Origin of the sequence: Pseudomonas sp. 2995-1 (assembly GCF_002742505.1) — a bacterium.
Lineage (GTDB): Bacteria > Pseudomonadota > Gammaproteobacteria > Pseudomonadales > Pseudomonadaceae > Aquipseudomonas > Aquipseudomonas sivasensis.
In genome coordinates this window covers 57,672-114,806 of sequence record NZ_LJSA01000196.1, presented here as the reverse complement: position 1 = coordinate 114,806, position 57,135 = coordinate 57,672, and the positions used below count along the sequence as shown (strand labels likewise).

The 57,135-nt window shown below is 60.8% G+C and carries 49 protein-coding genes (2 of these 49 running past the window's edge); 22 read left to right on the top strand and 27 right to left on the bottom strand.

The window, feature by feature from the left end; translation table 11 throughout:
• On the top strand, nt 1-157 hold the 3' end of the coding sequence (locus tag AOA61_RS01720; RefSeq protein ID WP_099600986.1) for a substrate-binding domain-containing protein. 1,178 nt of this gene lie to the left of the window's left edge; 157 of the gene's 1,335 nt are visible here — the last part of the coding sequence; its start codon lies off the left edge, out of view; the stop codon is at nt 155-157.
• A gap of 133 nt (nt 158-290) precedes the next feature.
• Here AOA61_RS01720 and AOA61_RS01715 read toward each other — a convergent pair whose 3' ends face one another.
• On the bottom strand, nt 291-1,520 hold the full coding sequence (locus tag AOA61_RS01715) for an acyl-CoA dehydrogenase (protein WP_099600985.1): 1,230 nt from the start codon (nt 1,518-1,520) through the stop codon (nt 291-293).
• A 166-nt stretch (nt 1,521-1,686) separates the two neighbouring features.
• Here AOA61_RS01715 and AOA61_RS01710 point away from each other — a divergent pair, with 166 nt between their 5' ends.
• From AOA61_RS01710 to AOA61_RS01700, 3 genes are all read left to right on the top strand, one after another.
• Nucleotides 1,687-2,622 (top strand): LysR family transcriptional regulator, encoded by a 936-nt coding sequence (locus AOA61_RS01710; protein ID WP_095184407.1) that lies wholly within the window; start codon nt 1,687-1,689, stop codon nt 2,620-2,622.
• Nucleotides 2,623-2,738: 116 nt separating this feature from the next.
• Nucleotides 2,739-3,131, top strand: coding sequence for a MerR family DNA-binding transcriptional regulator (locus AOA61_RS01705; protein ID WP_032889825.1), 393 nt, complete (start codon nt 2,739-2,741; stop codon nt 3,129-3,131).
• 16 nt (nt 3,132-3,147) lie between these two features.
• Nucleotides 3,148-4,062, top strand: coding sequence for a hydroxymethylglutaryl-CoA lyase (locus AOA61_RS01700; protein ID WP_032889827.1), 915 nt, complete (start codon nt 3,148-3,150; stop codon nt 4,060-4,062).
• A gap of 550 nt (nt 4,063-4,612) precedes the next feature.
• Here the strand turns inward: AOA61_RS01700 and AOA61_RS01695 are convergent.
• A complete protein-coding gene (locus AOA61_RS01695) occupies nt 4,613-9,775 on the bottom strand; it encodes an NEL-type E3 ubiquitin ligase domain-containing protein (protein WP_099600984.1) in 5,163 nt (1,720 codons plus the stop codon).
• A gap of 81 nt (nt 9,776-9,856) precedes the next feature.
• Nucleotides 9,857-11,491 carry an AMP-binding protein gene (locus tag AOA61_RS01690; protein ID WP_099600983.1) on the bottom strand — a complete coding sequence of 545 codons (1,635 nt, stop codon included), beginning with the start codon at nt 11,489-11,491 and terminating at the stop codon, nt 9,857-9,859.
• Between the two features lie 151 nt (nt 11,492-11,642).
• Here AOA61_RS01690 and AOA61_RS01685 point away from each other — a divergent pair, with 151 nt between their 5' ends.
• Genes AOA61_RS01685 through AOA61_RS01670 form a run of 4 tightly spaced genes read left to right on the top strand, consistent with a single transcriptional unit; the run spans nt 11,643 to nt 17,168 of the window.
• Complete coding sequence (locus AOA61_RS01685; RefSeq protein WP_032889830.1) at nt 11,643-12,806, top strand: isovaleryl-CoA dehydrogenase; 1,164 nt, start codon at nt 11,643-11,645, stop codon at nt 12,804-12,806.
• An 11-nt stretch (nt 12,807-12,817) separates the two neighbouring features.
• Complete coding sequence (locus AOA61_RS01680; protein WP_099600982.1) at nt 12,818-14,425, top strand: carboxyl transferase domain-containing protein; 1,608 nt, start codon at nt 12,818-12,820, stop codon at nt 14,423-14,425.
• Between the two features lie 14 nt (nt 14,426-14,439).
• A complete protein-coding gene (locus tag AOA61_RS01675) occupies nt 14,440-15,246 on the top strand; it encodes a gamma-carboxygeranoyl-CoA hydratase (protein ID WP_099600981.1) in 807 nt (268 codons plus the stop codon).
• Complete coding sequence (locus tag AOA61_RS01670; RefSeq protein WP_099600980.1) at nt 15,243-17,168, top strand: acetyl/propionyl/methylcrotonyl-CoA carboxylase subunit alpha; 1,926 nt, start codon at nt 15,243-15,245, stop codon at nt 17,166-17,168. Before AOA61_RS01675 ends, AOA61_RS01670 begins: the two co-directional genes overlap by 4 nt.
• Here AOA61_RS01670 and AOA61_RS01665 read toward each other — a convergent pair.
• Entirely contained in the window at nt 17,165-17,800 is a 636-nt protein-coding gene (locus AOA61_RS01665; protein WP_099600979.1) for a LexA family transcriptional regulator, read from the bottom strand. The genes AOA61_RS01670 and AOA61_RS01665 overlap by 4 nt on opposite strands.
• A 131-nt stretch (nt 17,801-17,931) precedes the next feature.
• Here AOA61_RS01665 and AOA61_RS01660 point away from each other — a divergent pair, with 131 nt between their 5' ends.
• The gene (locus tag AOA61_RS01660; protein ID WP_032889839.1) at nt 17,932-18,282 is read left to right on the top strand and encodes a DUF3077 domain-containing protein; all 351 of its coding nucleotides are present in this window, start codon (nt 17,932-17,934) and stop codon (nt 18,280-18,282) included.
• Nucleotides 18,283-18,433: 151 nt separating this feature from the next.
• Here the strand turns inward: AOA61_RS01660 and AOA61_RS01655 are convergent, their stop codons facing one another.
• Complete coding sequence (locus AOA61_RS01655; RefSeq protein ID WP_143521162.1) at nt 18,434-18,646, bottom strand: hypothetical protein; 213 nt, start codon at nt 18,644-18,646, stop codon at nt 18,434-18,436.
• Nucleotides 18,647-18,744: 98 nt separating this feature from the next.
• On the opposite strand from AOA61_RS01655, the gene AOA61_RS01650 reads away from it, so the two are divergent.
• Nucleotides 18,745-19,896, top strand: coding sequence for a M14-type cytosolic carboxypeptidase (locus tag AOA61_RS01650; RefSeq protein ID WP_099600978.1), 1,152 nt, complete (start codon nt 18,745-18,747; stop codon nt 19,894-19,896).
• A gap of 21 nt (nt 19,897-19,917) precedes the next feature.
• Here the strand turns inward: AOA61_RS01650 and AOA61_RS01645 are convergent, their stop codons facing one another.
• The gene (locus AOA61_RS01645; protein ID WP_099600977.1) at nt 19,918-20,457 is read right to left on the bottom strand and encodes a cytochrome b; all 540 of its coding nucleotides are present in this window, start codon (nt 20,455-20,457) and stop codon (nt 19,918-19,920) included.
• The gene (locus AOA61_RS01640) at nt 20,454-21,536 is read right to left on the bottom strand and encodes a catalase family peroxidase (RefSeq protein WP_099600976.1); all 1,083 of its coding nucleotides are present in this window, start codon (nt 21,534-21,536) and stop codon (nt 20,454-20,456) included. The genes AOA61_RS01645 and AOA61_RS01640 overlap by 4 nt, the downstream gene beginning before the upstream one ends.
• 169 nt (nt 21,537-21,705) lie before the next feature.
• On the opposite strand from AOA61_RS01640, the gene AOA61_RS01635 reads away from it, so the two are divergent.
• Together AOA61_RS01635 and AOA61_RS01630 are read left to right on the top strand one after the other, a co-directional pair.
• Nucleotides 21,706-22,212, top strand: a complete 507-nt coding sequence (locus tag AOA61_RS01635; protein WP_032889850.1) for a sigma-70 family RNA polymerase sigma factor — start codon at nt 21,706-21,708, stop codon at nt 22,210-22,212.
• Nucleotides 22,209-22,946 (top strand): anti-sigma factor, encoded by a 738-nt coding sequence (locus AOA61_RS01630; protein ID WP_095184398.1) that lies wholly within the window; start codon nt 22,209-22,211, stop codon nt 22,944-22,946. Before AOA61_RS01635 ends, AOA61_RS01630 begins: the two co-directional genes overlap by 4 nt.
• On the opposite strand, the gene AOA61_RS01625 is transcribed toward AOA61_RS01630, so the two are convergent.
• The 7 genes from AOA61_RS01625 to AOA61_RS01595 form a co-directional block, all read right to left on the bottom strand.
• Nucleotides 22,943-23,863 carry a spore coat U domain-containing protein gene (locus tag AOA61_RS01625; RefSeq protein ID WP_099601072.1) on the bottom strand — a complete coding sequence of 307 codons (921 nt, stop codon included), beginning with the start codon at nt 23,861-23,863 and terminating at the stop codon, nt 22,943-22,945. The genes AOA61_RS01630 and AOA61_RS01625 overlap by 4 nt on opposite strands.
• Before the next feature lie 47 nt (nt 23,864-23,910).
• Nucleotides 23,911-26,256, bottom strand: a complete 2,346-nt coding sequence (locus AOA61_RS01620; protein WP_095184397.1) for a fimbria/pilus outer membrane usher protein — start codon at nt 26,254-26,256, stop codon at nt 23,911-23,913.
• A gap of 71 nt (nt 26,257-26,327) precedes the next feature.
• Nucleotides 26,328-27,116, bottom strand: coding sequence for a molecular chaperone (locus tag AOA61_RS01615; RefSeq protein ID WP_095184396.1), 789 nt, complete (start codon nt 27,114-27,116; stop codon nt 26,328-26,330).
• Between the two features lie 26 nt (nt 27,117-27,142).
• Nucleotides 27,143-27,634 (bottom strand): spore coat U domain-containing protein, encoded by a 492-nt coding sequence (locus AOA61_RS01610; protein ID WP_099600975.1) that lies wholly within the window; start codon nt 27,632-27,634, stop codon nt 27,143-27,145.
• Entirely contained in the window at nt 27,634-28,176 is a 543-nt protein-coding gene (locus tag AOA61_RS01605; protein ID WP_032889863.1) for a spore coat protein U domain-containing protein, read from the bottom strand. Before AOA61_RS01605 ends, AOA61_RS01610 begins: the two co-directional genes overlap by 1 nt.
• A gap of 18 nt (nt 28,177-28,194) precedes the next feature.
• Entirely contained in the window at nt 28,195-28,737 is a 543-nt protein-coding gene (locus tag AOA61_RS01600) for a spore coat U domain-containing protein (RefSeq protein ID WP_095184394.1), read from the bottom strand.
• Complete coding sequence (locus AOA61_RS01595) at nt 28,731-29,222, bottom strand: spore coat U domain-containing protein (protein WP_177326454.1); 492 nt, start codon at nt 29,220-29,222, stop codon at nt 28,731-28,733. The genes AOA61_RS01600 and AOA61_RS01595 overlap by 7 nt, the downstream gene beginning before the upstream one ends.
• Nucleotides 29,223-29,445: 223 nt before the next feature.
• Here AOA61_RS01595 and zapE point away from each other — a divergent pair, with 223 nt between their 5' ends.
• On the top strand, nt 29,446-30,540 hold the full coding sequence (gene zapE / locus AOA61_RS01590; RefSeq protein ID WP_099600974.1) for a cell division protein ZapE: 1,095 nt from the start codon (nt 29,446-29,448) through the stop codon (nt 30,538-30,540).
• A gap of 39 nt (nt 30,541-30,579) precedes the next feature.
• Nucleotides 30,580-31,881, top strand: a complete 1,302-nt coding sequence (locus AOA61_RS01585; RefSeq protein WP_099601071.1) for a protein kinase — start codon at nt 30,580-30,582, stop codon at nt 31,879-31,881.
• 96 nt (nt 31,882-31,977) lie between these two features.
• Here AOA61_RS01585 and AOA61_RS01580 read toward each other — a convergent pair whose 3' ends face one another.
• Both AOA61_RS01580 and AOA61_RS01575 read right to left on the bottom strand, forming a co-directional pair.
• Nucleotides 31,978-32,685 carry a YebC/PmpR family DNA-binding transcriptional regulator gene (locus AOA61_RS01580; protein ID WP_032889871.1) on the bottom strand — a complete coding sequence of 236 codons (708 nt, stop codon included), beginning with the start codon at nt 32,683-32,685 and terminating at the stop codon, nt 31,978-31,980.
• A gap of 108 nt (nt 32,686-32,793) precedes the next feature.
• Complete coding sequence (locus AOA61_RS01575) at nt 32,794-34,119, bottom strand: MFS transporter (RefSeq protein WP_032889872.1); 1,326 nt, start codon at nt 34,117-34,119, stop codon at nt 32,794-32,796.
• 258 nt (nt 34,120-34,377) lie between these two features.
• Here AOA61_RS01575 and AOA61_RS01570 point away from each other — a divergent pair, with 258 nt between their 5' ends.
• A complete protein-coding gene (locus AOA61_RS01570) occupies nt 34,378-35,274 on the top strand; it encodes a LysR substrate-binding domain-containing protein (protein WP_095184392.1) in 897 nt (298 codons plus the stop codon).
• On the opposite strand, the gene AOA61_RS01565 is transcribed toward AOA61_RS01570, so the two are convergent.
• Nucleotides 35,244-36,104, bottom strand: a complete 861-nt coding sequence (locus AOA61_RS01565; protein WP_032889876.1) for a LysR substrate-binding domain-containing protein — start codon at nt 36,102-36,104, stop codon at nt 35,244-35,246. The genes AOA61_RS01570 and AOA61_RS01565 overlap by 31 nt on opposite strands.
• A gap of 113 nt (nt 36,105-36,217) precedes the next feature.
• Between AOA61_RS01565 and AOA61_RS01560 the strand changes: the two genes are divergently transcribed.
• The 3 genes from AOA61_RS01560 to AOA61_RS01550 all read left to right on the top strand — a co-directional run bounded on the left by AOA61_RS01560 (nt 36,218) and on the right by AOA61_RS01550 (nt 38,856).
• Nucleotides 36,218-37,327, top strand: a complete 1,110-nt coding sequence (locus AOA61_RS01560; RefSeq protein ID WP_099600973.1) for a 2-aminoethylphosphonate--pyruvate transaminase — start codon at nt 36,218-36,220, stop codon at nt 37,325-37,327.
• Between the two features lie 29 nt (nt 37,328-37,356).
• The gene (gene phnX / locus AOA61_RS01555) at nt 37,357-38,184 is read left to right on the top strand and encodes a phosphonoacetaldehyde hydrolase (protein WP_032889878.1); all 828 of its coding nucleotides are present in this window, start codon (nt 37,357-37,359) and stop codon (nt 38,182-38,184) included.
• 114 nt (nt 38,185-38,298) lie between these two features.
• Entirely contained in the window at nt 38,299-38,856 is a 558-nt protein-coding gene (locus tag AOA61_RS01550; protein ID WP_032889883.1) for a cytochrome b, read from the top strand.
• On the opposite strand, the gene AOA61_RS01545 is transcribed toward AOA61_RS01550, so the two are convergent.
• Nucleotides 38,846-39,736, bottom strand: a complete 891-nt coding sequence (locus tag AOA61_RS01545; protein WP_099600972.1) for a 1-aminocyclopropane-1-carboxylate deaminase/D-cysteine desulfhydrase — start codon at nt 39,734-39,736, stop codon at nt 38,846-38,848. The two genes, AOA61_RS01550 and AOA61_RS01545, sit on opposite strands and share 11 nt — an antisense overlap.
• 57 nt (nt 39,737-39,793) lie before the next feature.
• A complete protein-coding gene (locus AOA61_RS01540) occupies nt 39,794-41,833 on the bottom strand; it encodes an NADPH-dependent 2,4-dienoyl-CoA reductase (RefSeq protein ID WP_099600971.1) in 2,040 nt (679 codons plus the stop codon).
• Nucleotides 41,834-42,045: 212 nt separating this feature from the next.
• Here AOA61_RS01540 and AOA61_RS01535 point away from each other — a divergent pair, with 212 nt between their 5' ends.
• Together AOA61_RS01535 and AOA61_RS01530 are read left to right on the top strand one after the other, a co-directional pair.
• Nucleotides 42,046-43,176, top strand: a complete 1,131-nt coding sequence (locus tag AOA61_RS01535; protein WP_032889892.1) for a carbon-nitrogen hydrolase family protein — start codon at nt 42,046-42,048, stop codon at nt 43,174-43,176.
• Nucleotides 43,177-43,180: 4 nt separating this feature from the next.
• Nucleotides 43,181-44,215: an AraC family transcriptional regulator gene (locus tag AOA61_RS01530; protein WP_032889894.1), complete on the top strand. Its 1,035-nt coding sequence runs from the start codon at nt 43,181-43,183 to the stop codon at nt 44,213-44,215.
• A 341-nt stretch (nt 44,216-44,556) separates the two neighbouring features.
• On the opposite strand, the gene AOA61_RS01525 is transcribed toward AOA61_RS01530, so the two are convergent.
• On the bottom strand, nt 44,557-45,033 hold the full coding sequence (locus AOA61_RS01525; protein ID WP_095184389.1) for a MarR family winged helix-turn-helix transcriptional regulator: 477 nt from the start codon (nt 45,031-45,033) through the stop codon (nt 44,557-44,559).
• Nucleotides 45,034-45,178: 145 nt separating this feature from the next.
• On the opposite strand from AOA61_RS01525, the gene aceE reads away from it, so the two are divergent.
• Nucleotides 45,179-47,839, top strand: coding sequence for a pyruvate dehydrogenase (acetyl-transferring), homodimeric type (gene aceE / locus AOA61_RS01520; RefSeq protein WP_099600970.1), 2,661 nt, complete (start codon nt 45,179-45,181; stop codon nt 47,837-47,839).
• Between the two features lies 1 nt (nt 47,840).
• On the opposite strand, the gene AOA61_RS01515 is transcribed toward aceE, so the two are convergent.
• Together AOA61_RS01515 and AOA61_RS01510 are read right to left on the bottom strand one after the other, a co-directional pair.
• Nucleotides 47,841-48,623: a DUF2242 domain-containing protein gene (locus tag AOA61_RS01515; RefSeq protein WP_095184387.1), complete on the bottom strand. Its 783-nt coding sequence runs from the start codon at nt 48,621-48,623 to the stop codon at nt 47,841-47,843.
• Between the two features lie 89 nt (nt 48,624-48,712).
• Nucleotides 48,713-49,609, bottom strand: a complete 897-nt coding sequence (locus AOA61_RS01510; RefSeq protein ID WP_099600969.1) for a LysR family transcriptional regulator — start codon at nt 49,607-49,609, stop codon at nt 48,713-48,715.
• A 119-nt stretch (nt 49,610-49,728) separates the two neighbouring features.
• Between AOA61_RS01510 and AOA61_RS01505 the strand changes: the two genes are divergently transcribed.
• Nucleotides 49,729-50,934 carry an MFS transporter gene (locus AOA61_RS01505; RefSeq protein WP_099600968.1) on the top strand — a complete coding sequence of 402 codons (1,206 nt, stop codon included), beginning with the start codon at nt 49,729-49,731 and terminating at the stop codon, nt 50,932-50,934.
• Here AOA61_RS01505 and AOA61_RS01500 read toward each other — a convergent pair.
• The 5 genes from AOA61_RS01500 to clpX all read right to left on the bottom strand — a co-directional run.
• Entirely contained in the window at nt 50,881-51,405 is a 525-nt protein-coding gene (locus AOA61_RS01500) for a GNAT family N-acetyltransferase (RefSeq protein WP_099600967.1), read from the bottom strand. The genes AOA61_RS01505 and AOA61_RS01500 overlap by 54 nt on opposite strands.
• 99 nt (nt 51,406-51,504) lie before the next feature.
• Nucleotides 51,505-53,379 (bottom strand): SurA N-terminal domain-containing protein, encoded by a 1,875-nt coding sequence (locus tag AOA61_RS01495; protein ID WP_099600966.1) that lies wholly within the window; start codon nt 53,377-53,379, stop codon nt 51,505-51,507.
• A 230-nt stretch (nt 53,380-53,609) separates the two neighbouring features.
• The gene (locus AOA61_RS01490; protein WP_003174819.1) at nt 53,610-53,882 is read right to left on the bottom strand and encodes an HU family DNA-binding protein; all 273 of its coding nucleotides are present in this window, start codon (nt 53,880-53,882) and stop codon (nt 53,610-53,612) included.
• A gap of 149 nt (nt 53,883-54,031) precedes the next feature.
• The gene (gene lon, locus AOA61_RS01485; RefSeq protein ID WP_032889909.1) at nt 54,032-56,428 is read right to left on the bottom strand and encodes an endopeptidase La; all 2,397 of its coding nucleotides are present in this window, start codon (nt 56,426-56,428) and stop codon (nt 54,032-54,034) included.
• 172 nt (nt 56,429-56,600) lie between these two features.
• Nucleotides 56,601-57,135: the 3' portion of an ATP-dependent Clp protease ATP-binding subunit ClpX gene (gene clpX, locus AOA61_RS01480; RefSeq protein WP_003238279.1), read on the bottom strand. Its footprint extends 749 nt past the window's final position; only the last 535 of its 1,284 coding nucleotides appear in the window; the start codon falls outside the window, past its right edge — the gene reads right to left on this strand; it ends in the stop codon at nt 56,601-56,603.

The window sequence follows — 57,135 nt, the reverse complement described above, 5'->3', positions numbered from 1 at the left end:
GTCTAAATTGCGGGCGATGGCGGTGCGACGGGAGTTGGTCAAGAGCGGCGTAGTACTGCGAGATATTCGCGGGTTTGGTGCGCAGATGCCGGTGGCGGCGAATACGGCGGATGAGGGGCGGATCAAAAATCGGCGGGTGGAGGTTTGGGTGTACTGAGGACTGCCGGATCTTCAGTGCCTGATCCTGCCTCATCGGGAGCAAGCCCCCTCCCACAGGTGACCGCGTATCTCCAGTAGGAATACTGTCGAATGTGGGAGGGGGCTCGCCCCCGATTACAGGCGACGCGGTGTTACTGCCCGCTGCGCATCAACTCTTTAGGCACATATTTGCCGATTTCAAACTTGCCGATTGCAGCGCGGTGCACTTCGTCCGGGCCGTCGGCCAGGCGCAGTGTGCGCTGCATCGCGTACATGTAGGCCAGCGGGAAGTCGTTGGAGACGCCTGCGCCGCCGTGGATCTGGATCGCGCGGTCGATGACCTTCAGCGCTACGTTTGGCGCCACCACCTTGATTTGCGCAATTTCGCTTTTCGCCACTTTGTTGCCCGCGGTGTCCATCATGTACGCCGCTTTCAGGGTCAGCAGTCGCGCCATGTCGATCTCCATCCGTGAGTCGGCGATCTTGTCGATATTGCCGCCCAAGCGTGCCAATGGTTTACCGAACGCCGTACGGCTGACCGCGCGTTTGCACATCAACTCCAGCGCACGTTCGGCCATGCCGATGGAGCGCATGCAGTGGTGGATACGGCCTGGGCCAAGACGACCTTGGGCAATTTCAAAGCCGCGGCCTTCGCCAAGCAGTACGTTCTCATAGGGCACACGCACGTTGTCGAACAGCACTTCGGCGTGGCCGTGAGGCGCGTCGTCGTAGCCGAACACCGGCAGCGGGCGCACGATTTTCACGCCGGGGGTGTCCACCGGCACCAGGATCATCGAATGCTGCTGATGGCGCGGCGCGTCGGGGTTGCTCAGGCCCATGAAAATCAGGATCTTGCAGCGCGGGTCGCAGGCGCCGGAGGTCCACCATTTCTTGCCATTGATCACCCACTCGTCGCCCTGGCGTTCGGCGCGGGCGGCCATGTTGGTGGCGTCCGACGAGGCGACGTCCGGTTCGGTCATGGCGAAGGCCGAGCGAATCTCGCCGCGCAACAGCGGTTCGAGCCAGTGTTGTTTCTGCTCTTCGTTGGCGTAGCGCACCAGTACTTCCATGTTGCCGGTATCCGGTGCCGAGCAGTTGAACGGCTCCGGGCCCAGCAGCGAACGGCCCATGATTTCGGCCAGCGGCGCATATTCGAGGTTGGTCAGGCCGGCGCCCAGTTCGGACTCGGGCAGGAACAGGTTCCACAGGCCTTCGGCTTTAGCCTTGGCTTTCAACTCTTCCATGATGGCGGTGGGCTGCCAGCGGTCGCCTTCGTTGACCTGGCGTTCGAACACCGGCTCGGCCGGATAAACGTAAGCATCCATAAACGCGGTGACGCGTTCACGCAGTTCCTGAACCTTGGGCGAATAGGCGAAATCCATGAGCAGCTCCCTTCTTTGAGAGGTTGTTTAGGTCATGCAATCGATGCTAGAACAGCGCTCATAATTTACCTAGCCTATTCTCGGCGTGTATTAACATTCATCACCGATATATGATCGGCGTCTCAGCACGCAACAAATCGCCACCTAACAATAAGAGCGCAACCCAATGAATCTGAGCAAGGTCGACCTCAACCTCTTTATCGTCTTCGACGCGATCTATACCGAAGCCAACCTGACCCGCGCCGGTCAGATCGTCGGCATCACCCAGCCGGCGGTGTCCAACGCCCTGGCACGCCTGCGCGAGACCTTCAACGACCCGCTGTTTGTGCGCACCGCTCAGGGCATGGTGCCCACGCCGATGGCGCAGAACATCATCGGCCCGGTGCGCAATGCGCTGTCGTTGCTGCGAGTGTCGGTACAGGAAAGCCGTATCTTCAATCCGCAACAGGCGGCCAAGACCTACCGCATCAGCATGACCGACCTCACCGAAGCGGTGATTCTGCCGGCGCTGTTCCAGCGCCTGCGCCGTCTGGCGCCGACGGTAGTGATCGAAAGTTTCCTGTCCAAGCGCCGCGAAACCACTAAGGAACTGGCCGCCGGGCGCCTGGATTTTGCGGTGGATGCGCCGCTCAACACCGACCCGCAAGTGCGCCACGTCAAGCTGATGGAAGACCGCTACGTGTGCGCCATGCGCAAGGGCCACCCGATGGCGGGCAAGGACAAGCTGACCCTCGACGACTACCTGGGGCTGACCCATATCCACATCTCCAGCCGCCGCAACGGCCTGGGCCATGTCGACCTGGCCTTGGGCAAGATGGGCCTGCAACGCAAGATCGCCCTGCGCTCCCAGCATTACCTGATGGCCTCGCAAGTGCTGCAGCAGACCGACATGGTGATGACCGTGCCCGAACGCTTCGCACGGCGCCATGAGTTGCACTGGGTCAACCTGCCGGTCAACGATGTGCCTCCGGTGGAAACGCACCTGTACTGGCACGAAAGCACCGACCAGGATCCGGCCAACCGCTGGATGCGTGAGCAGATGATCGAGTTGTGCCAGCAGGTTACGGCCCATGAGAAGAAGCTGGACAAACAACAAGCCTGAGGTTGAAGCGCGCACCTTGTTGGGAGGGGGCTTGCCCCCTATGGTCAGCGAAGCTGGCCTTGACGTTTACGTCAACCTGCCATTAGCTTAGCGCCAGGACCTTCTTGAGCGCCGCCATGAGCATCACCTACAGCATCTCCGACCTCGCCCGCGAGCTCGACATCACCACTCGCGCCATACGCTTCTATGAAGAACAAGGCCTGCTGACCCCGGAGCGCCGGGGCCAGGAACGCATCTATTCGGCACGAGACAAGGTCAGCCTCAAGCTGATCCTGCGCGGCAAACGCATCGGTTTTTCCCTGGCCGAATGCCGCGAGCTCATCGAACTCTACGACCCCAGCAGCGGCAACCACATCCAGCTCAACAGCATGCTGGCCAAGATCGCAGAGCGCCGCGAGCAGCTTGAGCAACAGTTGCTGGATATCGAACAGATGAAACTGGAACTGGACACCGCCGAAGAGCGCTGCACCCAGGCCCTCGCGCACACCATGAGCCAGGCTGGCCATTGATCAGAAGGTAACTGCCATGTCCCACCCATCAAATCCACTCCCCTCCCATGTGCGCCTGGTCGAAGTCGGTCCGCGCGATGGGCTGCAGAACGAAGCCCAACCCATCAGCGTGGCCGACAAGGTGCAACTGGTGGACGCCCTCAGCGCGGCGGGTTTGAGCTACATCGAAGTTGGCAGTTTCGTCTCGCCCAAGTGGGTACCGCAGATGGCCGGTTCGGCCGAGGTATTTGCGCAGATCCAGCGTAAGCCCGGCGTGACCTATGGCGCACTGGCACCGAACCTGCGGGGTTTTGAGGATGCGCTGGCGGCCGGGGTGAAAGAAGTCGCGGTGTTTGCGGCAGCGTCCGAGGCGTTTTCCCAACGCAATATCAACTGTTCCATCAGTGAAAGCCTGGAACGCTTTGCGCCGATCATGGCTGCAGCCCGGCAACATGGCATCAGCGTGCGCGGCTATGTGTCCTGCGTGTTGGGTTGTCCTTACGAAGGCGAGATTGCGCCAGAGCAAGTTGCCGCAGTCGCGCGGGAGTTGTATGCCATGGGCTGCTACGAGGTTTCCCTGGGCGACACCATCGGCACCGGCACGGCAGGCTCTACCCGGCGACTGTTCGATGTCGTCGGTGCGCAGGTGCCACGGGACAAACTGGCGGGCCACTTCCATGACACCTACGGCCAGGCGGTCGCCAACATCTACGCCAGTCTGCTGGAGGGGATCAGTGTGTTCGACAGCTCTATCGCGGGCCTCGGCGGCTGCCCTTACGCCAAGGGCGCCAGCGGTAACGTTGCCACTGAAGACGTGGTCTACCTGCTCAACGGCCTGGGGATCGACACCGGCATCGACCTGCAAGCATTGATTGCCGCAGGCCTGCAAATCAGTCAGGTCCTAGGCCGCCCTACGGGTTCGCGGGTGGCCAAGGTCCGTAATGCCGTTTGAGTAGAGCAGCCGTGACAATGTGTTACCGCACGACTACACATCGAGTAACACGGGAACATATTTTGTCGAACTTTGCGTAAGCCAAATCCGAACAAAAAACTAACCAGCTGATTTTAAAGGATTTTTAAAAGTTGGCACGGCTTCTGCTATCCCTATGGCATAACAAGAATAAAAAGCGCCAAACCTAATAAAAATAAGACGAAACGACTCTGACATAACAAAAACAACACGGCAGAGACGCAGCTAACAGATTTTTTTGGAGAAGATGTGCTTCGCAGGGTACGGCTCGCCGAAACCCGCAACCGGTTAGAGAAAAATAAAACTACCTCAGGTAGCTACCCACTGGTTGGATCGGTCACGAAGAAGCAGGTCAGCGCTCAAAAAAATACGTTTGCTCTTGACCCCGCATGGGGGTCGCTAAAAACAGCGGTAAAAGGGTCACGGCTACCAAAAACAACAACAGGCCGCCCTTCAATAATAAAAAAGAGCACGCAACGACAAATTAAAGGGGACCCTCGGGTCCCCTTTGTGCTTTCTGCACATGGCCTTTTCAGACCTCTGTCCCCTGCTCCGCGGCGGCGTTGTTGAGCACCGACCGCGTCAGCGTGCGCATGGCCTGTTCTTCTTGCTCCCACTGCGCCACGCGCAGCAGGTTGAACTGCTCGATATAGAACGCACTTTGCATCGCGCCATCCACCAGAATCTCTTCCCTGGGCCTACCCAGCACAGTCATCAGGTTATCGACCAATTCGGTGTGTGTTGCCTGCCACTGCGCCCTGTCCGGCGCGCTATCCTCCAGCGCCTGCCAGTCCGAGACCGCTTCGAGCGCCTCGCCCTTGGCCCGGTTCAGCGCGGTACCGGGCGCCGTCAATGCCTCAAGCTCCTGAGGGTAGCGAGTGCGCAAGTGCTGTTGCCAGAAACGCCGCTCGGCAAAAAACGCTGACTCATCCGCAACCATCCGCTCATTCGCGAGCACCTGCGTATAGGCCTGGTCGAGTGCTGCCGGGCTTACATTGGCTTGCTGGGGAAACAACATGCCGCGGGATTTGACGGGCAGGTCCAGCCGGTCCGCCAGACCGACCCGATAGGCCAGGATGACTTCGACCTGCTCGGTGAACCCAGGCCCTCGCGCCTCGACGTCCCGTTGCGCAAGGGTGTCCACCAGATGCAGGCGAAACAGTTTTTTCGCGGTGCTGATCAGTGCGCCCTCCGCGTGCGCATCCCCCGCTTGTGCCAGGGCCCTTGCGCCGATCAGTTCCCTTTCAAGGTTCATGAACTCCACCGTGGTGCCATCGCCACAGGTGACTCGATCATCTGCGGTGCTGAAGAGCGTTTCGCGGATGTCTTGGCTTTGCTGTGCTGCTTCCAGCATGTCCCACACCCGCGCCGCCAGGGCTGCACGAGTGTTGGGTGAGGCATATTCGGCGCTGCGTGTGGTGTCGGCCAGTACCGTGAAGAACGGCGCCGAGTCGGCACTGGCACTCAGGTCATCCCACAGAATCCCGCGCTCGGCCTGCAGCGCCGTCGGTGTATCGGCCAGCCAGAGTACCCGCGCTTCGTCGGCGGTGACATGGTCTGCCCATTGCGCCTGATTCACCGGAAACTCACCGGGAAGGCGCACCCGGGTAGCCTCCGAAAAGGGGTTGTCATGCACAGAGATCCGTTCCAGATGCTGGAACGCGTACTCCGGCAGTGTCGTGAGTCGATTGGTATGCAGGTCGATCCGCGCCAGTTGAGTCAGTTGCTCGACGCCCGCCGGGAAACGAGTGGTCCCGGTATCGCTCAGATACAGCTGGTTCAGACTGCGCATGTTGCGCACGTCGGCGGTCCATCCCAGGTTGCGATTGCCGGAGAGGTTTAGAATCTTGAGGCCATGCATGGCTTCCAGGCGCGCTCGGCTTTGCTCGTTCAGGCGAATATCGTTGCGGCTCAGGTTGAGCTTGGTCAGCCCAACGCCCGCATTGGCGAACTCCGGCAGTTGAGTGAGGTTGTTCTCACGCATGTCCAGCCAGCGCAAACCGCCGAAGGACTGCAGAAACGGCAGGGAGCTGTCCGACAGCCCCATGCGCCGTAAAGTCAGGCGGCCCACGTGGTCCATATTGGCGCTGAGCTGCGGAAGCTCGTCGATGACTTCACCAGACAGATCCAGGACATGCCCGATAGACGTGCCATCCGCCGCGAACGCCGTAGCCGACTCGCGCTGCCAGGCGTATCGCACGGTCGCGCTGACCCGACGCCTGGCGCTGCGGTAACCGGGCTCACCCTGTTGCTGCCAGGCGACCAATTCCCGGTCTAGCTGTGCGAACTCTTGTTCAAGCTGATTGAGCCTGGCCACCAACGCCGCACTGCCACGGCCTTGCAACCCCAGCATCTCGACCACCGCGTCGATGGATTTCGACGGGTACAGCATCATTGCTTTCATCACGCACACCGAGGGCCATTGCTGCGCGCCGCCCACCGGGCTGAGCGGGTAGCCGATGCGCCCGTCGGCCAGGCGCATGGGCGACTTGAACCCCGGCTTGATCGCTTGCAGGCGCAGGGCTTGGCGGCTCGCCTGTTCGCTCAACGGCTGAGTGGTGATCTGTGCCTTCAAGGTCGGCGTCGATTCGCGTATTCGCGGCATGTCGAGGCCCTGATCCTCGGTGGCCACCAGTAGCGCGCTGTAGAACGCGTCTTTATCGGCACGATGGTACGAAGCCACCTGCGGTTCGCGGTACACCGCCCATTCCTTCATGCTGACGCGCACAAGACGCCGCTGTCGCGGGGCGTCCGCACGGCCTATGCGGTCCAGCACCGGCCCGTCATAGGTGCCTGCACGCAACTCGATGCCGACACCGTCGAGGCGGCCGGGCAGCGCCGCCAGCTTGTGCAGCGCCAGGTGTACGCCATCCATGGTCAATTCACTGTCAAACAGCATGTCGGTATGCGCACGCATGACCCGTGCTTTTTGCAGGTAACAACGAGCCTCTTCGGCCAGACGCAGGGGCAACCGGGATGTGCTGTCCAGGTGCAGCAACTCCTCGGGGCTGGCGTGGTTGGCCAGCTCCTCGGCGGCGAGCCGGGGCAGTCCGGGGAAGCTGTCCTGGATCAGCTGTGCATGAGTATTGCTGGGCCTATCACCGGCCAAAACCTCCTCGCGGTACAGCTTGCCCTGGGTGTTCTTCGCCACCTCCAGCAACCGGTCACGGTACCTGAGTGCTCTCGCCTCGGGCGTACGCTGCGCGGGCATCATAAGCTGCGCCTTTGCCTCCAAGTCTTCTCGGCTTGCCGGCCGGGGAATGGGATCGCCTTCCTCGTCCGTCAGCCCACCAAAATCCAGGCGAGTACGGAGATCGTGCAGCACGGCCTCTTCGTCGAGCAGTTGACGGATTTCAGGCTCACTCAATTGTTTGAGAAAAGCTGGCAGCAACATGCCACTGTCGGTCTGCTCGGCATCAAGCTTCACCACCTGGCTGCGCGTCCTGACCCGGTCAGAACGCCAGGTCAGATTGCCTTCGGCATCAAAGATCACCAGCACCCTGGATTTTGGCCACAGGCCGTTGTCTACCAGCAATTTCAATTGCAAGGTCGCGTCGACCCGGCCGAACACCTGCGGATCATCGCTGCTCAACTGGTCGATAAACGCCTGGTGCTTGCCCGCCAACTCAAAGCGCCGCAGGGTTTCGCTGAATATCGGTGGCGGCAGTTGCTGCTCGACATAGATACGGCGCAGTTCATCATCGGACACCCCGCTGATCAGCCGAAGCTGCTCCAACTGGTCATCGCTCAGGCGCTCGACACGGGGGCCCATACGGCGCAACAAGGTTGTGCGATCCCAACTCAAAGGCTGTTCAAACTCGTGCACCCACGCGCCTTCGCCGTTATGCCGGATACGCGGTGCATAACGCGTGTCACCGTCGGGATGGATCAGTGTGAAGGCATTGCGGCCCCGTGCGGCCTGGACTTCATAGTGGCCGCCACCTGCAGCCGGCAAGTACAGGCGCCCCTCGTGGGGATAGAGTCCATCGGACTGCGGTACAAGACCGGCCGGGAATGTAACCTGATGCTTGTAGGCACCCGGGCTGAAGTCATACAGACGCGGTCGTCCGCCCATCTGGACATGCACCAGCCGTCTGACCAACGCGGTGTCCTTCAACACCGTCAGCGCCTTGGGGACCGCCAGCCCCGCCACATTCAGCGCCACCGCCGAGAGATGCGCCCAGGCCTGGTGCGTGTCGCCGTCGGACCATGACTCAAGGCCCTCACACACCTCGCGAGCCATCTGTATCGCCCCCACCACCAGCATCACTTCACCGAGCACCGGCACCACGAACGCCGCCAGATTAAGAATATCCAGGGCCTTGCTGCCCCACGACCAGAGCCAGGCATTGTAGGTTCGCGTAGTGATGTCGTCGGTCGAGACCGCGCCGGCACTGGCGTTGTTCATGATCGAACGCACGCGCTGCAGCGCGCTGTCGTACCACACGTCTTTCCAGACCTTGCCGTAGTCCCCCTGACGCTGGATCGGCGTTCTCTTGTTTGCATCAAAATTATCGCTGAAGCGGTACCCCTCCTCAGGGTCAAGCAACATTTTAAGCTTGGCAAAAAAATCATTCTGCTCGGCCAGTGGCACAAATTGGCTGAAGAACGTGCGGTACTTCGCGCGGCACAGGCGCAGGGTCAGTGCTTCGGTGAAAGCGCCCACGTTGTCATAGGCCTTTAGCGGATAAAGCGGATCGCCGGGGATGTAAACCATGCACGGCCGAGGCACGATCTCGGAGTTGACCAGGTACTGCTCCATCACCCGCGGGCCGATGATCAGGATGCTGTCCAGCTCCAGCCCCAGCAGCCGAAATCGACAGAACGCGACATCATCACCCGCCCATTTGCGTCCAACCGGGTCGATCAGGATCTGTTTGATCAGCGCATGCTGAGACGGGTCGATATCCGCCTTCATCAAGGCGATCTCAGCGGCCAGTTCCAGTTGGTTTCGATGGCTGGTGATCAGCGTGCTGTAAAGCTTTCCGGGCGGCGCGTCTGGCACCGCGTTTATGTGCGCATTGATCGTGGCACGCACGTGTTCGAAGTATGACTTGCCCAGGTCAAGCTCCCGACACAACTGGGCAAAACGATAGGCGTCAATGTCCAGTTTTTGCGCCTGGACACTCCACGCAGAATGAATGACGCGTACGCGGTAACTGTGAAAGTTGTAACAGGTGATCAGGTGGCAATCACCGCACACCGGTGCGGTGGCCTCACTCGCAGTGAAGTTATTCAGCGCCGCTTCAAGCAGGCTCAGGCCTTTATAGAAATAAAACTCGGGCGCCAGTGCATGCTCGCTGTCGGGTTCCAACTCAGCGGGTCCGGGGTTGCATGTGGTGTTCGCCATCTTGCGCGCATAGAACACCTGGCGAACGTCCAGGCGTTTACCGAACGTTTTCTCGATGGCGGCAACCAGTAATGGCTCGGCGTAGTCCGCCGGATTTTGCAGCGAACCAAGCAACTGATCGAGCTGGTTCAGCGAGCGCCGACTGCGCTCGTGAACCTTCTTGAGCCGCTCCTTGGCTGGCGCTTGCGCCTGTTTGTACCAATCCGGAATACGCAGTCCCACGGCGGTCAGTTCGGTTTTACGCGCGTCTACTGCATCGGTGTACCACCCGGGCGTGTTGTCGCGGATTACCGTGACGTGAGGGCCCTGATCCTCCTCAATGTCAGGTGTGGCTGGGTCTGTCATGTGCATCGCCTTCAGATAGCGGAATATCCCGCCACTCTAGGCAATGGGCCCCATACCGAAGCGGTAGCCATGCACCGCGTTTCAGGCGTCGCCCTGCAGCTCCTGGAGACTGATTTCGCGCATCCTGAACTTCTGGATCTTGCCCGTCACCGTCATCGGGAACTCCTCCACAAACTTGAAATGCCGAGGCGTCTTGAAGTGCGCTATGCGGTCCTTGCACCACGCCTGCAACTCCAGCGCATTGGCCACATGGCCAGGATGGAGCTTGATCCAGGCGACAATTTCTTCGCCGTAGCGCGCATCGGGAATGCCGATGATCTGCACGTCAGCCACTGCCGGATGGGTGAAGAAGAACTCTTCCAGCTCCCGCGGGTACACGTTTTCGCCGCCTCGAATGATCATGTCCTTGTTGCGCCCGGCAATGCACACGTAACCGTGTTCATCCATGCTGGCCAGGTCGCCGGTGTGCATCCAACCGGCGTCGTCAATGGCCTCTCGGGTGCCTTCGGGGTTGTTCCAGTAGCCGAGCATCACGCTGTAGCCACGGGTGCACAGTTCGCCGATCTGGCCGCGTGCAACGGTGTTGCCCGCCTCGTCGATGATCTTGTTTTCCAGTTGCGGCTGGGTGCGACCGACAGTGGCCACGCGGCGTTCCAGGTCGTCATTGGCGCCGGTCTGCAGCGACACCGGGCTGGTTTCGGTCATGCCGTAGGCAATCTGTACTTCGCCCATGTGCAGTTCGCTGATGACCCGGCGCATCACTTCGATGGGGCACGTGGCGCCGGCCATGATGCCGGTGCGCAGGGTGGACAGGTCAAAGTCGGCGCGGCCCGGATGATCGAGCATGGCGATGAACATGGTGGGCACGCCATACAAGCCGGTGGCGCGCTCTTCGGCGACGCCGGTGAGGGTCAGCAGCGGGTCAAAGCCGTCATTGGGGTAGATCATGGTGGTGCCGTGAGTGATGCAGCCCAGGTTGCCCATCACCATACCGAAACAGTGGTACAGCGGCACCGGGATCACCAGACGATCCTGCGCGGTGAGGCCCAGGCTTTCGCCGACCATGTAACCATTATTGAGTATGTTGTGATGGCTGAGGGTGGCGCCTTTGGGGAAACCGGTGGTGCCGGAGGTGTATTGAATGTTGACCGGTTGATCGAAGTGCAGGCTGGCCTGGCGCGCGTGAAGTTGCTCGGGCGCAACGCTGGCGCCGAGGTTCGCCAGTTGCGACCAAGGCATAAACCCCGCGGGCGGCTCGGGGTGAAGGCTGATCAGGCCGCGCAGGTCGGGGTTCAGTTCCTGCAACATAGCGTGGTAATCGGAGGTCTTGAACGAACCGGCACACACCAGCCATTGGCAGCCGGATTGCTTGAGCACGTAGGCAAGCTCGCTGCTGCGATACGCCGGGTTGATGTTGACCAGGATCACGCCGAGCTTGGCGCTGGCGATCTGGCTGATGCACCACTCCGCGCAATTGGGCGCCCAGATGCCCAGGCGATCGCCGGTCTGCATGCCCAATGCGAGGAACGCGCGGGCATGCAGTTCAACCGTCTCGGCCAATTGCTGCCAGGTATAACGACGTTGCTGATGAAGCACTACCAGCGCTTCGCCCTGCGGGTATTGCGCGACGGTGCGATCGAAGGCCTGGCCAATGGTCATGGCCAACAAGGCCTTGTCCTGAGCGCCACGGCTATAGCTCGGCTGCGGTTGATCCATAACGACCCCTGTTGTCTTTTTTGTAGGTTGACGTAAACGTAAACTACGATTGACAGCACCACAACGCAAGCTTACGTTAACGTAAAGGTGAGCGCCCTCCTCTGATGAGCCCTCCATACAACAACAACGCTGATATTTAAGGTGCCTGTCCATGAGTTACCCGTCCCTGAACTTCGCCCTCGGTGAAACCATCGACATGCTGCGCGACCAGGTGCAGTCCTTCGTGGCCAAGGAGATCGCGCCTCGCGCGGCTCAGATCGACAGTGACAACCTGTTCCCCGCCGACCTGTGGCGCAAGTTCGGTGACATGGGCCTGCTGGGCATTACCGTGGCCGAAGAATACGGCGGCGCCGGCCTGGGTTACCTGGCCCATGTGGTGGCCATGGAGGAGATCAGCCGTGGTTCAGCGTCTGTAGCGCTGTCCTACGGCGCACACTCGAACCTGTGCGTGAACCAGATCAACCGCAACGGTAATCACGAACAGAAACTCAAATACCTGCCCCAACTGATCAGTGGCGAACACGTCGGCGCTCTGGCCATGAGCGAGCCGAACGCCGGGTCCGATGTGGTCTCTATGAAACTGCGCGCCGACAAGCGCGGCGACCGCTACGTGCTCAACGGCAGCAAGACTTGGATCACCAATGGTCCCGACGCCAACACCTACGTGATCTATGCCAAGACCGACCTGGAAAAAGGCCCTCACGGCATCACTGCGTTTATCGTCGAGCGCGACTGGAAGGGCTTCAGCCGCAGCAGCAAATTCGACAAGCTGGGTATGCGCGGCTCCAACACCTGCGAACTGTTTTTCGATGACGTCGAAGTGCCCGAGGAAAACATCCTCGGGGTGCTCAACGGCGGCGTAAAAGTACTGATGAGCGGCCTCGATTACGAGCGTGTGGTGCTGTCCGGCGGCCCTACCGGGATCATGCAGGCCTGCATGGACCTGATCGTTCCCTACATCCACGACCGCAAGCAGTTCGGCCAGAGCATCGGCGAATTCCAGCTGATCCAGGGCAAGGTCGCCGACATGTACACCCAACTCAACGCCAGCCGCGCCTACCTCTACGCCGTGGCCCAGGCCTGCGAGCGCGGCGAAACCACGCGAAAGGACGCGGCCGGGGTGATCCTCTACAGCGCCGAACGCGCCACACAAATGGCCCTGGACGCGATCCAGATTCTCGGCGGCAACGGCTACATCAATGAATTCCCCGCCGGCCGCCTGCTGCGCGACGCCAAACTGTATGAAATCGGCGCCGGCACCAGTGAGATTCGGCGGATGCTGATCGGTCGTGAACTCTTCAACGAAACTCGCTGAAGGAGCGCCCCATGGCCACCTTGCACACTCAACTCAACCCGCGCTCGGCGGAGTTTGCCGTCAACAGCGCGGCGATGCGCCAACAGGTCGACGCCCTGCACACCTTGCTCGCCCATGTGCAACAAGGCGGCGGCGCCAAGGCGCAGGAGCGGCACACCTCACGTGGCAAATTGCTGCCCCGTGAGCGCATCAATCGCCTGCTCGATCCGGGCTCGCCGTTCCTTGAACTCAGCCAATTGGCCGCCCATCAGGTGTACGGCGAAGACGTGCCTGCAGCCGGGGTAATCGCCGGGATCGGTCGCGTGGAAGGCGTCGAATGCATGATCGTCGCCAACGACGCAACGGTGAAAGGCGGTTCGTATTACCCACTGACCGTGAAAAAGCACCTGCGCGCCCAGACCATCGCCGAGCAGAACCGCCTGCCGTGCATCTACCTAGTGGACTCCGGCGGCGCCAACCTGCCGCGCCAGGATGAAGTATTCCCCGACCGCGAGCACTTCGGGCGGATCTTCTTCAACCAGGCCAATATGAGCGCCCAAGGCATCCCACAGATTGCGGTAGTGATGGGCTCGTGCACCGCCGGTGGCGCCTATGTCCCCGCCATGGCGGACGAAGCGATCATGGTGCGCCAGCAGGCCACCATCTTCCTTGCCGGCCCACCGCTGGTGAAAGCCGCCACGGGCGAAGTGGTCAGCGCTGAAGACCTCGGTGGGGCCGATGTGCACTGCAAGATATCCGGCGTGGCCGACCACTATGCCGACAGCGACGAACACGCCCTGGCCCTGGCCCGACGCAGTGTGGCCAACCTCAATTGGCGCAAGCAGGGCCAGTTGGTGCAACGCGCGCCAGTGGCGCCGTTGTACAGCAGCGATGAGCTGTACGGCGTGATCCCGGCGGATGCCAAGCAGCCATTCGATGTGCGCGAAGTGATCGCACGGTTGGTGGACGGTTCGGTGTTCGATGAATTCAAGGCGCTGTTCGGCACAACACTGGTGTGCGGTTTTGCGCACTTGCACGGCTACCCGATTGCGATCCTGGCCAACAACGGGATTCTGTTTGCCGAGGCGGCGCAAAAAGGCGCGCACTTTATCGAATTGGCCTGCCAGCGCGGGATTCCACTGCTGTTTTTGCAGAACATCACCGGCTTTATGGTCGGCCAGAAATACGAAGCCGGCGGCATCGCCAAGCATGGCGCCAAGCTGGTCACCGCCGTGGCCTGCGCCAAGGTGCCGAAGTTCACGGTGATCATCGGCGGCAGTTTCGGCGCCGGTAACTACGGCATGTGCGGCCGCGCCTACGACCCGCGTTTTTTGTGGATGTGGCCCAACGCACGCATCGGGGTCATGGGCGCCGAGCAGGCCGCCGGGGTGTTGGTGCAGGTCAAGCGTGAGCAGGCCGAGCGTGCGGGCAATGCATTCAGTGCTGAAGAAGAGACCGCGATCAAGCAGCCGATCCTCGATCAGTACGAAACCCAGGGCCACCCCTACTACTCCAGCGCGCGCCTGTGGGACGACGGTGTCATCGATCCGCAGCAGACACGCGAGGTGCTCGCCCTTGCGCTGTCCGCCTCCCTGAACGCCCCTATCGAGCCGAGCCGCTTCGGCGTGTTCCGCATGTAATCGGAGCTGTACCCATGAGCGATTTCAACACCCTCGAACTGATCACCGACAGCCGTGGCTTCGCCACCCTGTGGCTCAGTCGTGAAGCCAAGAACAACGCGTTCAATGCCGAAATGATCCGCGAATTGATCATTGCTCTCGACCAGGTGCAAGGCGATCCATCCCTGCGTTTTTTGGTGCTGCGCGGGCGCGGCAAGCACTTCAGTGCCGGCGCGGACCTGGCCTGGATGCAGCAGTCGGCCGAGTTGGATTACCACACCAACCTCGACGACGCCCGCGAACTGGCAGAGCTGATGTACAACCTGGCCAAGCTGAAAATCCCGACCCTGGCCGTGGTGCAAGGCGCAGCCTACGGTGGCGCCCTCGGGTTGATCAGTTGCTGCGACATGGCGATCGGCGCCGATGACGCGCAGTTCTGCCTGTCGGAAGTGCGCATTGGCCTGGCGCCGGCGGTGATCAGTCCGTTCGTGGTGCAGGCCATCGGCGAACGCGCGGCGCGCCGGTATGCTCTGACGGCCGAACGCTTTGGTGGCCAACGTGCGCGAGACATCGGTTTGCTTGCCGAAAGCTACCCGGCCGGTGAGCTGGATACCCAGGTCGAGCAGTGGATTGCCAACCTGTTGCAAAACAGCCCGGCAGCGATGCGCGCGAGTAAAGATCTGCTGCGTGAAGTGGGCAACGGCGCCCTCACCCCAGCACTGCGCCGCTACTGCGAAAACGCAATTGCGCGGATTCGCGTCAGTGCCGAGGGGCAGGAAGGATTGAGGGCGTTCCTGCAAAAAAGGTCACCGAGCTGGCAATCCCAGGAGCCGCGCCCATGAGTACACTGACGACCCTGCTGGTAGCCAACCGGGGTGAGATTGCCTGCCGGGTGATGCGCACCGCCAAAGCAATGGGCCTGACAACCGTGGCCGTGCACAGCGCCATCGACCGCGATGCGCGGCACAGTCGCGAGGCGGATATTCGCGTGGACCTGGGCGGCAGCAAGGCCACGGAAAGTTACCTGCAAATCGATAAGATCATCGCGGCCGCCCACGCCAGCGGTGCCCAAGGGATTCATCCGGGCTACGGCTTTTTGTCGGAAAACGCCGGCTTTGCCCGGGCGATTGAAGCCGCCGGTCTGATCTTCCTCGGCCCGCCCGCCTCGGCCATCGACGCCATGGGTAGCAAATCCGCCGCCAAGGCGCTGATGGAAACCGCTGGTGTGCCGTTGGTGCCGGGTTATCACGGCGAAGCCCAAGACCTGGAAACCTTCCGCGCCGCCTGCGAACGCATTGGTTATCCGGTGCTGCTAAAAGCCACAGCGGGCGGCGGTGGCAAGGGCATGAAGGTGGTTGAGCACGTCGACCAACTCGCCGAAGCATTGGCCTCCGCCCAGCGTGAAGCACTGTCGTCGTTTGGCAACGGCCAGATGCTGGTGGAGAAATACCTGCTCAAGCCGCGCCATGTGGAGATCCAGGTATTTGCCGATCAACAAGGGCACTGCCTCTACCTCAATGAACGCGATTGCTCGATCCAGCGTCGGCACCAGAAGGTCGTCGAGGAAGCGCCAGCGCCGGGGCTGAGTGTTGAACAGCGCAAAGCCATGGGCGAAGCCGCCGTGCGTGCCGCCCAGGCCATCGGCTACGTTGGCGCCGGTACCGTGGAGTTTTTGCTGGATGCGCGCGGCGAGTTCTTCTTTATGGAAATGAACACGCGGCTGCAAGTAGAACACCCGGTGACCGAGGCCATCACCGGCCTGGATCTGGTGGCTTGGCAGATTCGTGTCGCCCAGGGCGAAGCGCTGCCTATCAGCCAGGAACAGGTGCCACTGATCGGCCATGCGATTGAAGTGCGCTTGTATGCCGAGGACCCGGCCAATGACTTCTTGCCCGCCACCGGGCACTTGGCGCTGTACCGCGAATCCGCGTCGGGCCCGGGGCGTCGGGTAGACAGCGGCGTTGGGCAAGGGGACAGCGTTTCGCCGTTCTACGACCCGATGCTCGGCAAGTTGATTGCCTGGGGCGAGGACCGTGAGCAGGCACGTCTGCGATTGCTGGGTATGCTCGATGAGTTTGCCGTCGGCGGGATCAAGACCAACCTGGGCTTCCTGCGGCGCATCATTGGCCATCCCGCATTTGCGGCGGCCGAACTGGATACCGGATTTATTCCGCGTTATCAGGATGAGTTGCTGCCCGTGCCCGGTGAGTTGAGCGATGAGTTCTGGCAGGCGGCGGGTACGGCGTTTATGCAGAGCTTGCCGGCGGGTGAAGGGCCTTGGGCGGACACCCGTGGGTTTCGTGCCGGGCTACCCGCCGAGGTTTCCCTGCATTTGAGCTGTAATGGGCAGGATCGCCGAGTGACAGTGGGCGAAGATGTTCCGCGACTGTGCGGGGAGCACCTGCTGATCGACCATCACGGCGTGCGTCATTCACATCTGGCAGTACGTCGCGAGGGCACCCTGTTCTTGCGTTGGGATGGCGAGATGCATGGCGTGAGCCTGTTCGACCCAATTGCCGCCGTCGAGGCCAACCAGTCTCATCAAGGTGGCCTTACAGCGCCGATGAACGGCAGCATTGTGCGAGTGCTGGTGGAAGTCGGCCAAGCGGTTGAAGGCGGCACGCAATTGGTGGTGCTCGAAGCGATGAAGATGGAGCACAGCATCCGCGCGCCCAAGGCCGGAGTGGTCAAGGCGCTGTTCTGCCAGGAAGGCGAAATGGTTGCCGAAGGTTGCGCGCTGGTGGAACTCGAAACCGCTGATTAGAACTTCGCCGTGGCCTGCACGACGACGCCAAGGATACGGCAATCCTTGGTGAACAGCCGTTTCGGGTAGGTAGGGTTGAGCGGCACCAGGTAGAGCTCGCCGCTCTCTTCCATCAACTGGCGGAAGGTCGCCTGGGGGCTGTCTGCCCATTGGGCGACCACCAGCCTGCCGGGTTGTGCGGCGATTGCGGGATCCACCAGAATCATCATGCCCGCAGCGATGCTCAAGCCACTAAGCGCAGTCATGGCGTCCCCCGTCACGGGCAGCCAAAAGGCATCTCCGTGGGCATGGTAGTCCGACAGCTCGAAGCCCGCGGCGCCATAAGCGGGGCGCTCTTCGCGCACTTCGCACAGGCCCCTCCACTCGCTGACCGGGTAGCGGAAATACGGTGTGTACTGTTTAGACTGAATGGGGACTTCGTCGGTTTTCTCACGCACCTCCTGCACCACTTCCAGGTAGCCCAGCCCCAACTCTTCCAGGACCCGGTTCATGTCTGCCAGGCTCGGCACGCGCCGCTTGTTGAGCCAATGGCCCACACCGCCCTGGGACATGCCCAAGCGTTCAGCCAGCTCACCCTGTGTGACCTTGCGGTCTTTCATGTTGGCCTTGACCAACGCTATCCAGTTATCCATGGCGCCAGACAATACGGCAGGTATTTTTCAGGGCAATAAACAGTTTGTAGTAATCCATAAAACGACATAAATACGATACGTACTATTATCAGGCTCAAGGTTTTCGACACCCACACAGAGTACCGCCCCTTATGACAACGAGCCCGTATCTCCTGCCTGAAGCCACCAAGAGTGACGACGTTTACAACCTGCGCAGCAGCGGTGCTGCCCAGAGGGCGCTGGACTTTTACTTGAAAGAAAATATGTCAGCACCCGTCCCGGACGAAGGTTTTTTCACACTCAAACCGGGCATCAGTCAGGAAGAAGCGCTGGTGCACGCCTCAGAGCTGTTGCGCAGCGCCGCCGCTACGGCCTATGAATCGGCGAGCAGCCATCAAGGCAATCAGCGCGACCTGGCGTTTTCAGTGGTGTATTTGATTGATATGGCGAAGGCGATGATAGAGCGGTCGCTGCAGGCATCGGAGGCTCAGACGAACGCGTAAGAGGCGCGAAGGAAAATATTTCTATCACTGAGATAAAAACATTTGACTTGCAAATGATAATGATTATTATTGGGCTCAGCTGATCGCGAGATCAGTCGATAAACCAAGGGACCTTAGGTCGGACTCTTGGAATATCTCCTCATCAGGCTAATCACGGTTTTTGACCCGGCTCTTTGGCCGGGTCTTTTTTTTGCCAGTTTCCCTGGCGTGGCTTCAGGCTAATGAAGACTGTGTGTTGCTCGATGGCGCGCATGGTAGCAAAAGACCATCGCCAAAAGAAAGTCAGTCGGGCGCTCTGGCTCAGATCTCTGCGAAATAGCGCTTGAGAATCAATCTCATAGATTTTAAGCTGCGGCGGCGTCACGGACGACGCCCCCCTTCTCGCAACAATTTTGCGTCCAGTCTTTACCAGACTCCTGTGTAATATAGTCGTCACAACACTCATATTCAGGCAACCAGACTATGACCGTGGCCTTGACTTCCATCAAGATCAGCACCGACTTCGACAGTGGCAATATACAAGTACTCGACGCCAGCGATGCATACCATTTGTTGCTGGCAATTCGACCCGATACCCGCAGCCACCATTTCCAATGGTTCCACTTCAAGGCCGAAGGCATGCACGTGGGCCACACCCACACCTTTCGCCTGAGCAACGCGGGTGGCTCCTCGTATAAGCACGCCTGGAGCGGCTACCACGCTGTCGCGTCTTATGATCACGTTAACTGGTTCCGAGTACCGACGCGCTTCGACGGAGAGATCCTGCACATCAGCCTCGAAACCCGCGAGAAACATGCCTGGTTGGCCTACTTCGAGCCCTACAGCCGTGAACGCCATGATCGGCTGATAGAGCTGGCGCTGAAATACGCCGGCACTCAACTGCTGGCGACCGGTAAAAGCGTCGAAGGCCGCGATATCCAACTGCTGCGCCGTGGCAAAGGCGGCGAAGGCCGTCGCAACATCTGGATCATCGCCCAACAGCACCCCGGCGAACACATGGCCGAATGGTTCATGGAAGGCATCATCGAGCGCCTGCAACAGGACGGCGATGCCGAGATGAAAAAACTCCTGGCCGTTGCCGACCTGTACCTGGTGCCGAACATGAACCCCGACGGTGCCTTCCACGGTCACCTACGCACCAACGCCATGGGTCAGGACCTCAATCGTGCCTGGCAAAGCGCCAGCCAGGAGATCAGTCCAGAAGTGCTGTTCGTGCAGCAACAGATGGAAGAGTACGGTGTGGACCTGTTCCTCGATATCCACGGTGACGAAGAAATCCCCTACGTGTTCACCGCCGCCTGCGAAGGCAACCCGGGCTATACCCCGCGTATCGAAGCGCTGGAAAAACACTTCCGCCGCCACTTGAGTGCGCTGACCCGAGACTTCCAGACCACACATGGCTACACCCGCGACTTGCCGGGCGAAGCCAATATGACCCTGGCGTGCAATGCAGTCGGCGAAAAATACGACTGCCTGTCCCTGACCCTGGAAATGCCATTCAAGGACAACGACGACGCCCCCAACCCGAAAACCGGTTGGTCGGGTGAGCGGTCCAAGCAATTGGGCAAGGATGTGTTGAGTACCGTGGCCGATATCGTCACGGTCCTGCGCTAACGCCCCTGCCCTCAGCCGGCATCAGTCCCTGGTGCCGGTCATACTCTGCAACACCCCATCACGCCGAATCAGTCCATGGAACAACGCCGCCGCCAAGTGCAACAGCACCGTGAAAAACAGCAGGTAAGCCAGATACCCATGGGCCTTGCGCAGCAGCGCAAACAGCGGCGCGTTAGCCGCCACCAGCGCCGGCAACTGCACCGAACTGCTGAGCATTACCGGATCACCTGCCGCCGAGATCATCGCCCAACCCAGCAGCGGCAATACCAGCATCAACCCATACAGCACCAGATGGGATGCCTTGGCCGCCAGCACTTGCCACTGCGGTAAGTCAGACGGTAACGGCGGCTGACGGGTGGAAAAACGCACCACCAATCGCACGATCACCAAAGCGAGGATCGCAATCCCCAGCGGCTTGTGCAGGTGGATCAACCACTCATGCCGCTCCGACACCGACGCCGCCAGCCCCGCGCCGATAAACAACATGGCGATGACCATCAGCGCCATCAACCAGTGCAGCAGACGTGCCAGGGGCGCAAAAAACCGAGGGTGGGCATTCATGGTTTCGACTCCTGAGGGGCACTGTGCAACGGGCCGACTTCACCGGCACGGCGCAGGTACGAACTGGCATACGCCGCCGAGCGGGCGGCCAGCAGCGGATCATTTGAGGCTTCGATGCCGCTGGGCAGAATCAGCGGGTCAAAGTTGATGTCGCGGCAATCACCGTCGGCCTGGGGTTGGCTGCTTTGCAGCACCAGGGTGCCGGCGTTCAACACTTTGTGCTCGCCGGTCCAGGTCTTGCTCGCATCGTCGAGTGGATCGTCGGGGTTGGCCAGCGTGATGTTCAACTGCCAACGCAATGGGCCTGACGCCAGGCGCTGCGCCAAGTCTTTCTCAAGGAAGTCAGCACCGCCCGGCGCAGTATCCCCCGCCGCGTCCTGGCTCTGCGGCACCACGCCCCAGCGCACGGCCTGGCGCTTGCCATCGGCGCTCACCAGGTAAAACGCGTTGATGCCGTTATAGGTTTCGGTGGCGTAACTGGCCGATGGCTTGGCGGTCTTGACCCACGCCAAAAACGGCGCCGTCTCGGGATGCGCGGCGAAAAACGCCGGCATATTCGCCGGGTTCGGCTTGCCGGTGGCCGGATCGGGCGCACCCGCTTTGAGCATCTGGTAGAACGCCTCGGGCGTGCCTACCGGGAACACCGGCATGCTGTTCATACCCGTGCGCCATTGCTGGCCGTTGGATTGGTTGAACTGCACGGCGAAGCTGCGGATCGGCACACTGCTGTCCGGTGCATATGGGTTACCACTGGGCAACGCAAACCGGCCGACCAGGGGCGTCTTGGCCTCGCTGAACACCTGGGCACTGGAGTACGCACGGGCTTCGGGGCTGCTCTCAAAATACCCGGCCACGCACACGCCCTTGGCATGGTTACGGCGAAAACCAGGGTGCACGCCGTTGTTCGTTTCCAGGGCATTGACCAAGGTTTTCGGCCGCAGCCGCTGTGGGTCGAGCGTGCCGTTGACGTAGGCAAATGCCCCGGCAACGACAGCAACTACGGCCCCAATACCGGCGAGTCGCGCAATCAGGCTCGCAGTGCTCAACGCAGGACGGGGCGGTGATGAGTGATCTACCATGAACAAACTCCAGGGCCAGAGGCCTTAGGGGGTGAAACTTAAGGTCGGAGCATTGAGACGAATGCCGATCTGCTCTATTCCCTGGCCGTGGATTTATTTTTCCTAGCCTGGAATAACCCTTAACGCCGGACGTCTCTCTAGTCCCAGCGTAGTGACCAGCCAGACACCCATGCATGAACTCGACGAACAGTTACGTGAACTCATCCCCAGGCTGCGGCGTTTTGCCGTGTCCTTGACCCGTAACGCCAGCAGCGCCGATGACCTGGTGCAGTCCACCCTGGAACGGGCGATTACCCGCTGGGCCGACAAACGCGTTGAGGGCGATCTGCGCGCGTGGCTGTTTTCGATCCTCTATCGGCAGTTCCTCGACGCCCACCGCCGCACCCGGCGCTATGCACGCATGCTGGAGTTTTTTACCGGCCGCGATGACGCGCAGCCGTCGGTGGAGCGCACCGTGATCGCCCAGTCGACCCTGCAAGCCTTCGATCAACTCAACACCGAACAGCGCGCCCTGCTGTTATGGGTGTCGGTCGAAGGTCTGAGCTACAAGGACGTCGCCGATATCCTCGACGTGCCAGTCGGCACCGTGATGTCGCGCCTGTCCCGGGCACGCCAAGCCTTGCGTCAACTCAGCGATGGCGAAATTGCCAGCCCTTCCCTGCGGATACTCAAATGATCAGCCTGCCCCCCAGCGAACGCGACCTGCATGCCTACGTCGACCACCAGCTCCTGGAGAGTGATCGCCGTGTGCTCGACACCTATTTGGCGGCCCATCCCGACGTCGCGGCCCGGGTCCAGGCTTGGCAACAGGACGCGCAACTGCTGCGCGCGTCCTTGAGCGGCGCCCTGCAACAGCCGCCCAACCCGGCACTGGACCCGGCGCTGATTCGCCAACGCATCAAGCATCAATCGCGCCGCCACTTCGCCACGGCGGCGGTGTTGCTGATTGCCGTCAGCCTGGGCGGCCTCGGCGGCTGGCACGCCCGTGAAGCCACACAAGCACCGATGTTGCCGATGGCCGACGCGATGCAAGCGTTCCGCCTGTTTGCCCAGGAAGGCATCATGCCCGCCGACTACAACGGCCAGGACAGCGGCACCATGCAGGCGTGGCTCGACCGCTACTTCAACCAGGCCCACCGCCTGCCGGACTTGAGTCAGTCGGGCTTCAAGCCGGTCAGCGGTCGATTGCTCACCACCGACCAAGGCGCCGCCGCCATGGTGCTGTACGAAGATCCCCAGGGTCGACGCATCAGTTTCTACATTCGCCCACCGGGCCCGGACAACGGTTTCCTGCCCCGCGGCCAGCGCACGGCGGATGGATTACAAGCGCAATACTGGTCCGGCGGCGGCTACAACTATGCGGTGGTCAGCCCGACGGATCAGCCGCCACCCTCCCTTCAGCCGTTCTAGAACCCCACGTCCAGCACCACATTGTCGAGATAGGTGCCGGCGGGTGGGGTGGTCTGGTCGCTGTAGATTTTTGCGTTGTAGTTGAACACCTGGCTGCCGGTGCCCAAGCCATTGCCGGGGTTGACCTCAGCCGTGGAACTGGCCCGCCGCGCTGCGCCAACACTGCCCCACCGCGTGGCTCCGGCGCTTTTGAAAATGTCGTAGGCCAGGTAATTGTTGCCTGAAATCATGCGCCGCCGCCCACCCGCACTCAGCGGATTCTGGCCGTCGCTCAGGCCCACGGTGTAGGCACTGCCCTTGGTGCAGGCGATGTTGATGGTTTGTCCGGTCACGGCAGTGAACCCACTGATCACCGGAGCACTGCCAAAGCTGATATTGGGCGCGGTGATCTGACAGTCGTTGGTGACGATCATGCTGACCGTCAGGGTCGCGACGGCATTACCAATGTCCCGTCCCAGGCAGACGCCGCCGATGCCGATCCCCGAGCAATAGTTCCAGTTCCAGGCAATGTTCAACGTCTCGGTATATAGCCCCGCCGCCACATTGCTGCCCGTGATACTGCTCAGGTACAGCGGCACGGTTTTCGTCCCTGGCCCTGCGATCAGCCCCAACGCCTGGGCAATCCCCCCGGATCCACCAAAATCGAATTGCGTGCCTCGGGTAATCGGATAGCTGCTGCTGTTGTTGCCGTAAAGGGTGTAACCGATCACGTCACCGGTCGGCCCGACCATGCCACTCTGGGCCGACGTAACGGTGGCGTAGAAGTGGTCCGACGACACCAACAGCGAAATCAGCGCCGACGTGCAACTCAAACCGGCGTTGGCCGTGGAACTGGTCTGCGCGGCAGTGCGCACCGTCATTGAACTGATCGAGCCGAAGCTGGCCGGCGCGGTGGTGACCACCGAGCACGCCGCCATCGCCGGGCCCGCCTGCAGCAGCCCGAGCAGCAACCATGCCCTGCCTCTCACTGGCACACCAACGGACCGATCAGCGGCACGCCTTGTTGCTGCTCATCGATATCAAAGGTCGCCTGGCAGGTTCGCCCCTGTCCCAACGTCACCTGCAAGGTGTTGTGGGCCGACAGGTTCTCCAGGTACACCAGACCATCCCAGCCCACCACCGCCTGCTGGCCGCTTTGCTCATGGACCACCAGGCTGCCCAAGGGTAATTCCTGATGCTGACTGTCCACCAGGGTAACGCTCGCAGCGAGCACTCGCCGCAGCGGGAACTCAAGCAGATAACCCGCGCCACGGCGCACCGAGACTCGTTGTTCCACGTTAGGGCTCTGCACATTGAGCGGCAGGTTCAGCGGATCGATTTCATACTTGCCCCGGTAATACGCACTGCTCCATGGCACCAGCAAATGCCCATTGCGATCGGTCTCTCCCACCAACTGGTTTTCGTAGCGCACCGGAATCCCGGCAAACCCCTGGGTACTCACCACCACAAATGCATCGTTGATGCGGTTGGCAGCAAAGGTGTCGCCGCCCATCCACACCAGAGAGCCACTGGCATCCGCCCAGCGCGTCTCGGCATCGCTGCTGCCGTACACGCCGGCCTGCAATTGCACCGACTGCAAACGCCAGGTCAAGTCAGCTTGTCGATAGCTGGGTGCATCGCCTTGGGCATACCCCAGGTTGTATCCGAACCCACCTTGGCTGGGCACCGCACTGCTGTAGTTGACGCGCTGGCGACGAGTGCCGTCCTTTCCGCGCTCGGTGCTCAACGCAAGGCTGCCGTTGAGGTCGAACGGGATTACCAGTTGTGCCTGCATGGCCCAATTGCTATCGCCGATCTCGCGGTTGGCCGACAGGTAGAAACTGGTGTTGCGCCACAACGGTTTGCTCCAGCTCAGGTTGAGCAGCCGCGTGCGGGAATCGTCCGCTGCCTGCACGTCGAAATACCCAAGGCCCAGGCTGCCAAAACGCTGCAGATTGAGGCTCAGGGTCACCTGTTCGCTGCGCTTGCTGAGGCTTGCGTAGGGCGTGTCGACCAGGGTCAGATCGGCGTAATCGGCGCGCCGTTCCACCCGCTGGTAGGACAGGCTGTAACGGGTGCTGTTGTACTGATAACCCAGGCTCAGTTGCTGGCCGTTGCGGCCTTCGAACTGGCTTTGACTGAGGGCAGTGTTGAGCACGCCAAAATTGCCCAGGCGCACATTGGCGCCCAGCCCGCCGAGGGTCAGATCGCTGGTGGCTTCGGCGTGGCTTTCCAGAGTGAGGTTGTCGGAGTAGCCATAACGCAACGTGGCACTGGTCACCCCTGATCCATAGGAGAAGTCGCGCACGGTGTAGTCGCGGCGCAACGTGCCGGCCGCCACCGAAAAATCCGTCAGGCCTTGTTGCAACAGCGTACTGGTGACGTAGAACGGCACCGTGGTCGACACTTGGCGACCCAGGGCGTCGGTGGTGACGACCACCGCTTCACCCGCGCCGTTGATAAACGGGATATTGGTCAGGGTGTAGGGGCCCGGTTGCAGCAGCGCGCTTTCGGATTTGTAGCCGTTGATGAACAGATCCACCGACGACGGCACTGCCGCCTCGCCCGCAAATTGCGGCAAGGGATAAGTAACCAGATCGGGGCGCACCGCAAAATCGCGCGACAACTGCACCCCGCCCAAGCGTACCGAGCTGCTCCAGGGCAGCGAACCGCTGATCACGTCGCCGGCCTCGTAGGTGAGCAAGCGCTCATCATCCGAGAAACGCCAGGTGGTGTCGTAGCGCCGGTAACCATTATTGAGGGTGCTGTCGTTGATACCGCCGGCCAGGGTCTGGCGATACTGCCCCGTGTTGGACAAGGTGCCCCAGTTGTCGAACAGCCGCACTTCATTCCAGGCCGCGAGGTAGCTGCCGCCTTCATCGGTGTCGTTGAAGTACAGGTCGTAGTTGAGCAAAGCGCCAAAGCTGCTCATGGCCTGGGTACGCGGGTAAGTGTCGCGGTTGCCGATGAACTGCTCCTGCAACCACGACGGCGGCACGTCGATCAGCAGGCGCTGGCCGTTGCTGTCGTAATCGCTGTGCAGGCCGGGGATTGCGTCCAGGGCCACGCTGCCGCTGAGTTCACCGGGCAATTTCATGCCCACGTCCTGCAGCGCACCGGCCGGCACATAGAGTTGCCCGGCACGTTGATCGACTGCAACGACGCGGCCGGTGTCCATCTGGTTGACCACCAACTCCAGAAATAACTGTGCATCGGCGACAGCCTCCATGCTGCTCGGCGGCGGCGGCAGGTCGCCAGCCACTGCCACGCCCCACAGCCCGCTGACCACCACCGACAGCCATAGATGACGTGCCCGACCACGACTCACCATGGCGTTGTGTCCTTCAATGGACATCTCCATCTGCTTAAAACCCGGAGCTTCCCCGCCCCGTTACACTGCCTTCAACGCTTCGGCGCCAGGCTCTCCAACTGCGCCGCACCATTGACGCGAACCTGCAACGGCTGATCAGCCGACACAGCATCCGGCACCGGCCAGCGCATCGTCGCGCCGGGCAGCACATAACCCAACAAGCCCTCCACCAGCGGCCGCGTCTGTCCGCTCTGCTTGAACGACGCGTCCGTCAATCGTGCATGCACAGCGCCCTGGTTACGCACCTCGATGTAATTGCGCCCCGCGACGGTGACCTTGTGCCAACTCAGGTCCGGTTTGCCCGCGCCCGCCGGGTCACGCTGACGCGTGGCGTCCTCCTTGCTCCACAGCCCCGCGCCGTAGGCGAATAACGGCACCGAGTAGCGCATCTGGAAACGAATCGCCGCCGCCGTATTCTTGCCTTCCGGCGGCGTGGGCACCTGCAATGGCGAGGGAATTTCATCAATGATGATGCGGTAGGCCAACTCCTGGCCCGGCGGCACTTCACGGGTGCGGGTCAGGCGTACCAGTTGCTTTTGACCCGGTTCGATCCTGGCCACCGGTGGGCTGCCGATCACATCGCGCTGGTTCTGGTACTGCTCGTCAAAGCCACTCTGGCTCCAGGCAAATACGCGAATCTGCAGGCTCGCGGTTTCCGTTCCGCGGTTCTCCAGCCACAGCGCGCTGGCCTGTTGATCAGCTTCCAGCACCGGGTCGATAGGCCAGATCAGCACCGAACTGGCGGCCTGCACCAGCCCCGTCGTGCACAACGCCCCCAAGGCAATACCTGCGGCCCACAGCCGCCGGGAAGGTGAACGCATAAAACCACTCCTTTTACCGATAAGCCCTACCACGTCAGCTGCACCTGCAGCGTGTCGCTGTACGTCCCCCCAGGCTGATTGCCCGGTAAAACCACCCGCCCATAGATCGGCAGACTGATGTTGTTTGCGTCGCTGTACGCCACGCTGACGCTCTGGCTGATCCCCAGGCTCTGGCTGAACGCCGCGTCCCGAAACAGCTGATAAGCCACTCGCGCACTGCCGCTGTTGAGTTGCAGGTTGCGCCCGCTGCTGTTATGCAGGCCGCCGTCGACACTCATGCTTAACGCCACCCCCGGCGTGCATTGCAGGGTCACGCCGCCGGTCAGCGCCTCGGTCACGGTGCTGGTGGCCAGGGCCGAGTAACTGCCGTAGTTCAGCGCGCCGTAGTTGGCGCCGCCGCCGACGATCAGGCAGCCCGGCGTAATCGTCGCGCTCACCTGAAAACTCTGGCTGGTCACTGCCGCCAACGGCAGCGGCACCACCAGGCCACAGGCCAGCAATGCGCGAAGCCAGCGCATTAGAACGTCAGTTCAACGGCCACGGTGTCCGAGTACGTGCCCGCCGGCAGCCCGGCCTTGCCCACTGCCCGACCATAAAGGTTCACGGTTTGCGCCACACCGGTGCTGGTCGCGAGGGTGATCACGCCGTCAATCGCCAGCAGCGCCGAATGGCCGCTGTCGGTGTAGAAGTCGTAAGGCACGAAGTTACCCGCGCCGTCGGCCAGTGCACGGGTACCACCCGGAGAAGCACCATCATGGGCACCGGCACGCACTTTCACTGCTGGCGTGGTGCCACTGGAACACAGGATCGAGAGCGCGCCACCAGTGCCGGTACCGCCCAGCAGTTGGGCGTCAGCATTGGTAAACAGGCTGTTGGTGGTGCCGAAGTTCAAGCTACCGAAGTTGAGACCAGTAGCCGCTCCGGAACCGTTGACCTGGCAACTGGCAATCAGTGTCAGGCTGGAGGTGATCTGGCCGGTCACCGTGGTGGCCGCATTCAGGCTGGAGGCCATCGCCAGACCCAGTGCACAAACGCCGAGTCGAGATACAAGTGCATGCATGATCGTCATCCTTTTGATTTACCAATCCAGTGTCACCGTCAATGTGTCGGTATAGGTTCCTGCAGGGAGGGCCGTGGTATTGGCCACCACGGCGCCCCACACCGGGATGGTCATTTGCGTGCCATTAGCGGCTACAAAACTGCGTTGCTGGCCGATGGTGTAAGGGATACGCCCCCGCGGGTCGGCCATCAGTTGATAAGGGATAGTCTGGCGGCCGTTGCTCAGGCGCCGGGTGGTGCCGACGGCATTGGTGCCGCCGTCGATGGTCACGGTGAAGCTGGCGACCGTCGGGTTGCACGAGACTGTCAGCGGCGCGTTACTGCCGTCTGAGATGTTCGCCCCCAAGGGGTTGCTCCACGTAGGTCCCTGGCTGCCGAAGTCCAGCATGGCGGTGCCGCCCGTCGGGCTGACTGGCGCTGTGTCATTGCCCTTGCTCACTTCGCAACTGGCGGTGATCACCATGCGCGCCTGGATAAACCCGCTGGCCACCGCCGCGCGGGCGTCTTCAGCCAGCAGCAACAGGCCACCCATGGCCAGCAGGGTCCAGCCACGGCTCACCATGTGACCGTTACCTTGAGCAGGTCGGTGTAACGGCCGACGGCCGGGATGTCCTTGAGCGGTTCGATACGACCATACAGCGGCAGATCGACGGAGCCAGAGTCCGGCACACGGCCGCTGAGCGGGACATTCACTGGCAACGGAACACGCCGCGCGGCGTCGGCATAAATGCGATAAGGAATGGGTTTGCCGGAGGGGATGCCCGTGCTCAGGTAACGCACTTCGCCGGTGCCACCGTTCAGGCCGCCGTCGACGCGCATCTGGTACGGGGTGTCGGGGTTACATTCCAGGCGCGGCTGGCGCTGGCTGATCAGCGCCGCACTCAACGGCCCGGCCGGGTCATCCAGACGCGGGCCGCTGCCAAAATCCAATACGCCAAGTTGCTCGATGCCAGCGCTGCGGGTGGTGCCCACCAACTGACAGCCCCGTTGCACATCGATGCGCACCACAACTTGCAGTTGCGCCGCGTAAACCGTGCTGCAGAGCATCGCGCCCATGACTGTCAATACTGCTCGTCCCTTCACTGCCCCAAATCCTTATACAGGGGTGACTTCCATGTGGAAGGGTAGTCACTGAGAAAAAATCTGCCAGTGTGGACAGGATTACCTGTGCTCCATGCCGTTTAGAGATAGCTGGCCGCGGCCTTCTGTATTGGTCAAATCGCCCCGAGCGACCTAAAGTAAGCGACCTCGACACACAGAGTGAATCCCATTGGCCGTGCTTCCTTTAATCCGTCGCTTGCTCGGTAAACATGCCGACGGCCACGACGACTCGCCCATCCAGACGTTCTTTGAGAACAAGGCCCGGCAACAGGGCTATACCCTCAGCGCCGGCCAGGCCCAGGCAATCGCCGCCATGGCGCGCGCGACCCAGCATCTGCTTGCTGGCCAACCCACCCGCAGCCTGTACCTGCACGGCCCGGTAGGTCGCGGCAAAAGCTGGCTGCTGGACGGTTTTTTCCAGGCGCTGCCCATCGCCGAAAAGCAGCGCGTGCACTTCCATGATTTTTTCGCCCATTTGCACCGGGGCATGTTCGCCCACCAGAAGGCCGAGGATGCCCTGGCCGTCACCCTGGACGAACTGCTCGACGGCTGCCGTGTGCTGTGTTTCGACGAGTTCCACGTGCACGATATCGGCGATGCCATGCTGATTACCCGGCTGTTCAAGGCGTTGTTCCAGCGCGGCGTACTGGTACTGGTCACCTCCAACTATGCGCCCGAAGGCCTGTTACCCAACCCGCTGTACCACGAGCGGTTCAAACCGGTGATCGACTTGATCGCCACGCGCATGGAGGTGCTGGAAGTCAGCTCGCCCAAGGATTTCCGCAGCCTGCCCCAGGCTCATTCCGTGCAGCGCTTTACCACCGGGCAATACGTGTGGCCGGGCACACCGACCCAGCGTGCGGCGCTCGGCCTGCCGGTCACCGATGGCCCGGCGCAGCACCTGACGGTGGGCAACCGACAATTGATCTGCCGCCAGCATCACGCTCGCACCATCGCGCTCACCTTCAGCGACCTCTGCGAACAGCTGACAGCCGTGATGGACTACCTGCTGCTGTGCGAGGATTTCGATCACTGGATCATCGACGGCCTGCCCCACTTGGCCGAGTGCCCGATCGCTGTGCAGCAGCGCTTTATCAACCTGGTGGACGTGCTCTACGACAAAGACAAGCACCTGATCCTGATCGGCGAACAACCGCTGGCACAGGCGATGAGCGGTCAGGCCATCGACTTGGCGCGCACCGCCAGCCGCCTGAATCAACTGCAACACGCCAGCCCGCAACCGGTGCCCGACCCGGTATCATGAGCGCCATTTACGCCCCCTTGCCGAGTGACCGCGCCGTTCATGAATACCCTCGCCCAACTCAAGGCTGGCCAATTGGCCGGCGTTACGCGCCTGGACCTGTCCTGCGGGCTCACCGAATTCCCAGAAGAAATCTTCGGGCTGTCCGACTCCCTGGAGATCCTCAACCTCAGCGGTAACGCCCTGAGCCGCCTGCCCGACGACCTGCACCGCCTGCCGCACCTTCGCGTGCTCTTCTGCTCGGACAACGCTTTCACTGAGCTGCCGGAATGCCTGGGGCAGTGCGCCAAGTTGAGCATGATCGGCTTCAAGGCCAACCAGATCAGCCACGTTCCCGCCGCCGCTTTACCGCCGCTGTTGCGCTGGCTGATCCTCACCGACAATCGCATCAGCCAGTTGCCCGACGCGTTGGGCGAGCGGCCGCTGCTGCAAAAACTGATGCTCGCCGGGAACCAGCTCGCGGCCCTGCCGGAAAGCCTGGCCAACTGTCACAACCTCGAATTGCTTCGCATCGCGTCCAACCGCTTTACCCACCTGCCACAATGGCTGTTAGCCCTGCCAAGCCTGACCTGGTTGGCCTATGCCGGAAACCCGGTGGAAATGGCAGTGGATGTGGCGGCAGAAGACGCAACGCCGGACATCCCGTGGACAGAGCTGGAATTGGCCGAAGTGCTGGGCGAAGGCGCCTCGGGGGTGATCCGCAAGGCCCTATGGAAACCGCAGGCCAAGCCGGTGGCAGTCAAACTCTATAAAGGCACCATCACCAGCGATGGCTCGCCGCTGCACGAAATGCAGGCCTGCATCGCCGCCGGGCTGCATCCCAATCTGATCAAGGTCGAGGGCCGTGTAGTCGGCCATCCCGACCACCAGGCCGCACTGGTGATGGACCTGATTGACCCCAGTTACCGCAACCTCGCCGCGCTGCCGAGCCTGGCTTCGTGCACCCGCGACATCTACGAACCGACTGCCCGTTTCAGTGCCAATGTGGCCTTGCGCATGGCCCAGGGCATCGCCTCCGTGGCCGCTCATTTGCACAGGCACGGCATCACCCATGGCGACCTGTACGGCCACAATATTCTGTGGAATGAAGTGGGCGATTGCCTGCTAGGGGATTTTGGCGCAGCGTCGTTCCATGCCACGACGGATACCTTGGAAACACGGGCGTTACAGCGACTTGAAGTGCGGGCGTTCGGGGTGTTGCTGGGGGAATTGTTGGAGCGGGTTGAAACGGGGTTGAGCGGTGAACTCTTGGAACTCCAAAAAATGTGCTGTCAGCCGGATGTGTTGGCACGACCGAGCTTCGAAGAAATCAACGCCTTGCTGGCATCTATCCAACACTCTTAAACCATGTGGGAGGGGGCTTGCTCCCGATTGCAGTGGGTCAGACCCACCGCTATCGGGAGCAAGCCCCCTCCCACAGTTGTACAGCTATAAATTCAATCAGCCCGCCAGGCCCACGAACATATCCTGCACGTCATCATGGTTGTCCAAACCTTCGAGGAAGGCTTCGACTTCAGCCATCTGCTCATCCGTCAAACCGCTGACCGGATTTTTCGAGATGTAGCCCAGCTTGGCCGATAGCACGGTGAAACCCTGCTCGGGCAACGCTTTCTGCACTGCGTCCAAGTCGGTGGTTTCGGTGATGAACAGGGTCGCGCCCTCTTCTTCGCCGTCTTCAAAGTCCTGTGCACCGGCTTCAATCGCAGCCATTTCCGGATCCGCGTCCGGGGTATCCGGCGACGCTTCGATCAGGCCGACATGGTTGAAGTCCCAGGCTACCGAGCCCGAAGCACCCAACTGACCCTTGCGGAACGCCACGCGGATTTCCGCCACGGTGCGGTTGATGTTGTCGGTTACGCACTCAACGATCAGCGGCACCTGGTGCGGGGCGAAACCTTCGTAGGTCACGCGGTGGTATTGCACAGTTTCACCGAGCAGACCGGCGCCCTTCTTGATCGCGCGTTCCAGGGTTTCCTTGGGCATCGAGGCCTTCTTGGCCTGCTCCACCACCAGACGCAGGTGAGCGTTGGTCGCGGTGTCGGCGCCATTGCGGGCGGCGATGGTGATTTCTTTCACCAGCTTGCCAAAGATCTTGCCCTTGGCATTGGATGCCGCTTCTTTATGTTTGACTTTCCACTGTGCGCCCATGACTCACTCTCTTCTATACATCGCGCCGAAACGTCTACTGGCCGGCGCTTTGGGGGCAGAGTTTATAGGGCAAAAACGCTCTGATCCACCAAAAACCGGCCATACCCCTCAGGTTCGCAAGGGTTTGATCGCAAGACCGCGGTCCGGCACGAAATCCCCGACCTGGGCCAGCACGGCCGGCCTGGCGTTCCAGTAGGGCATCAGCACCAGCGAGGAAAAGAGCGCGGCACCGGCAAACACGATAAACACCGTCACCGTATCGAAGTAGCCCGGCAGCAACCCGCCGAGGATCGCCCCCACCGAACCGCAACCGTTCACAAAGCCTGCGGCTGTCGCCCCCGCCTTGGCGGTGCCGAAGTCGATGGCGGCGGTGCTGCTGATCATTGAGTCCGGCCCGTAGAGGGTCAGGCCCATCACAAACAACAACGCCATCACCAGCAGCACGCTGCCGGTGTGCAGCGCGCCCATGAAGAGCGCCAAGGCCACGGTCAGGGCCAGCAGGCTGAGCACGCAGGCCGGCATGCGTCGGGCGCCGAAGAGTTTGTCGGACGCCAGCCCGATCAGCACTGGCCCCAGCAAACCGGCCAGTTCGAACGCCGTCGGCACGATGGCCGCGCCGACCTTGCCGACCGAGGGCATTTGCTCATACACGATCACCGGGCCCCACAACAGGATCGCGTAGCGCGCCGGTTTCAACAGGAAATACGCCAGCCCCAGGGTCAAGACGGTGCGGTTACGCAAGATGGCCCGCAGCGGTTCCAGCACGCTGATGCGCTTCTCGGCGGCGGCCTCCTCGGCGCTCAACAGCGGCTCCGGTTCCACGGCCGGCAAGTCCACGTCCTGCGGCGTGTTGCGCTGGAAGAGAAAGAACAGCACCGCCACAAACGCTACCACCGCCGCACTGGAGATAAACGCCGCATGCCAGCTGCCGATCAGGGTGTAGGCCCACCACCCGGCAAAGGGCGACGCCACCAGGCCACCGAAGGCGTAGCACGAACTCCATAACCCCAGCACCCGCCCGCGCTGCTGCGCCGGGAAGAAACTGCCGAGGTTCTTGCACAGTCCAGACCAGCCGGTGGACTGCGCCAAGCCCTGGATCAGCATGCAACTTATAAAGATCGGCAAGGTGGCAAACGTGCCCATCACCAGCGCCGCAGCGGCAGAAATCAGTAACCCGCCGAGCACAACGACACGCGGCCCGAAGCGGTCAGCCAGCATGCCCCAGGTGAACTGTCCGACGGCATAGGCCGCCAGGTAAATGCCATCCAGGTTGGCCATCATCATTTTGTCGAGGGGGAAACTCGGGTCGTCGACGATCCCCAGCTTTGCCACGGAAAACGCCTTGCGAGTGAAATAGAACGCGGCGTACGCCAGCCATGTGATGGCGAAAATCTGCACACGCCAACGCTTGATGCTACCCATAGGGATATTCATGGTGTTTCTGACCTCAGGTGAGTGTGCCGGCAGAATCGAGAAGCAAATGCCTGTTGTTTTTATGGTTAAGCACTGCAATGCCGAGCCGTGGATGGCGCGGTATTGGTCAGATGAGTCCGGTGTCCCAGAGCCCATGACCACCGGAGGTTGTAGGACTCAACCTACAGTGGTTGAGACATATCAAAGCAATGGCTGACTAATAGGTAAAATCGATTTATCGTATTTCAAATATAAGCTCAGCTTGTAAGAGGATTTGCGATGTCGGTGTCCCATGCCCAACTCAAAGCCTTTCATGCCGTGGCCGTACACGGCAGTTTCACCCAGGCCGCCGAACGGTTGTTCCTGACGCAACCGGCGATTTCCGACCAGGTGCGCAAACTCGAAGAGCGCTTCGGCGTGCTGTTATTTCATCGCAACAAGCGCTCAGTGCGCCTGACAGACCTGGGCGAACGCCTGCTGAGCATCACCCAGCGCCTGTTTGTGATCGAGGCCGAAGCCGAGGAACTGTTGCAGGACTCCCGCGCGTTGCTCACCGGCACCCTCACCCTCGCCGTGGATGCCCCCGTGCATGTGCTGCCGCAGATCGCGCGTTTTTGCCAGCTGTACCCGGGAATCAGCGTGAAGATCGAAACCGGCAACACCGACGAATCGCTGTTTCGCCTGTACAACTACCAGGCCGACCTGGCCTTGCTGGGCCGCGACGTCGACGATGAGCGCCTGCTGTCGCTGCCGTTGCCTGACGACCAATTGCTCGCCTTTGTCGCGCGCAACCACCCGTGGGCCGGACGCGAGTCCATCTGCTTGGCTGACCTGGACGACACGCCGCTGGTATTGCGTGAAATCGGCTCGGTCACCCGTCAGACCCTTGAACACGAAATGAGCCAGGCAGGCTTGCGCATTCGCCCGGCGATCCAGGTGGAAGGCCGTGAGGCCGCGCGTGAAGCGGTGGTGGTGGGCATCGGCGTGGGCGTGGTCTCGGCGGCGGAGTTCGGCGCCGACTCACGGGTGTGCGCCATGCCGATCCGCGATTGCAGCCAGCGCATGAAAGAAACCCTGGTATGCCTCAAGGAACAGAGTTCCCGCCGGGTGGTGGCGACGTTCCTGGAGATCGTGCGCGACAGCCTTCAGCTCGGCGCCAACTCGAAAAACGCCTGAATCAGGCGCAACGAACGGCGCCGCTCCATGCAACCGAGCGTATGCCGGTTGACCAGCCCATCGCCCTCAATCGCCACGGCCTGCACGCGCGGGTCGGGGCTGACTTCCATGGACGAGACCACGCCCACCCCCAACTCAGCAGCGACGGCTTCGGTCACCGCCTCGCGGCTGTCCAGTTCCAGCAGCACCTTGGGCTGCACATTCGCCGCCACACAGGCGTCATCGAAGGTACGCCGGGTGATGGAGCTGGGCTCGCGCAGCACCATGATCACGTCGTTGAGTTGCTCGAGGCGAATACCCTCGGGTTGCTGCGCCCACGGATGGCTGGCCGGCACCAATGCGCAAATCCTCGACTCGTTCAACGGTTGCAGGTGCAGGCCATTGCGCGGCTCCACTTCGGTGAGCACCGCCACATCCGCATGTTCGGATAACAGCGCGGCGAGGGTTTCCTGGGCATTGCCCAGGCGCAGGTTGACGGTAATCCCGGGGTAGCGCGCGCGCAGGCTGGCAATCATCGGCATCACCAAGTGCGGGCCGTCCGCCGCGACTTCCAGACGCCCGGTCAGCAGTTGGCGGTTGGCCTCCAGCATCGTCTGGGCCTCGTCCACCAGGCCGAAGATCGCCCGTGTGATCGCCGCCAGCCGTGCGCCCTCTTCAGTCAACTCAACCCGTCGGGCGGTGCGCCGTAGCAACGGGATCTGGTAGTACTCCTCCAGGGCCTTGATATGCCCGGTCACCGCCGGTTGGCTGATGAAAAGCCGCGCGGCAGCACGGGTAAAACTGCCCTCGCGGGCCACGGCATCGAATGCGCGCAGTTGGAACAGGTTCATAGTCATCGGCCTCACTGATAGCTCGCATAACAACAAACAATTTGATTGATGACAAGCCAAACTGCAATTTAGGCGCCGTAGCTTCAACCCCCGATGCCTTGCGAGGACTTGAGATGACCACTGCCGCGCCGATCCTGCTGACCCCTGGCCCCCTGACCACATCCAACCGCACCCGTCAGGCCATGATGGTGGACTGGGGTTCATGGGATGACCGTTTCAACCAACTCACTGCCAGCGTCTGCGAGCAATTGCTGGCAATCCTCAATGGTGCTGACAGCCACCACTGTGTGCCCTTGCAAGGCAGCGGCACCTTTGCCGTCGAATCGGCCATCGGCACCCTGGTCCCACGTAATGGCAAGGTGCTGGTCTTGATCAACGGCGCGTACGGCAAGCGCCTGGCGAAGATCTGTGAAGTGCTGGGCCGCGACTTCAGCACCTTTGAAACCGCTGAAGACGAACCCACCACCGCCGCCGATGTGGACCGCCTGCTGGCGGCAGACAGCGCCATCACCCACGTTGCGTTGATCCACTGCGAAACCAGCACCGGTATTCTCAATCCGTTGCCGGAGATCGCCCAGGTCGTTAAGAACCACGGCAAGCGCCTGATCATCGACGCCATGAGTTCCTTCGGCGCCCTGCCAATTGATGCCCGCAACGTACCGTTCGACGCACTGATCGCCGCCTCGGGCAAGTGCCTCGAAGGCGTGCCCGGCATGGGCTTCGTCTTTGCCGAGAAGCAGGCACTGGCCGCCGCCCAAGGCAACTGCCATTCCCTGGCGATGGACCTGTTCGACCAGCACACCTACATGGCGAAGACCGGCCAGTGGCGCTTCACCCCACCGACCCACGTGGTCGCCGCCCTGCACGAAGCGCTGCTGCAATACCAGGAGGAAGGTGGCCTGCCTGCACGCCATCGACGCTATGCCGACAACTGCCAGGCGCTTCTGGACGGCATGGCCAGCCTTGGTTTGCGCAGTTTTCTGCCGACCGCAATCCAGGCCCCCATCATCGTCACCTTCCACGCCCCCAAAGACCCGCGCTACCAGTTCAAGGACTTCTACGAGCGGGTCAAGGCCAAGGGTTTCATCTTGTACCCCGGCAAATTGACCCAAGTGGAAACGTTCCGCGTCGGCTGCATCGGCCATGTCGACGCAACCGGCATGCAGGCGGCGATCAAGGCAATCGCCGAGGTGCTGCAAGAAATGGAAGTGTTGGACATCTGATTCTCCCCATAACCCACAGGATCTGAACCATGAACTATCAAAACCCCAATACCCTCCAGGCCGTCATCCTCGACTGGGCCGGCACCGTCGTCGACTTCGGCTCCTTCGCGCCGACTCAGATTTTTGTCGAGGCCTTCGCCGAGTTCGACGTGCAAGTCTCCATCGAAGAAGCCCGTGGCCCGATGGGCATGGGCAAGTGGGACCATATCCGCACCCTTTGCGACCAACCGCAAGTCGCCGAACGTTATCGCAAGGCGTTCGGCCGCACGCCCACCGACGACGACGTGACTGCCATCTACCAGCGCTTCATGCCGTTGCAGATCGAGAAGATCGCCGAACACTCGGCGCTGATCCCCGGCGCACTCGACACCATCGCTCAACTGCGTGAGCAAGGCATCAAGATTGGCTCCTGCTCCGGCTACCCCAAGCAGGTGATGGACAAGGTTGTCGCCCTGGCCGCCACCAATGGTTACGTCGCCGACCATGTGGTCGCCACCGATGAAGTGCCCAACGGCCGCCCATGGCCGGCCCAGGCCCTGGCCAATGTAATTGCCCTCGGAATTGATGATGTGGCGGCGTGCCTCAAGGTCGACGACACCGTGCCCGGCATACTCGAAGGTCGTCGCGCCGGAATGTGGACCGTGGCCCTGACCTGCTCCGGCAATGCCCTGGGGCTTACCTATGAACAGTTTCAAGCCCTCGATGCCGCCACCCTGGCCAGCGAACGCACGCGCATCGAGGCGATGTTCGAAGGCTCACGCCCGCATTACCTGATCGATACCATCACTGACCTGCCGGCGGTGATCGCCGATGTTAACCAGCGTCTGGCGCGCGGTGAAATGCCGCAAAGCCACTGACAAGCGTCAATACAAAGGCATTCGCGCCGGGCAAATCGTTCAAAACAGGCATAAAGTAAAAAGACTCCGTCGCCAAAGAGCGGAGGTTTACCCTGATGAATAAGGAACCGAGCGATGCCGTGGAAAAATTCCGATACGCGCTACAGCACCATGTCGATTGCGCTGCACTGGTTGATGGTGGTGCTGCTGGCGGTGGTCTACGCCTGCATAGAGTTACGCGGCCAGTTCCCCAAAGGCAGCGGCGCCCGCACCTTGATCGTCGAGATGCACTTCATGTTCGGCCTCACCGTGTTTGTATTGGTATGGCTGCGTCTGTTCGCGCGCAGCCTGGGGGTGGCGCCGAAGATCGTCCCCGCCCCGCCGCAATGGCAAAGCCTGCTCGCCACCCTGATGCACGCCGCGCTGTACGCCTTGATGATCGGTATGCCGATTGCTGGTTGGCTGATCGTCAGTGCCGAGGGACATTCGGTGATGTTCTATGGCATGGAGTTGCCGCCGTTAATTGGCGAGAACAAGCCACTGGCCAAAGAGATTGAAAGCTGGCACGTGTTGTTCGGCCAGATCGGGTATTGGCTGATCGGCCTGCATGCCCTGGCGGGGATCTTTCATCATTATGTGATGCGCGATAACACAGCGTTGCGGATGATGCCGGGTAAGCGCGCTAGGCTGTAAGCCCTCGGCGGCCTTGCAGGCCGCCGGTGTGCACAAAGATCAGGCGAGTACCGGGCGCGATGTGCCCGGCCTCGATCTGCTGCTTCAAAGCCAGCAGGGCTTTACCGGTGTACAGCGGTTCCAGCGGCACGCCGCAGGCCTGCTCCGTGGTTTCAATAAAGTCGAGCAACAACGGGTCGACCTTGGCGAAGCCACCCCGGCTGGCATCCAGCAATGCATAGCCGCCTTGCACCAAGGCACTCACGTTTTGCGCCACACCATGATCGTCCGGCACGGCCATTGCGCCGAACACCGGATGGGCGCCCGCCTCTGCCAGGACTAAACCTGCCAGCGTGGTGCCGGTGCCTGCTGCCAGCCACCAGCCGTCGTAATCGGCCCAACCCAGGTTTCTCAGTTGTTCACGGGCCTGTTCGACCAACACCCCACACCCCACTGCGCCGGCCAATCCGCCGCCGCCTTCAGGCACGGAATACAGATGCGGATAAAGCGCGCGCCAAGGTTCCCAGAAACCCGGCTCATGGCGCGCACGATAGCCGCCATAACCGAGCCAATGCAGCTGCATGCCGAATGCTTTCAAATCCTGGACGGTAGCCGTGTCTTGCGCATGACCGCGCAACAGGCCGACAGTGGGAAAGCCAAAACGCTTGCCCGCCGCCGCCAGTGCGTGCAGATGGTTGGAATAGGCGCCGCCGAGGCTGATAACGCCGCTGGCCCCCGCCCGTTGCGCCTGGGCCAGATGCTCGGTGAGCTTGAACCACTTGTTGCCACTGATCAGCGGGTCGATGCGGTCCAGGCGCAGCACGGCCAACTCGACACCGTTGAGCCAATCCAGTGCTAACGGTTCAAGCGGAGCATGGGGAAGCCAATCGAAAGGACCCATCGGGCGGCATCTGAATAAAAAAAGGGGCGGTAGTCTAACACCGCCCCTTACGTCGTCTTACAGCTGCGCGGCGAGGCGCGAGCCTTGGTTGATGGCGCGCTTGGCATCCAACTCGGCCGCCACATCGGCGCCGCCGATCAGGTGTACGTTCTGGCCCGCTGCGACAAGGCCGTCGTGCAATTCACGCAACGGATCCTGGCCAGCACAGATGACGATATTGTCCACCGCCAACAGCTGCGGCTCGCCCTCGGCGCCGATGCGGATATGCAGGCCATCATCGTCGATTTTCAGGTACTCAACGCTGTTGAGCATCTGTACTTGCTTGTTCTTCAAGCCGGTACGGTGAATCCAGCCGGTGGTTTTGCCCAGACCGTCGCCGACCTTTGAAGCCTTGCGCTGCAACAGAAACACTTCACGGGCCGGTGGATGGGGTTGAGGCTTGATGCCGGCCACACCGCCACGGGCTTGCAACTGGGTGTCGATGCCCCATTCTTTCCAGAATGCTTCACGGTCCAGGCTGGTAGACACGCCCTGGTGCACGAGGAATTCCGACACGTCGAAACCAATACCGCCAGCGCCAATCACCGCGACGCGCTTGCCCACCGGCTTGCGTTCAAGGATTACGTCCAGGTAGCTCAGCACCTTGGCATTTTCCACGCCCGCAATCGCCGGCGTGCGCGGCGCGATGCCGGTGGCCAGGATGATCTCGTCGTAGCCGCCAGCCGCCAGCTGCGCGACATCCACTCGGGTGTTGAGGCACAGCTCGACGTGGGTGGTTTGCAACTTGCGCTTGAAGTAGCGCAAGGTTTCAAAGAACTCTTCCTTGCCGGGCACACGCTTGGCGATGTTGAACTGGCCGCCGATCTCGCTGGCCGAGTCGAACAACGTCACGTGGTGACCGCGTTCAGCGGCTACGGTGGCAGCGGCCAGACCCGCAGGGCCGGCGCCGACCACAGCGATTTTTTTGACCTGCTTGACCGGCAGGTAATTCAGTTCGGTCTCGTAGCATGCACGGGGATTGACCAAACAGGTGGTCAGCTTGCCGCCAAAGGTGTGGTCCAGGCAGGCCTGGTTGCAGCCGATGCAGGTGTTGATTTCATCGGCACGCCCGGCGGCGGCCTTGTTGACGAACTCCGGGTCGGCGAGGAACGGTCGCGCCATCGAAACCATGTCCGCATCGCCTTCGGCGAGAATCTGCTCGGCAATTTCCGGTGTATTGATGCGGTTGGTGGTGATCAGCGGGATCTGCACCGCACCGCGCAACTTGGCAGTGACTTTGCTGAACGCGCCGCGTGGCACCTTGGTGGCGATGGTCGGAATACGCGCTTCGTGCCAGCCGATGCCGGTGTTGATGATGGTCGCACCGGCCTGCTCGATGGCCTTGGCCAACTGCACGATTTCTTCCCAAGTGCTGCCGCCTTCCACGAGGTCGAGCATCGACAGGCGGAAGATGATGATGAAGTTCGGCCCCACCGCTTCGCGCACCCGGCGCACGATTTCCACGGCAAGGCGCATGCGATTTTCGTAGCTGCCGCCCCAACGGTCGGTGCGGTGGTTGGTGTGGGCGGCAAGGAACTGGTTAATGAAATAACCTTCGGAGCCCATGATTTCCACGCCGTCGTACTCGGCGACCTGCGCCAGCAGCGAACAGGTGACGAAATCCTGGATCTGCTTTTCGATGCCCTCTTCGTCCAATTCCTTGGGCTTGAACGGGTTGATCGGCGCCTGGATGGCGCTTGGCGCGACCTGCTTGGGGCTGTAGGCATAACGGCCGGCGTGGAGGATCTGCATGCAGATCTTGCCGCCCGCTTCATGCACGGCCTTGGTCACGATCTTGTGCTTTTGCGCTTCCTCGTCGGTAGTCAGCTTGGCCGCACCGGCGTACACCCCGCCTTCATCGTTGGGGCCAATGCCACCGGTGACCATCAGGCCCACGCCGCCACGGGCGCGCTCGGCAAAATAAGCCGCCATGCGTTCGAAGCCACCGGGTTTTTCTTCAAGGCCGGTGTGCATCGAACCCATCAGAGTACGGTTGCGCAAGGTCGTAAAACCCAGGTCCAACGGGGCCAGCAGGTGCGGGTAGGCAGCAGCGGTCATGGTACAGCTCCACAACGGATCATCACGGGACGTGGAAGGCTCGAATGGCCTGCCATCGGTTTATGTCCCACAGACTAAGAGGCGATCCCCTACCGCTCAATGACCGAAACTCACAACTTATTGATCCAAACGCACAGCGCCCCTTGGCAAGCCGCCGCATGGGCCCTACCCTAGTCAGCGAACCCTGCACTTGGTCTGTTGTCTGTTCCCCCATGCGTAAACTTCTAGCTTTTACCGTCACCCTGGCCCTGGTTGCCGCCGTCGCCGCGTATCTGGTCTGGACCCAGGAGCGCCCCGTGGCGCATTACCTGTCGGACCTGCGCAGCACCCTCGCCGTCAACGAAGGCCAACCCGCCGATCGAGGTAACCTGCTGGGCATCCAGCCGGAGTTATTCCCCGCCGACTACCAGAGCCTGGAACGCCTGCACCTGAAGCTTGCGGCGTACCTGCAAAACGCACGGGACCAGGGCCTGATCAACGAAAAGACCATTGTGGTACTGCCTGAACACATCGGCACTTGGCTGATGCTCACCGGCGAAAAAAACGAGGTGTACCAAGCGCTGCATGTGAAGGACGCGATGCACTGGCTGTCGCTGAGCAATCCCTTGCAATTCCTGCGTGCCTGGATCAGCGCCACGGGCGATGACCGCACCAACGACGCCTACCTGCGCATGAAAGCCCCGGCCATGGCGCGTGACTATCAAGTGCTGTTCGGCGGCCTGGCCAAGGAATTCGGGGTCACGGTGGTCGCTGGCTCCATTGCCCTGCCCAACCCAAGTGTGAGCCAAGGGCAACTCCAGGTCGGCCATGGCGCGCTGTTTAACGCCAGCGTGGTATTTGCGGCAGACGGCTTGCCCGTCGGCAATCTGCAACGCCAGCTCTACCCGATCTACGATGAGCGCGGTTTTATCGAGCCTGGAGACGAAAATATCGTCAGCGTGGTCGACACCCCGGCCGGCCGCCTTGGCGTGCTAGTGGGCAGTGACAGCTGGTACCCGGACAACTACCGCAAGCTCAACGAACAGGGCGCGCAGCTGATTGCAGTGCCGGCCTTTGTGCTTGGCCGCGAGACCTGGGATCGACCATGGCGCGGTTTTAAAAGCGTCTCCACTCCACAGGAAATCAGCCTCAAGCCCGAAGAGCTCAGTGAGGGCGAAGCGTGGCGCCGCCTGACCTTGATCAGCCAACAACCGATCAGCCAGGCCAGCGCCGGCATGAGCGTATTTCTGCGCGGGCAGTTCTGGGATTTGGGCACTGCCGGGCAGAGTTTCCTGAGTCACAACGGGCAGATCAACGCCGACAGCGACGCCCGTGGCGCGCGCCTGCTGAATATCTGGCTGTAACGCGGTGAAGCCGGTGCGCCTCGGGGATTTGTCGGTGGGCTTCGTGCACACCCTGGCCGACGCGATCCACAGCCACGGCCTGGACCCGCAACCGCTCTTGCTGCAATACGGCCTAGACCCGGCGCGCCTCGCCGAAGCTGGCGCGCGCTTGTCGATCCCGCGCTATATGCGCCTGGGCCATGCGGCCATTCAACTGACCGGCGACCCCGGCCTGGGCTTGCGCATGGGGCAACTCAGCCGCTTGAGCCAAGCGGGACTGGCTGGTGTCACCGCCGCACAGGCGCCTAACGTACGCGAAGCCGCTCGCACCCTGACGCGCTTTGAGCCGCTGTATGGTGCCAACTATCGCGGGCAATCGAGTTTTCATGAGGATGCCGAAGGCGCCTGGCTGCGTTTCTATTCCATCAGCCCCTACAACGCCTACAACCGTTTTGTGGTGGACTCGATCATTTCCAGCTGGTTGCATCAGCTCGCCAACCTGGCTCAACAACCGTTGCTGGCGCAACGAATCGACATCGAGTTCGATGCCCCCGAGTACAGCGAGCAGTACAGCCTATTGGGCGCCAACCAGGTCCACTTCGGTGCCGAGGCCAACCAGTTGCGCCTGAGCCAATCCACCCTGGCAATGCGTAACCCGCAGCATTGCCCAAGTACCTGGCAGCTCTTGCTGCAATTGTGTGAAAGGGAGTTGGAGCAGTTGACCCGCACCCGCAGTTTGCGCGAGCGCATTACCCGGTTGCTCGGGCCGATGCTCAACGGCGGCCGGGAACCCGACCTGGAAGAAGTGGCGGCACGCTTGAAGCTGCCGACCTGGACATTGCGCCGTAAACTGGCCGAAGAAGGCACTCAATTCCGCGCGATTCTCAACGATACCCGCCGCGACCTGGCCATGACCTACATTCGCGATACGGAACTGGCGTTCGGCGAGATCGCCTACTTGCTCGGCTTTGCCTCAGCCCAAGCCTTTCAACGGGCATTCAAGCGATGGAACAACCAGACCCCAGGGGAATTTCGCCGCAGTCAGCGGCATTCCGCCTGAAGTCGGTCTTACAGCTCGGTGGCGTCGTCGGCCGGATCCAGCGGATCGAATTCAAAGGCCTGGTACTCCAGCAGTTCTTCCTGGTAATCGTCCATCATGGACTCCTTCTTGACGTTAAAAGTGGCTGCAGATAAATGACCTGCATCACCAGCCTAAAGTGCCGTCATGACGAAAAAATGTCTGCGCCATGACGTTCCTGCACTTCAAGATTAAACGTAGCAGCGTTATGCGGATTTAGCGCCAGGGCTTTGAAGCGCGATTGCAATCAGCTACGCACTGAAATGGACGGCAATGCATTCCATTGTGGGAGGGGGCTTGCACCCTCGCACATGAGATCTGCATCAGGTTTCAGCTTTGCGTCGGCCACGGGTTTGAACACCCGCCTCCACTGCCATCCCGGCGGTACGCTCCAACGCCTCGGCAAACGCCCGGCGCTGCTCCGGTTCGATCTGCGACAGGAACAACTCGTCCACCGTACTTTCGTAGATCTTCCACATTTTTTTACGCAACGCCCGGCCGGTATCGGTGATCGACGCAAATGCCGCGCGGCCATCGCCGTCGGAGCGTGAACGCAGCACCAGGCCCTCCTTTTCCAGGCGGTCTACCAGCCGCGTGAGGTTATAGCGCTCAATGGCCAATACATCGGCCAACTCGTGCATGCGGCGGGTGCCTTCGGGGCCGCTTTCTAGACCCCACAGTGCGTCGTACCAGGCGTAAGGGGGCAAGTCGGCGGCCGCCAGGCGGCGCTCGATTTCACGGATGACCGTCCTGTGGGCCCTGACAAAACGGAACCATACATCGGGCTCTTTCGACGACATGCAACACCATCCGGTGGATTTCAAGAAAGTTGCAATAGTAGCTCATCCCGCGCTAGATTCGGCCATGTAGTTGCAATTGCAACAACATTGACGACGCTCCCACAAGGAGCCCGCCACTTGAAATCCGCCGACCCTGGAGCCTCACATGACCCCGAATAACGAAGTCAGACGCGACGTCGATCCACAGGAAACCCGCGAGTGGCTGGAGTCCATCGAATCGGTGCTGTCCACCGAAGGCCGCCCGCGCGCCCATTACCTGATCGATCAGTTGCTGGATTTCGACGTGGCGCAGCATGGCGACTTCTATGGGCGGGTGACCACGCCTTACGTCAACACGATCCCGGTGGATCGCCAGTTGCCCTACCCCGGCAACCTGGCCATCGAACGCCGCACCAATGCGTTTATCCGCTGGAACGCCATGGCCATGGTATTGCGTGCAGGCAAACACTCCGGTGTGGGTGGGCATATCGCCACTTATGCGTCAGCCGCTGTGCTTTACGACGTCGGCTTCGACCACTTCTTCCGTGGCCGCACCGACCGCTTCGACGGCGACCTGGTGTACATCCAGGGGCATTCCTCGCCTGGCATTTACGGCCGCGCCTACCTCGAAGGCCGCATCAGCGAAGCACAACTGGATAACTTCCGCCGTGAAGCCGGTGGTGAGGGCATTTCGTCCTACCCCCACCCACGACTAATGCCGGACTTCTGGCAATTTCCTACGGTGTCCATGGGACTGGGGCCGATCACGGCGGCCTATCAGGCGCGTTTTATGCGCTACCTGGAGTTTCGTGACCTCAAGCAACACCAGGGCCGTAAGGTCTGGGCATTCCTGGGTGATGGCGAAATGGACCAGCCGGAATCCCTGGCCGCCATTTCCCTGGCCGGACGCGAGAAACTCGACAACCTGATCTTCGTGGTCAACTGCAACCTGCAACGCCTGGACGGCCCGGTACGCGGCAACGCCAAGGTGATCCAGGAATTCGAAAGCCTGTACCGCGCCGCCGGCTGGAATGTGATCAAAGTGATCTGGGGCGGTGGTTGGGATGCACTGCTGGAAAAAGACACAAGCGGCCTGCTGCGCCAACGCATGATGGAATGCGTGGACGGTGACTATCAGAACTACAAATCCCAGAACGGCGCCTATGTGCGCGAACACTTCTTCGGCAAATACCCGGAGTTGCTGGCACTGGTTGCGGACCTGTCCGACGACGACATCTGGAAACTCTCACGGGGAGGCCATGACCCGGACAAGGTCTACAACGCCTATGCCGCCGCCGTGCGTCACAGTGGCCAACCGACGGTGATCCTGGCAAAAACCGTCAAGGGCTTTGGTATGGGCGAAGCCGGCGAAGGCCAGAACATTAACCACCAACTGAAAAAGATGGGTGCCGACGCCGTCAAGGCCTTCCGCGACCGCTTCGGCCTGGAGGTGCCCGATGAGCAACTTGCTGAAATTCCTTACCTCAAGCCCATAGCCGATAGCGAAGAAGCCCGTTACTTCGCCGCACGTCGCCAGGCCTTGGGCGGCTATGTGCCCGCGCGCCACACTGCGGTCGAATCGCTGCAGATCCCCGAACTGAGCGCCTTCGCCACTCAGCTCAAGGACACTGGCGAGCGCGCGATTTCCACCACCATGGCCTTCGTGCGCATCCTCGGCACCCTGCTGAAAGACCCGCACCTGGGCAAGCTGATCGTGCCCATCGTGCCGGACGAATCACGCACCTTCGGCATGGAGAGCCTGTTCCGTCAGATCGGCATCCACTCCGCCGTCGGCCAACTCTACACCCCACAGGACTCCGGGCAACTGAGCTACTACAAGGAGAGCAAGGACGGACAGATCATGCAGGAAGGCCTGAATGAGTCAGGCGCCATTTCCTCATGGATCGCGGCGAGTACGTCCTACAGCAACCACGGCCTGATGACCGTGCCGTTCTATATCTTCTATTCGATGTTCGGTTTCCAGCGCGTCGGCGACTTGGCTTGGGCGGCGGGAGATGCGCGCGCGCGTGGTTTCTTGCTGGGCGCCACGGCCGGGCGTACCACGCTGATGGGCGAAGGCTTGCAGCATGACGATGGTCATAGCCATATCCTCTCGTCGGTGATTCCGTGCTGCATCTCTTATGACCCGACCTTTGCCTACGAACTGGCGGTGATTATTCGCGAGGGCATGCGGCGCATGTACGTTGAGCAAGAGGACATTTACTACTACATCACCCTGCTCAACGAAAACTATCCGCACCCGGCGATGCCCGAAGGCGTGGAAGGCGGCATTCTCAAAGGTATGTACAGGCTCAGCGCCAACCCTGAGGCGCAAGTGCAACTGATGGGCAGTGGTTCGATCCTGCGAGAAGTGATCGCCGCCGCTGAACTGCTGGCCACCGACTTCGGTGTGCACGGCAACGTGTGGAGCGTGACCAGCCTCACCGAGTTGCGCCGTGACGGGCATGCGGTCGAACGCTGGAACCTGCTGCACCCGGAAAGCGAGCCTCGCGCGAGTTATGCAGAGCAATGCCTGGCCGGGCACTCGGGGCCAGTAGTGGTGGCGACGGACTACGTGAAACTGTTCGCCGATCAGCTTCGTCCGTTCGTGCCGGGCCGTCGCTTTGTCGCGCTGGGCACTGATGGCTTCGGGCAATCAGACACCCGGGAAGCCTTGCGTGAGTTCTTTGAGGTGGATCGCCACTTCATCGCCCTGGCCGCCCTGAAGGCGCTGGCGGATGACGGCATGATCGGTCGCGACAAGGTCAGTGAAGCGATCAAACGCTACGGGATCAACGTCGACAAGGTGAATCCCGTAGCGGTCTGAACTACTGCGCAGGCGTTGGCAGGGGCGGAATCGCTTCTGTCGGCGCAGGCAGGTCCGGCGTGGTCGTGGCGGGGGCGGGCTCGGCCTGCGGGGCAATCGGTGCGGCTTCAGGCGCAGGCACAACCGGCTCCGCAGCAGCTGGTACGGCAGGCTCTTCCTTCGGCGCCTCGACTTTCTCCGCAGCGGGTGCGGCCTTCGGCTCCGGCACACCGAGGTCCGCCTTTGGCTGCTCGGGGATATGCTCAGCCTTCTTCACTTCCTGGGGCAGGAAGACGTCCACCAACGCAAAGTAGCGATCGTAGAACTTCGGCGCGGACACCGTTTCACTCGCCACCTTCACCATCGAGTCATCGGTGGAGCCAATCGGCATCGACACCGACCCCAGCACGCCTACACCCAGGCTAGCGGAGTTGTTGACCTTCTTCAGCGCATAGCGATCCTGAAGGGCGTTGGCAAACATCGTCGAGTGCTTTTTACCTTTGCCGTCATCGGCACACACCACGTTGAAGCTGATCTGCAGGTGAGTTTCGCCGGTCTGCTGGAAACTCTTGTTACCCACGACCAGTTTCGGGTCGCTGCTGGTGATGATGTAGCCCTGGCTCAGCAAGGCACGCCGCGCGGCCTCGCACGCTGCTACATCGCTAACGGGGTAATCCCGGGAAAACGTACCGGAGTCGTCGAAGTTCTCATGTTCATAAATAGCGGTCTTGGGTGACGAGCAGCCCGCGGCGCCCGCCAGCACCAGCGCCAGCCCGAGGCTACGCAAGTGGAATGATGTCGACATTGAAGATCCTGAGGAAAACGGTCTGGGCGGTATTGTGCAACAGAACGAGGCCTTGGCGCGCGCATTCCTGTCGGTAAAACGTCACAGGGTTACGCACCGGGGCCTGCAGGGAAAAGCCCGGCGCACATATGGTCAATAAACACGCGTACCTTGGTCGAAGTATGGCGACCGGGCCACAACATCCAGAAACTGCCCCGGTGTTCCAAGTAATCATCCAACACCCGTTGCAAGCGCCCCTCGCCCACGGCCTGGTTGACCATGTAGTCCGGCAGGCAGGCAATGCCCAAACCCTCGAGCACCACGTGGTTCAGAGACTCAATGGTGGTACTGACCAACGGCGTACGTAACAGCGGTTCCGCAGCACCCGGGGCAAGACGCAACGGCCAGGGCTCGAGCTTGCCCGTGGCGCAGAACTTGTGGCGCAGGCAGGCGTGGCCATTCAGGTCCTGCGGTTGCTGCGGGGTGCCGTGTTGGGCGAAGTATCCCGGTGTGGCGACGAGCACCAACTGGTAGTGACCCAGGTGGCGCGCTATCAACCGCGAATCTTCCGGCTTGCCCGTGCGAATCACCGCATCGAAACCTTCCTCGATCACGTCCACCATACGGTCAGAGAAATCCACATCCAACTCGATATCCGGATAGACGCGCATAAAGTCACTGAATACTGGCATCAACAAGCCCCGCACCTGCGGCACACTGATGCGCAGCTTGCCCCGTGGGGTTGCACCGGCGTCTGTCAGTTCCTGCTCGGCTGCTTCCACCTCAGCGAGAATCCGCCGCGACCGTTCAAGGAACAGCGAGCCTTCACTGGTCAAGGTGATACTGCGCGTGCTGCGGTGAAACAGCCGCACGCCCAGGCGCTCTTCCATCCGCGCAATGCTTTTGCCTACAGCCGACGACGACACCCCCAGCACACGGCCGGCGGCGGTGAAGCTGAGCGTCTGCGCCACCTGCACGAACACCGAAAGGCTGCCCAAGCTGTCCATGATCCCGCCTTCAGCAATTGCGGACACTTGCGTCCGATAAGTTCGGAACTTTAGCCTGTTTTTCCGTCAACCACAGCCCCCTACTCTGCCTGCTTGCCCTTTTACCTGGATAAAACGTCATGAGCAGCAGCCCTTCACTCACCGCATCAGCCCAGCGGGATTCATTACCGCTGGGCGGTCTACTGGCCCTGGCCAGCGCTGGCTTTATCACCATCCTCACCGAAGCCATGCCCGCCGGATTACTACCCCAGATAGGCGAAGGCCTAGGCGTGTCGCCCGCCCTGGTCGGTCAACTGGTCACGGTCTATGCCCTTGGCTCGTTGCTGGCGGCCATCCCCCTGACGCTGCTGACCCGCGGCTTGCGCAGACGACCGTTACTGCTGATGGCCATCGGCGGCTTTGCCTTGGTCAACAGCATAACCGCGCTGTCCAGCCACTACGGGCTGACCCTCGTGGCGCGCTTTTTTGCCGGGGTCTTCGCCGGGCTGCTTTGGGCGTTGCTAGCGGGTTATGCGAGCCGAATGGTGTCGCCACACCTGCAAGGTCGCGCCATTGCCGTGGCCATGCTGGGTGCACCGCTGGCGCTGTCACTGGGTGTGCCTGCGGGCACCTTCCTCGGCACCACCGTTGGCTGGCGCCTGAGTTTTGCAATCATGACCGGGCTGACCTTGGTGTTACTGGCTTGGGCACGCTGGCAACTGCCGGATTTTGCTGGCGAACGGGCGGATAAACGCTTGGGGCTGCGCCAGGTGCTGAACCTGCCAGGAATTCGTCCGGTGCTGTGGGTAACGTTTACCTACGTGCTGGCCCACAACATTCTCTACACCTACATCGCCCCGTTGCTGGTGCCCGCCGGGATCGATGCGGATGTTGACCGAGTGCTGCTGATGTTTGGCCTCTCGGCGGTGCTTAGCATCTGGTTGGCAGGTGTGTTGATTGACCGGTGGCTGCGCGCCTTACTATTAATCAGTTGTGCGCTGTTTGGCCTGATCGCCCTGGCGCTGGCGTTCTGGATCAATGTGCCGGCAGTCATCTATACCGCCGTGGCGTTATGGGGCCTGGCGTTCGGCGGCCTGCCGGCGCTGTTGCAAACCGCACTGGCCCAATCGGCGGGCGAGTCGGCGGATACCGCACAATCAATGCTGGTGACCGTGTGGAACCTGGGGATAGCCGGTGGCGGGCTGGCGGGTGGCGTGTTGCTTCAGGGCTGGGGCGTCGCGGGCTTTCCATGGGCCGTTATGCTACTGATGCTACTGGCCTGGGCCGGCGCATCACAGACGGCGCCCCAACAGTTGGCCCGGCCAGCCCGCCAAGTCGAATGTTGAAATGCGCTCGTAGCCACAGGACTCATAAAAACGCACCAGATCCCCTGTCCCGCCGCCGTAGCAGTCCACACGCAAACGCGTGACGCCTACTGCCCGGGCCTGGTCATCGGCAAAGGCCATCATGCGCCGCCCAAGGCCGCGAACACGCGGGTCACGCGCGGCAATCAACAGGCGCACATACACCTCGGGCTCAGTCGCCGACGGTACATAAGGCATGGGATCGCCCAAAACCAGCGCTCCACGGATACGCCCTGCGGGGTCCTCTACCACCCACGCCCCTGGCAACGCGCAGGCTTCAGCCACTTGCGCGACCCGCCGGGGCGACGCCGACCAGGGCTCGGTGCCCCACTGATGGGTATTGCCTATGCCAACGAACCAGGCGACCACCTCGTCGAACACCTGCAGCACGGCAGAAACATCCGCCACACGGGCGCGGCGAATCAGCAAGCCGTCCATTCCTTGAATCAACATGCTTGGAACTCCTGGGTCGACGATACCGAGCACCCAGTCTAGCGCACATAAAAAAGCCCCCGGTCTTTTCAGGCCGGGGGCTTCTTGTTCAAACCAACATCAGTACTTCTTGATATCAGCCTTGGTTTCCAACTGCTTGCGGTACGCTGCGAAGTCCTGCTGGCCGACACGGGAAGCGAGGAAGCGGCGGTATTGGGCCTTTTCTTCTTCCGATGGGGCTGCAGCTTCATTCACGCCGTTCAAGCGCACGATCGCCAGGCTACCGTCAGCCAGGGTCACGGTGGTGAAGGTCGGCTTGTCCTTGACCGCAGGCTTAGGCATGCGGAACAGGGCTTGCAATACGGCTGGGTCGATCGCTTCCTGGCTACGGGTAGCCGCTTCAGTGACTTTCCACGCCTGACCATCGACCGGCTGGTTCAGCGGTGTCTTGCCATCACGCAGGTTGGCGATCAGCTCGTCAGCGTGAGTCTTGGCAGCCGCGCTGGCGCGCTCCTTGGCCATCTGCGTGCGGATTGCCGCAGCAACGCTTTCCAGCGGCAGTTGCGCAGGTTTGCGGTGCTCTTTGGCACGCAGCACGATGATGGTTTCCGGGTCCAGCTCAATGGCGGTGCTGTTGGCACCTTCATCCAGCACTTCCGGGCTGAACGCAGCGGTGACCACGGCACGGTTGGCCGCGACACCGTCACCACCTTCACGGCCAAACGGTGCGGAGGTGTGCACGGTCAGCTTCAGGTCAGAGGCAGGCTGAGCCAAATCAGAAGCTTCGAATGCCGCATCTTCCAATTGCTTGGTCGCTTCGACAAAACGCTGCTCTACCTGCTGGGCCTTGAGCTCACGGGTCAGTTTGTCTTTCAGGCTGGCGAACGTCGGCACTTGCGGTGCTTCAACGCCCAACAACTTGATCAAGTGCCAACCGAAGGTGCTGCGCACCGGCGTCGAGACCTGGTCCTGTTTCAACGCATACAGGGCCGTTTCGAAGTCCGGATCGTAGACGCCAGGGCCAGCGAAGCCGAGGTCACCGCCGTTGTTGGCAGAGCCAGGATCCTGGGAAAACTCCTTGGCCAGGGCTTCGAACTTCTCACCTTTGGCCAGGCGTGCCTGGATTTCTTCGATCTTAGCCTTGGCTTGCGCGTCGGAAACCTTGTCGTTGACTTCAATCAGGATGTGCGCCGCGCGACGCTGTTCAGCGAGGTTGGCGGTTTCTTTCTGATAGGCCGCCTGCAGCTCTTCGTCCTTGACGTTGACCTGGTCGAAGAAAGAAGACTTCTTCAATTCCAGATAGTCGATGACCACCTGGTCCGGGGTCATGAACTCTTTGGCGTGCTGGTCGTAGTAAGCCTTGACCTCTTCGTCGGTGAGCTTCACCGCCGCAGGGTTGGCCTTGATGTTGACGGTGGCGAAATCGCGAGTCTGTTTTTCCAGACGGGCAAATGCGAGCACTTCGGCATCGGTGACAAAGCCGCTACCGGCAATGCCTGCGCGAACCTGACCGATCAGCATTTCCTGGGTCATCATCTGACGGAACTGCAGACGGCTGTAGCCCAACTGACGGATCACCTGATCAAAGCGTTCGGCGTTGAACTTGCCGTCAACCTGGAATTCCGGCGTTTGCAGGATCACCTGGTCCAATGCAGCTTCAGAGAACCCGAACTTGGAATCGGCAGCACCTTGCAGCAGCAGCTTGCGGTCGATCAGGCCTTTGAGAGCCGCCTCGCGCAGCAGTTTTTCGTCGAGGAGCGAAGCGTCGAAATCCTTGCCCAACTGTTGCATCAGCTGTCGACGTTGCATGTCGACGGCCTGGCTCAGCTCGGTCTGGGTGATTTCTTCACCGTTGACCTTGGCCACGTCCTGCTTGTTAGTACCCGAAGCCTGGAAAATGGCTTCGATACCGGTGAACGCCATCAATGCGACGATGATCCCGATAATGGTCTTGGCAATCCAGCCTTGTGAATTGTCCCTGATATTTTGCAGCATGCGTCCCCCAGAAACGGTTGAACTTCAAAAATTGGCAACCGTGGAGCGTGGGTAGAATCCGGATAGAAGAAAGGCGCATCCGAGGATGCGCCTTCTCGTAACTGGCGGAGCGGACGGGGGGTTGAACTTGCACCCCCGGCGTGGCGACCCAATGGATACGTGGGTCAGCTACCGCTCCGCTGCCAGGCCAGACCTGCGTCCGACCCGGGTAGCAAAGGCTTGAACGAAGTTTAGTTAACGGCTTCTTTCAGGGCTTTACCGGCTTTGAAACCTGGTTTTTTGGCAGCAGCGATTTGCAGTGCTTTGCCAGTCTGTGGGTTGCGGCCAGTGCGAGCTGGGCGGTCAGTCACAGAGAACGTACCGAAGCCTACCAGTACCACGGAGTCGCCGGCCTTCAGAGCGCCAGTGACGGATTCGATTACTGCATCCAGCGCACGGCCAGCAGCAGCTTTCGGGATATCAGCGGATGCAGCAATAGCATCAATCAGTTCCGACTTGTTCACTCTAAGTCCCCTTATATATCTATTGAGTATGATTCTAAGTTTTTTGGTAAACAGCAAAAACCAGTGCTGAATGGCCTACAGACACTTAAGAGCCGCTTTATAACAAGGGCTCTAAAAAGCTGTCAAGGAAGCCTCCAGGCTTATTCACATTAATGCGTGCTAATTCTTTCCTTGGAATCAGACTCTCGTTTTTCATCCTTGGCAACTATCTCCGGAGCCACATCCGGCAAGGGCTCTGGCGCGTATTGCAGCGCAATTTGCAGGACCTCGTCAATCCATTTAACCGGTTTAATCTGAAGATCCTGCTTGATGTTGTCAGGAATTTCCTTCAAGTCGCGAACATTCTCTTCAGGGATGATCACTGTTTTGATACCACCCCGGTGTGCTGCAAGCAATTTCTCTTTCAGACCACCGATGGCCAATACCTGACCACGCAGGGTGATTTCCCCAGTCATGGCAACGTCGGCACGCACCGGGATGCCGGTCAATGCAGACACCAAGGCCGTGCACATGCCTACGCCAGCGCTAGGGCCATCTTTAGGCGTAGCACCTTCCGGCATATGGATGTGAGTGTCATGCTTCTCGTGGAAGTCCAGGGGGATCCCCAGGCTTCTGGCGCGACTGCGCACCACGGTCTGCGCGGCAGTGATGGATTCAACCATCACGTCACCCAGGGAACCGGTCTTGATCAGCTGGCCTTTGCCTGGAATCACAGCAGCCTCGATGGTCAGCAATTCCCCGCCCACCTGGGTCCACGCCAAGCCAGTCACCTGACCGACTTGATCCTGCTGCTCGGCCAGGCCGTAGCGGAATTTCTTCACACCCAGGAAGTGCTCCAAGGAGTCGGCCACCACCTTCACGGAGAAGCGTTTTTCCAGCGCATGCTCTTTGACTGCCTTGCGGCAAATCTTCGCGATCTGGCGCTCAAGGCCCCGCACACCGGCCTCGCGGGTGTAGTAACGCACGATGTCGCGGATCGCTTCGATGTCAAATTCGATCTCGCCCTTCTTCAGGCCATTTGCCGAAATTTGCTTGGGCGCGAGGTACTTGACCGCAATGTTGATCTTCTCGTCCTCGGTGTAACCCGGTAGACGAATCACCTCCATCCGATCCAGCAAGGCCGGCGGGATGTTCATGGAGTTGGAAGTGCAGAGGAACATTACGTCAGACAAGTCGTAGTCGACTTCCAGGTAATGGTCGTTGAAATTATGGTTTTGCTCAGGGTCGAGCACTTCCAGCAACGCCGATGCCGGGTCGCCACGCATGTCGCTGCCCATTTTGTCGATTTCATCAAGCAGGAACAGCGGGTTGCGCACACCCACCTTTGTCATCTTTTGAATCAATCTTCCTGGCATCGAACCGATGTAAGTTCGGCGATGACCACGAATTTCCGCTTCATCACGCACACCGCCGAGCGCCATGCGCACGAATTTGCGATTAGTCGCACTGGCAATCGATTCGGCGAGAGAGGTTTTACCAACACCTGGAGGTCCGACCAGGCACAACACCGGACCACGAATTTTCTTCACGCGCTTTTGCACGGCGAGGTATTCGAGAATCCGCTCTTTGACTTCTTCGAGGCCATAGTGATCGGCGTCGAGAATTTCCTCGGCACGTGTCAGGTCCAAACGCACTTTGGTCTGGGCCTTCCACGGCACTTGCACCAGCCAGTCGATATACGAGCGCACTACGGTCGCTTCAGCGGACATCGGCGACATCTGCTTGAGCTTGTTCAGCTCGGCATTAGCTTTGGTAAGAGCGTCTTTCGGCAGGCCTGCGGCATCAATGCGCTTTTTCAGCTCTTCGATTTCGTTGTGGCCCTCCTCGCTGTCGCCAAGTTCTTTCTGAATGGCCTTCATCTGCTCATTCAGGTAGTACTCGCGCTGGCTACGCTCCATTTGTTTCTTCACGCGACCACGAATGCGCTTCTCAACCTGCAACAGGTCGATTTCGGCATCCAGCAACGCTAGGACATGTTCAACACGGGCCGACAGGTCGATGATTTCGAGGATGTCTTGCTTCTGCTCGATCTTCAGCGCCATGTGTGCGGCCATGGTGTCGACCAGACGGCTTGGCTCATCAATGCTATTGAGGGAAGACAGGACCTCAGCCGGGACTTTTTTGCCCAACTGCACATACTGCTCGAACTGCGAGAGCAGGCTGCGTACAAAAACTTCGGATTCGCGCTCAGGGGCTTCGACTTCGTCGATCAGCGCCACTTCGGCGCGCAGATGACCATCCACCTCCATGAAACGCTCTACAGCACCTCGTTGCTCGCCTTCTACCAGCACCTTGACGGTGCCATCAGGCAGTTTGAGCAGTTGCAGGACAGTAGCAATTGTACCGACGCGATACAGGGCGTCTTCGCCTGGATCATCATCGGCAGGATTTCTCTGGGCCAACAGCAGGATCTGCTTGTCGCCCGTCATCGCTGCCTCAAGGGCTTCGATAGACTTCTCGCGCCCCACGAACAGCGGGATAACCATGTGCGGATAAACGACGACATCACGCAACGGCAGGAGAGGCAATTCAATGGTTGTCTTCATGATTTCGCCTCTATGACAGTTGAAAAATAAGCTTGAAACCAAGATGGGGGCTGCATGCAAAAAAAACAAGCTTATTGCCAGCAGTTAAACGCAGTAAACGCTTCAAGATAAAAGTCGCACAAAAAACAAAGGGGCCCTAGGGCCCCTTGTTTGTACCGAAACTGCGAAACGCTTACGCGTCTGGCGCAGCTTTGGCAGTCGGCTCACTGTTCTCGTAGATATACAGCGGCTTGGACTTACCTTCTATAACGCTTTCGTCGATCACCACTTTACTCACCTCAGACTGCGAGGGAATTTCGTACATGGTGTCGAGCAACACGCCTTCAAGGATAGAACGCAGACCGCGTGCACCGGTCTTGCGCTCCAGCGCCCGCTTGGCTACCGACTTGAGAGCATCAGTACGGAACTCAAGGTCCACACCTTCCATCTCAAACAGCTTGGCGTACTGCTTGGTCAGGGCATTTTTCGGCTCGGTGAGGATCTGAATCAGAGCAGCCTCATCCAACTCGTCCAATGTGGCCAGGACCGGCAAACGGCCAACGAATTCCGGGATCAGACCGAACTTGACCAGATCGTCAGGCTCAACCTCACGCAGGGACTCGCCCACCTTCTTGCCTTCTTCCTTGCTGCGCACTTCTGCACTGAAACCGATACCGCCCCGGGTGGAACGTTGCTGAATAACTTTTTCCAGCCCAGAGAACGCACCG

What these genes read in the sequence shown, in the direction of transcription:
- AOA61_RS01715 (WP_099600985.1), bottom strand. Translation starts at nt 1,520, where the DNA reads ATGGATTTCGCCTATTCGCCCAAGGTTCAGGAACTGCGTGAACGCGTC.
- AOA61_RS01710 (WP_095184407.1), top strand. Translation starts at nt 1,687, where the DNA reads ATGAATCTGAGCAAGGTCGACCTCAACCTCTTTATCGTCTTCGACGCG.
- AOA61_RS01705 (WP_032889825.1), top strand. Translation starts at nt 2,739, where the DNA reads ATGAGCATCACCTACAGCATCTCCGACCTCGCCCGCGAGCTCGACATC.
- AOA61_RS01700 (WP_032889827.1), top strand. Translation starts at nt 3,148, where the DNA reads ATGTCCCACCCATCAAATCCACTCCCCTCCCATGTGCGCCTGGTCGAA.
- AOA61_RS01695 (WP_099600984.1), bottom strand. Translation starts at nt 9,775, where the DNA reads ATGACAGACCCAGCCACACCTGACATTGAGGAGGATCAGGGCCCTCAC.
- AOA61_RS01690 (WP_099600983.1), bottom strand. Translation starts at nt 11,491, where the DNA reads ATGGATCAACCGCAGCCGAGCTATAGCCGTGGCGCTCAGGACAAGGCC.
- AOA61_RS01685 (WP_032889830.1), top strand. Translation starts at nt 11,643, where the DNA reads ATGAGTTACCCGTCCCTGAACTTCGCCCTCGGTGAAACCATCGACATG.
- AOA61_RS01680 (WP_099600982.1), top strand. Translation starts at nt 12,818, where the DNA reads ATGGCCACCTTGCACACTCAACTCAACCCGCGCTCGGCGGAGTTTGCC.
- AOA61_RS01675 (WP_099600981.1), top strand. Translation starts at nt 14,440, where the DNA reads ATGAGCGATTTCAACACCCTCGAACTGATCACCGACAGCCGTGGCTTC.
- AOA61_RS01670 (WP_099600980.1), top strand. Translation starts at nt 15,243, where the DNA reads ATGAGTACACTGACGACCCTGCTGGTAGCCAACCGGGGTGAGATTGCC.
- AOA61_RS01665 (WP_099600979.1), bottom strand. Translation starts at nt 17,800, where the DNA reads ATGGATAACTGGATAGCGTTGGTCAAGGCCAACATGAAAGACCGCAAG.
- AOA61_RS01660 (WP_032889839.1), top strand. Translation starts at nt 17,932, where the DNA reads ATGACAACGAGCCCGTATCTCCTGCCTGAAGCCACCAAGAGTGACGAC.
- AOA61_RS01650 (WP_099600978.1), top strand. Translation starts at nt 18,745, where the DNA reads ATGACCGTGGCCTTGACTTCCATCAAGATCAGCACCGACTTCGACAGT.
- AOA61_RS01645 (WP_099600977.1), bottom strand. Translation starts at nt 20,457, where the DNA reads ATGAATGCCCACCCTCGGTTTTTTGCGCCCCTGGCACGTCTGCTGCAC.
- AOA61_RS01640 (WP_099600976.1), bottom strand. Translation starts at nt 21,536, where the DNA reads ATGGTAGATCACTCATCACCGCCCCGTCCTGCGTTGAGCACTGCGAGC.
- AOA61_RS01635 (WP_032889850.1), top strand. Translation starts at nt 21,706, where the DNA reads ATGCATGAACTCGACGAACAGTTACGTGAACTCATCCCCAGGCTGCGG.
- AOA61_RS01630 (WP_095184398.1), top strand. Translation starts at nt 22,209, where the DNA reads ATGATCAGCCTGCCCCCCAGCGAACGCGACCTGCATGCCTACGTCGAC.
- AOA61_RS01625 (WP_099601072.1), bottom strand. Translation starts at nt 23,863, where the DNA reads ATGGCGGCGTGCTCGGTGGTCACCACCGCGCCGGCCAGCTTCGGCTCG.
- AOA61_RS01620 (WP_095184397.1), bottom strand. Translation starts at nt 26,256, where the DNA reads ATGGTGAGTCGTGGTCGGGCACGTCATCTATGGCTGTCGGTGGTGGTC.
- AOA61_RS01615 (WP_095184396.1), bottom strand. Translation starts at nt 27,116, where the DNA reads ATGCGTTCACCTTCCCGGCGGCTGTGGGCCGCAGGTATTGCCTTGGGG.
- AOA61_RS01610 (WP_099600975.1), bottom strand. Translation starts at nt 27,634, where the DNA reads ATGCGCTGGCTTCGCGCATTGCTGGCCTGTGGCCTGGTGGTGCCGCTG.
- AOA61_RS01605 (WP_032889863.1), bottom strand. Translation starts at nt 28,176, where the DNA reads ATGCATGCACTTGTATCTCGACTCGGCGTTTGTGCACTGGGTCTGGCG.
- AOA61_RS01600 (WP_095184394.1), bottom strand. Translation starts at nt 28,737, where the DNA reads ATGGTGAGCCGTGGCTGGACCCTGCTGGCCATGGGTGGCCTGTTGCTG.
- AOA61_RS01595 (WP_177326454.1), bottom strand. Translation starts at nt 29,222, where the DNA reads ATGCTCTGCAGCACGGTTTACGCGGCGCAACTGCAAGTTGTGGTGCGC.
- AOA61_RS01585 (WP_099601071.1), top strand. Translation starts at nt 30,580, where the DNA reads ATGAATACCCTCGCCCAACTCAAGGCTGGCCAATTGGCCGGCGTTACG.
- AOA61_RS01580 (WP_032889871.1), bottom strand. Translation starts at nt 32,685, where the DNA reads ATGGGCGCACAGTGGAAAGTCAAACATAAAGAAGCGGCATCCAATGCC.
- AOA61_RS01575 (WP_032889872.1), bottom strand. Translation starts at nt 34,119, where the DNA reads ATGAATATCCCTATGGGTAGCATCAAGCGTTGGCGTGTGCAGATTTTC.
- AOA61_RS01570 (WP_095184392.1), top strand. Translation starts at nt 34,378, where the DNA reads ATGTCGGTGTCCCATGCCCAACTCAAAGCCTTTCATGCCGTGGCCGTA.
- AOA61_RS01565 (WP_032889876.1), bottom strand. Translation starts at nt 36,104, where the DNA reads ATGAACCTGTTCCAACTGCGCGCATTCGATGCCGTGGCCCGCGAGGGC.
- AOA61_RS01560 (WP_099600973.1), top strand. Translation starts at nt 36,218, where the DNA reads ATGACCACTGCCGCGCCGATCCTGCTGACCCCTGGCCCCCTGACCACA.
- phnX (WP_032889878.1), top strand. Translation starts at nt 37,357, where the DNA reads ATGAACTATCAAAACCCCAATACCCTCCAGGCCGTCATCCTCGACTGG.
- AOA61_RS01550 (WP_032889883.1), top strand. Translation starts at nt 38,299, where the DNA reads ATGCCGTGGAAAAATTCCGATACGCGCTACAGCACCATGTCGATTGCG.
- AOA61_RS01545 (WP_099600972.1), bottom strand. Translation starts at nt 39,736, where the DNA reads ATGGGTCCTTTCGATTGGCTTCCCCATGCTCCGCTTGAACCGTTAGCA.
- AOA61_RS01540 (WP_099600971.1), bottom strand. Translation starts at nt 41,833, where the DNA reads ATGACCGCTGCTGCCTACCCGCACCTGCTGGCCCCGTTGGACCTGGGT.
- AOA61_RS01535 (WP_032889892.1), top strand. Translation starts at nt 42,046, where the DNA reads ATGCGTAAACTTCTAGCTTTTACCGTCACCCTGGCCCTGGTTGCCGCC.
- AOA61_RS01525 (WP_095184389.1), bottom strand. Translation starts at nt 45,033, where the DNA reads ATGTCGTCGAAAGAGCCCGATGTATGGTTCCGTTTTGTCAGGGCCCAC.
- aceE (WP_099600970.1), top strand. Translation starts at nt 45,179, where the DNA reads ATGACCCCGAATAACGAAGTCAGACGCGACGTCGATCCACAGGAAACC.
- AOA61_RS01515 (WP_095184387.1), bottom strand. Translation starts at nt 48,623, where the DNA reads ATGTCGACATCATTCCACTTGCGTAGCCTCGGGCTGGCGCTGGTGCTG.
- AOA61_RS01510 (WP_099600969.1), bottom strand. Translation starts at nt 49,609, where the DNA reads ATGGACAGCTTGGGCAGCCTTTCGGTGTTCGTGCAGGTGGCGCAGACG.
- AOA61_RS01505 (WP_099600968.1), top strand. Translation starts at nt 49,729, where the DNA reads ATGAGCAGCAGCCCTTCACTCACCGCATCAGCCCAGCGGGATTCATTA.
- AOA61_RS01500 (WP_099600967.1), bottom strand. Translation starts at nt 51,405, where the DNA reads ATGTTGATTCAAGGAATGGACGGCTTGCTGATTCGCCGCGCCCGTGTG.
- AOA61_RS01495 (WP_099600966.1), bottom strand. Translation starts at nt 53,379, where the DNA reads ATGCTGCAAAATATCAGGGACAATTCACAAGGCTGGATTGCCAAGACC.
- lon (WP_032889909.1), bottom strand. Translation starts at nt 56,428, where the DNA reads ATGAAGACAACCATTGAATTGCCTCTCCTGCCGTTGCGTGATGTCGTC.